This is a genomic window from Sphingomonas sp. Leaf339 (genome assembly GCF_001426195.1).
GTDB lineage: Bacteria > Pseudomonadota > Alphaproteobacteria > Sphingomonadales > Sphingomonadaceae > Sphingomonas.
On record NZ_LMRS01000034.1, the window covers coordinates 114,491 to 170,692 of the forward strand.

The following is a 56,202-nucleotide window of genomic DNA, read 5'->3' on the forward strand; positions in this document are numbered from 1 at the left end:
GTCCCGTCGATCGTCAGCGCGCCGGTCGCCGGCACCAGATAGGCGTGACGCCCCGGCCCGACTTCGTGCGTCACGCTCTCGCCGGCGCTCAGCGTCGTCGCCAGCACGCGTGCCTCGGCGCGGATTTTCAGTGCGTCGGTATCCTCGGCAAAGCCGCTCGCCAGTACGGTGAACTGCCCGGTCCGGCCGTCCTTGGGGAACGGCTTGGCACCCCAGTTCGGCTCGCCGCCCTTCGTTGTCGGTTCCACCCAGATCTGGAATATCGTGGTGGCTTCATCCTCCACGTTGAACTCCGAGTGACGCACGCCCGATCCGGCGCTCATCACCTGCACGTCGCCCGCCGCGGTCCGGCCCGTGTTGCCCAGCGAGTCTTGATGCGTGATCGCGCCGGTGCGGACATAGGTGATGATCTCCATGTCACTATGCGGGTGCGGCGGGAAACCGGCCTTGGCGGCGATGATGTCGTCGTTCCAGACACGGATCGCGCCCCAGCCCATCCGGGCCGGATCATAGTAGCTGGCGAACGAGAAATGATGCCGCGCGTCGAGCCAACCGTGATTGGCATGGCCCAGCGTGTCGAAACGGCGAATATCGATCTTGGTCTTGGCGTCGAGCATGGTTTAACTCCCTTGGTTGATGCCAAGATAGTGCCGCCGATTATAACGTAAACGGAAACAGTGGAAACCGATCGTTTCCATGGCTATCGCGAAACGACAGGAGAGCAGGGCGATGCGACTACCCGACCTCGAAGCGTGGGCGATCTTCGCCGCCGTCGTCGATGCCCGCTCGTTCAGCGGCGCCGCCGAGCAGATCGGCCTGTCCAAGGCGACCGTATCAAAGGCCGTATCACGGCTGGAGGCACAGCTCGGCCAGTCGCTGTTCCACCGCACGTCGCGCCGCCTCGCCCTGACCGAGGCTGGCCGCCCGCTCGCCGAACACGCCCGCCGCATCGTCGCCGAGGCCCGCGCCGCCGAGGAAGCCGCCCGCGACGCCGCCAGCACCCCCGCCGGCAGCGTCCGCCTCGCCGCGCCGATGAGCTTCGGCATCGCCAATGTCGCGCCGCTGATCGCCGACTTCCTGACGCTGCATCCCGGCATCCAGATCGATCTGCATCTGTCCGACGCCCGCATCGATATCGTCGCGGAGGGGTTCGACGTTGCGCTCCGTATCGGCGACCTTGCCGATTCCAGCCTGCGCGCGCGCCGCCTGTGCGGCATCGCCACTCATATCGTCGCAGCGCCTGCCTATCTGGCGGCCGCCGGCACGCCGCAGCATCCATCGGAACTGTCACGGCACCGCATCTTCGGCTATTCCAACGTCCCCGGCCCATGGCATTTCCGGAAAGACGGCGAACCAGAAGTGACATTGCGCCCCACCGGCCCGCTGATCGCCAATTCCGGCGACGCGCTGGTCCCCGCCCTTGTCGCCGGCCTCGGCATCGCCCGCCTGCCCGGCTTCATCGTCGGCCCGATGATGGCCGACGGCCGGCTCGTCGCGATCCTGCCCGACTGGACACCACCGCCGATCGGTCTCCACCTGCTCACCCCACCCAGCCCCCTGCGCCCCCAGCGGGTCGAGGCATTGATCGCCTTCCTCAGCCAGCACCTGCGCGACCCCTGCGCCGGCGCTGTCCTGCCCGCGAGCGATCTGCCAGTATCACTGGATGCATGAGCGCCAGCGCCGACTGATTCCTATAATCAACAACTCCCCGCCAAATGCCTGGGCGCAGTTGGGAAGGCCATCGTGATTCATCGGAGCCCCTCACCCAACCGGACACCCGCCTCCGCCGGGGAATTGGCGCCAGGCACCCGCCAATCATGAACCGCCTCGCCCCCGACAAGGCCGACGCCCGCTTCATCCGCCGCGTCGTCATCCTTATTGTCCTGATTGCCGTGACCGCCGCACTCTACCGCGCCGGCAACCTCCTGATCCTCGCTTTCGGATCGATGCTCGGCGCGATCGTCATCCACGCCGTCGCCGATCTCTATCGCGATCATCTCGGCGCGTCGAAGAAACTGGGGCTGACGCTCGGTTACATTACCGTCCTTAGCGTCATCGGCTTCCTGGTGTGGCTGTTCGGCGTCGAGTTCCGCCAGCAGGTAAACGTCCTCGTCACCCGTCTGCCTTTCCTGATCGATCAGTTCGCGGGCTGGGCCTCGCAATCGCCGGTCGGCGCCAAGATCGTCGATGCCGTACGCCAGGCCTATGCCGGCAGCCGCGCCGCCCAGGATATCGGCGGGCTGGTAGCAGGCGGCGGCGAATTCGTCCTCAACTGCCTCCTGCTCCTCATCGGCGCGCTATTCTTCGCCGGCGATCCGAAGGTTTATGAACGTGGCTTCCTCCTGCTGATGCCGCCGTCAAAGCGTGCGGCGATCGAGGATGCGCTGTTCGATGTCGGCTCCACGTTGCGCCTCTGGCTGCGATCGTCGCTGATCCTGATGACCAGCATGGGCGTACTGATAGGCATCGGCCTCTGGATATCGGGCGTGCCGTCGGCCGCCGCGCTCGGCCTGCTGGCGGGGCTCAGCGAGTTCATCCCCTATGTCGGTCCCACCGCCGCGATGGTCCCCGCCCTCGGCCTCGCCGCGACTCAGGGGACCGGCCCGGTGCTGGGGGCGCTGGCGACCTATGCCGTCGTCCGCCTCGTCCAGACCAACTTCATCACGCCGTATGTCCAGCAACGCGTGATCGCGATCCCGCCCGCGATCACCGTCTTTGCGATCATCGGCATCGGCGTCGTCTTTGGCCTCTTCGGGCTGTTCTTCTCCGCCGCACTGCTTGTGGTGATCTTCACCCTCGTCCGCAGCCTGTATCTGCGCGAGGTGCTGGGAGAGGATATCCCGCGCGTCGATCACGCGACATTATTGGCGCCTTCTGAAAAAACCGACACCCCGGCTTAATCGAGAATTAACCTTTTGCCTTCATTTGTTGTGTGGTTAATGTTTCGGGTCGGCTGCTTGATTGCTCAGCGGCCTCGCAACTGGGGAATTTCCTGATGCGCGTGTTGTTGATCGAGGACGAGCCGACCACGGCCAAGGCTATCGACCTGATGTTGAATACCGAGGGGTTCAACGTCTACACCACCGATCTGGGTGAAGAGGGTTTGGACCTTGGCAAGCTGTATGATTACGATATCATCCTGCTCGACCTGAACCTGCCCGACATGCACGGGTACGACGTGTTGAAAAAGCTGCGCGTTGCGCGTGTCACCACGCCCGTCCTGATCCTGTCCGGCGTCAGCGAGATGGACTCGAAGGTCCGCAGCTTCGGCTTCGGCGCCGACGATTACGTGACCAAACCCTTCCACCGCGAAGAACTGATCGCCCGCATCCACGCCGTCGTCCGTCGGTCGAAGGGTCACAGCCAGTCGGTCATCCGTACCGGCAAGCTCGCGGTGAACCTAGATGCCAAGACGGTCGAGGTCGATGGCGCCCGCGTCCATCTGACCGGCAAGGAATATGCGATGCTGGAGCTGCTCTCGCTCCGCAAGGGCACGACCCTGACCAAGGAAATGTTCCTGAACCATCTCTATGGCGGCATGGACGAACCCGAACTAAAGATCATCGACGTCTTCATCTGCAAGCTGCGCAAGAAGCTCAGTCTGGCCTGCGAGGGCGAAAACTACATCGAAACCGTCTGGGGCCGCGGTTATGTGCTGCGCGAATTGGACGACGTGGCCGCCACCGCCGTCGCCTGATCGGCGCCTGCGGGGCGGACGCTCACCGATCCGCTTCGAACACTGACCATCCGGTCCGCTGTACCAGCCGCTCCAGCGCCAGCGTACCCAGTTGCGAATTGCCGCGCTCGTTCAGGCCCGGCGACCATACCGCGATGCTCGCCCTTCCCGGTGCCACCGCCAATATGCCGCCGCCGACGCCCGATTTGCCGGGCAGGCCGACGCGGAAGGCGAATTCGCCCGACCCGTCGTAATGGCCGCACATCATCATCAGCGCGCCGATCCGCCGCGCCCGCAGCGCCGACACCACCTGCCGGCCCGTACCGGGGTTCAGCCCGTCCGCCATCAGGAACCGGCCCGCCAGCGCCAGTTGCCGGCAACTCATCGCCAGCGCGCATTGATGGAAATACACGCCCAGCGTGCGTTCCACGTCGTGCTCGATATTGCCGAACGAGCGCATGTAACTGGCCAGCGCCACATTGCGGTGGCCCGTCGCCACCTCCGCCTCCGCCACGCTACGGTCGATCACGATCGTATCGTCCCCCGCCAGCGCGCGGACGAAGCGCAATATCTCGCCGATCGCCTCGCGCGGTTCGTTGCGACCCAGCAACACGTCGGCGACGACGATCGCGCCGGCATTGATGAACGGATTGCGCGGAATGCCGTGCTCCGCCTCCAACTGGACGATCGAATTGAACGCGCTGCCGGACGGCTCAACCCCCACGCGCCGCCACAGCTGGTCGCCGACATGACCCAGCGCCAGCGTCAGTGCGAAGACCTTGGAGATCGACTGGATCGAGAACGCCTCCTCGGCATCCCCGGCCAGATGGCATGTCCCATCTGCCTCGATCACCGCGATCCCGAACTTGCCCGGATCGACCGCGGCCAGCGGCGGAATATACGTCGCCGGCGTACCGCGATCAGGCGCCGCCGCCATTTCGACGGCGATCTCGGCTACGATCGCGGAGAGGTCTATTTCCGCTCCCACACCTTCTCGCCCCCGACCCATGTTTCCTGCACCTTCGTCGCACGCAGTTCGGCCGCACTGGCGGCAATGGGGTCGCGATCGACGATCACGAAGTCCGCGCGCTGCCCCGCGCCCAACCGCCCGAACTTGTCCTCGGCGAATCCGGCATAGGCGCCACCTTGCGTGAACGCGGCCCATGCCTGTTCGCGCGTCACCGCCTCCTGCGGCTGCCATCCGCCGAACGGCTGGTCGTCCGCGCCCTGCCGAGTGAACGCCGCCGCCCAACCGGCAAAGGGATCGGGGCTCTCGACCGGATAGTCCGATCCAAACGCCAGCCGCGATCCGTTCGCCAGCATCGATTTCCATGCATAGGCGCCCGCCAGCCGCGCTGGCCCCAACCGCGCCTCCGCCATCGTCCGATCGCTGGTCTGATGGACCGGCTGCATCGACGCGATGATGCCGTGCTGCCCGAATCGTTTCAGGTCGGCCGGATCGACGATCTGTGCGTGTTCGATCCGCCAGCGGCGATCGCCCTTGTACGTCTCCGCCAGTTCCTCGACCGCGCCCAGTACCTGCGCATTGGCGGCATCGCCGATCGCATGAACAGCGACCTGATAATTATCCATCGCCGCCCGGCTCATCAGGTTGCGGATGACGGTATCGGTCATGAAACCCAGCCCCCGCTCGCGCGGCGCATCGACATAGGGCGCCTTCAACCACGCGCCGCGTGATCCCAGCGCGCCGTCGCCGTACAGCTTCACACCCACCAGCCGCAGCTTGTCAGCGTATAGCCACGGCGTCGGCCCCGTCCCACCGATCCGCACCGTATCGTTGATACCGCTGCCATAGCTCATGATCCGCACGCGCAGCGCCCCGCGATCACCCATGCGGCGGTATGTCAGCCATTCGTCCACCGTCGTGCCCATGTCGGCCGTCGCGGTGATGCCCATCGACAGCAACGCCGTCTGCGCCTTCACAAAGGCGACATCGCGCTCCTTCGGCTGGATCGCCGGCACCGCTTTGCGGATCAATTCCTGCGCGGCATCGACGAACACCCCCGCCGGCAGCAATCCCGCCTTCTCGATCCGCCCGCCCGGCGGCGACACGCTCTTGGCGTTCACGCCCGCTGCTTTGATCGCCGCGCTGTTCGCCCAGCCGGCATGGCCATCGACCCGCGACAGGAACACCGGACGGTCAGCCACCACCGCATCCAGATCAGCCGCGGTGGGGAAGCGACCCAAACCCCATGCCTCCTGGTTCCAACCGCCGCCCAGGATCCACTTCCGCTCCGGGTTCGCCGCCGCATAGGCGGCGATCCGCGCCTTCGCCTCGTCCAGCGACTTCGTGCCGGACAGGTCGAGTTCCAGCGCCCGGAACCCCAATTCCATCACATGCCCATGCGCATCGACGAAGCCCGGCAGCATCACCCGCCCCTTCATGTCCGCGCGCCAGTCCAGCTTCTCCGGCCGCTTGTCCTTCGCGCTCAACAGACGCACGACCTTGCCGTCCGTCGTCAGCACCAGCCCGGTGAAGCGTACCACCTTGCCATCCGCATCCAGCGTGATGCCGTCGACATTGTCGACCAGTGCATCGGCCAGCGCAGGCGCCGGCAGCACCGCCAGCATCACGGCCAGGACCGCCCTCACTTCGGCAACCTGCGCACCAGCGAGCTCGTGTCCTGGCGCGACCCACCCATCGCCTGCACCTCGGCATAGAATTGATCGACCAGCGCCGCGACCGGCAGCACCGCACCGTTCGCCCGCGCCTCGTCCAGCGCCAGCCCCAGATCCTTGCGCATCCAATCGACCGCGAACCCGAAATCGAACCGCTCGTCCGCCATCGAGTCCCAGCGATTGACCATCTGCCAGCTCTGCGCCGCGCCGCCGGAAATCGCCTCCAGCACCTTGCCCGTTTCCAGCCCGCTCTTCTGCGCGAACCGCAGCGCCTCGGCCACACCCTGCACCACGCCGGCGATCGCGATCTGGTTACACATCTTGGTCTGCTGTCCCGCACCCGCCTCGCCGACATGCACGATCCGCGCGGCATAGGCGCGCATCAACGGTTCCGCCGCTGCGAACGCCTCGGCAGAACCGCCGCACATGATCGACAGCTTGCCGTTCTCTGCGCCCGCCTGCCCGCCGGACACCGGTGCATCCAACACCAGCAGCCGCGTCTCCTCCGCCAGCCGGCGCGCGATCGTCGCGGACACGGTAGTGTGATCAACGAACAGCGCGCCGTCCGCCATCGCCGCGAACGCGCCGTCCGCACCCAGCGTCACCGCCGCCAGATCGTCGTCATTGCCGACGCAGGTGAACACCGCCGCCGCGCCCCTGGCCGCCTCGGCCGGCGTCGCCGCCACCGTGCCGCCGTATGTGGAGGCCCAAGCCTCTGCCTTTGCGCGCGTGCGGTTATAGACCGTCACGTCATGCCCCGCCGTGACGAGATGCCCCGCCATCGGCGCGCCCATCACGCCTGTTCCGATGAATGCCAGCTTTGCCATGGCGCCCGCATAAGCGGTGTTCCCCCACCGCGCCAGACGGTCTAACGGGAAGGCATGGCAACCCAGATCAAGCCGCAGCCCGAAACGCTTCCCGTCAGCATCGACGATGTGCGCACCGCCCATGCCCGCATTCGCGATTCGATCGTGCGGACGCCCACGCTCATCAGCCGCACCCTGTCGCAGATGACCGGCGCGACGGTGTATCTGAAGTTCGAGAACCTCCAGTTCACCGCCGCCTACAAGGAACGCGGCGCGCTCAACACACTGCTGCAATTGTCGGAGGAGGCAAAGGCCAAGGGCGTCATCGCCGCCTCCGCCGGCAACCATGCGCAGGGTCTCGCTTATCACGCCAACCGGCTCGGCGTCCCGGCGACGATCGTGATGCCACGTAACACGCCGACGGTGAAGATCGTCCAGACCGAGGGTCACGGCGCCAATGTCGTGCTGGAAGGCGACACGTTCGATGCCGCCTATGCCCATGCCCGCGTGCTGGAGGGCGAACGCGGCTTTACCTTCGTCCATCCTTTCGACGATCCCCGCATCATCGCCGGCCAGGGCACCGTCGCCATCGAGATGTTCGAGGATGTGCCCTCGATCGACACGCTCGTCACGCCGATCGGCGGCGGCGGCCTGATCTCCGGCATGGCGACCGTCGCGCGCGCGCAACCGAAGCCGGTCGAGGTCGTCGGCGTCGAGGCGGAACTGTTCCCCTCGATGTACAACCGCATCAACGGCACCGACATGCCTTGCGCGGGCGACACCCTGGCCGAGGGTATTGCGGTCAAGGAGCCGGGTGGCATCACCGCCCGCATGGTCGCGCAACTGGTCGACGACATCCTGCTGGTCAACGAGCGCAGCCTGGAAGAGGCCGTCAGCCTGCTGCTCCAGATCGAGAAGACGGTGGTCGAGGGTGCCGGCGCCGCCGGTCTCGCAGCGCTGCTCGCCCATCCGGGCCGGTTTGCCGGCAAGACGGTGGGCGTGGTGCTGTGCGGCGGCAATATCGACACGCGGTTGCTCGCCAATGTGCTGTTGCGCGATCTGGCACGCTCCGGGCGCCTGGCCCGCCTTCGCATCCGGTTGCAGGATCAACCCGGCGCCCTGTTCAATGTGGCGCGGATATTCGATCAGGAACGGATCAACATCATCGAGGTCTATCATCAGCGCGTTTTCACCACGCTGCCGGCCAAGGGACTGATCACCGATATCGAATGCGAAGCGCGGGATGCCGCCCACCTGCACCGTCTGATCGATGCGCTGCGTGCTGCGGGTTACGACACGACGCCGGTCGAACTGGCGTAGCGAGCGCTGCCGTTCGGGGCGTGGTCTTCACCGGATCGGTTCAATGGACATGAGGTCGTCATGAAACTGGCTATGCTCGGAATCGCCGCCCTGACCCTGGCGGGTTCCGTCGCGGCGCAGGAACGTCATCCGACGGTCGGCGTCGCCGGCGCGTCGCTGGTCTCACAAACACCGTCCAGCGCCATCACGCTGGCGGTCGATCCAGGCCTGACGGATGGACGCCTGTCGATCCGGATCGTCGCGGTGAACGGCAGCAAGGAGCCCCGGCCGTTCGGGCCTGCGGCGATCGCCATCGCGGTCGGGGGCAAGCCAGTGATGATCGCCACCGCAGATCAGATATTGAAACGCCCGCCCGCGCCGGCATCCCGGGACTCGGCGCTTGCCCGCGCATCTGCGGCCCCCGTCATCCAGGGTTTCGGGCAGCGGGACAACATGGGCGCCACCAATCCGTTGAATGCGGCCGCAGGCGTGCCGGACGAACGCTTTGTCCGCCCCGAAACCGCCCCGCCGAACGAAAACGCCAGCGCGCGCGCCGTGCGCGAATCGTTGTTGAAAACCGCGGTGGTTGCGCCACGGGCCAGTCTTGGTGGTGCGCTGCTGACCGACAAGCTCGGACGCAAACCCAAAGAGGTAAATATCACCGTGACATTTGCGGGTGACATCCATGGCTTCGTCATCAAAATGCCCTGACCTGCATGTGCAAGCCAGGGCATCAGCATGGAAAGGGCCATCAGCCCCTTCGATAAGGTGGACCCGCCCGCTTGCGCAGACGGGTCCTGCCTTGATTAGTTGCTGTCGGAATCGTCGTTGTTGTCGTTGACGATGGCGACAACGCCGATGGCGACAACGCCAGCAGCCAGCAGGGCAGCGGCGATCGCGCCACCGCCGGCCAGGCCGTTCTTCTTCGACGACGTCGCCGTGCCGACGCGAGCCTTGGCAACCGACAGCGACGAAGCGGCATTCACCGGTGCAGCAAAGGCCGGGGCAGCGATGACAGGCGAGACGGTCAGCGCGACGGCCGAGGCGATGGCAGTGAATGAACGCATAGGATTGGACTCCGATAGATAGACGACTGGGATTACCGCAACGCAGCAACCCGCAGGGCGTTCCATACTAACTTATGTGCAAAAATCCAGTGTTAGCGCCGTTTAATGGTAAACGAGCTTTTCACCAGCTTTCGCTGAATACATATAGCATCATCTGTTCTCGTTTCCGGGGGTCCATCGGCGGTGACTGCGCCATTTCGTTTTCCGCGCTTTTTCGTCACCAGCCCGTCGCCGTGTCCCTATCTGCCGGGCCGGCAGGAACGGAAGGTGTTCACGGAACTGACCGGACCGCACGCCGCCGAACTGAACGATGCGCTCGGCCGGATCGGTTTCCGCCGCAGCCAGGGTGTAGCTTATCGCCCCTCGTGCGCGGGTTGCACGGCGTGCGTCTCCGTCCGCGTCGTGAACGATGAATTCGTCCCCAGCGCCACCCAGCGCAAATTGATGAGGCGTCATGCCGATCTGGAGGTCACTGCCTGCCGCGCCTGGGCGACCGACGAGCAATATCAACTCCTGCGCCGCTACCTCGCCGCCCGCCACCCCGGCGGCGGCATGGCAGGGATGGACGAGGACGATTACGCCGACATGATCGAACATTCGCCGGTCAATTCCCTGATCGTCGAATATCGCGAGCCGGCGGTGAACGGGCGGCGCGGCCGGTTGGTCGCCGCCTGCCTCACCGATCGTCAGGCGGACGGGCTGTCGATGATCTACAGCTTCTTCGACACCGACGAAGGCAGCCGTCCTGGCCTGGGCAATTTCGTCATCATGGATCACATCATGCGGGCGCGCGATGCGGGCCTGCCCTATGTCTATCTCGGCTATTGGGTGAAGGGATCGCCGCGGATGGAATACAAGACCCGCTATCGCCCGATCGAGGTACTTGGCCCGGCCGGCTGGCGCCTGCTCCGAGACGAGGACATGGCCCGGCCAACGGTGGCTCCCGCGATCGCCTAAACGATCAAGCCTCGGCGACCGTCACGTCCACGTCCAGCCGCTCCTCACCCTCGCCCAGCCGCGATCCTGCGACAGGCGCGGCACCCGCCGCGTCCAGTGCAGAGGCGACCCGGACATAATCCTCTTGCGGCGATAGACCGCTGCAAGGATCGAAACCCACCCAACCCAGCTTTTCCAGATACGCCTCCGCCCAGCCATGCGGTGTCGGCCGGTGCTCACCCGCCAGCAACGAATAGCCTGAGACGTATCGCGCCGGCACGTTCAGGCTGCGCGCCGCCACCACGAACATGTGCGCCAAGTCGCGCGGCGTCGCGCTATCCGCGGTAAAAGCCTCGCCCGCCGTCAATCCGGTGGCGGGCCGCGACCGGTCCATCGCAAACCGCTCATGTAGGGCGGCGTTGATCCGGTGCAGCGCCCGCAACATCTCATACCCCCCGGCGGTCGCGGCGGCGAACGTCGCGATCGCGGGATCGGGCATCGTCACGTCGGTCGCTCGCAGGAACACCGCTGGCGGCAACGGCTCCGGCACGCCGTGCAGCACACCGTCGGAATGGCTGGTCAACACCTCGCCGCTGATCGCGATCTCCAGTTCGGTCAGCGGCCCCTCGGCATACAGCATCGTCACCGCGTTGCCCCAGCCGTCGCGCCCCTCACGCAGCTTGGCATCGCAGTCGATGTCGATCCGCCAACTCGCCACCGTCTGGTCGTGCGTATTCTGCGGCGTCATCCGCAACATCTGCACCAGCCGATCCTGCGGCTTTGAGAAACGATATGCCGTACGATGATGGATCGACAGCCGCATGTTCCCCCCTTTTCCCACCGGCGATGGCGCCGGCCCCCTGTTACCCGAACTTAAATTGTCGCCCGATCGCACTGTGCAACAGCGCGTTTTCCTGGATGAAGGATTGCAGGAACTGATGCAGGCCCGATGCGATCACTTCCCCCGATCGCGTCTTGCCCATCCGTGTCGCCCGCAACCGCGCCATCCGGTCCGCCTCGCCATGCTGCCCTGTCCTCTTGGCCAGCATCGACAGCACGTCCACCGTCTCCTCGACAGACGCCGCCAGACTGCGCGGCAACTCGGCGCGTGCAATCAGCAGGTCGATGACGCTCGCCGGCTTCAAGCCATCCGAATACAACCAGCGATACGCCGTCACCGCCGACACCGTCTGCAGGATCGTCGTCCACTGATCGCGATCGACGACGCCGCCGATCCGCTCGCCCGCCGGCAACAGGATATGGTATTTCACGTCGAGCAGCCGCGCCGTGTTGTCCGCCCGCTCCACTGCCTGTCCCAGCCGGATGAACCACGTCGTCTGGTTGCGCAGCATCCGGTGGACCGCGCCCTCGAACCCGCGCGTCTCGTTCTTTACCGCCTCGACCAGATTGAGGACCGCCGTCGGATCGTCCGCCGCCGGCTTCCCCTCGAAGATCAGCCACGCCCGGTTGATCGCCGTCCACGCCTCGCGCGTCAGCGCGGTCCGCACCGCCCGCGCATTGTTGCGCGCCATGTCGAGACAGCGGACGATCGACCCCGGATGCGCGCTGTCCACCGTCAAGAACCGCGCGACCTCGCTGCGCTTCAGTTCGGCGCCGACCTCGTCGAAATCCTCCTCGGTATCGGTCACCTTCAGCGCCGACACCCATGCCTCACGCCCCGCCGGCCGCGGCGACAGCACGTCGAGCCGCACCGTCGCCTCCACCAGCCGGGCGATGAAGTCCGCTCGTTCGAAATACCGGCCCAGCCAATAGAGCGATGACGCCGTGCGACTGAGCATCAGGCCGCCGGCCCCATCGGCGCGAAGCCCTGCGCCTGCGTCATGCCACCCATCGTCTGGTTCTGGCCCAGCCCCTGGCCCGACGACCCCTGACTTTGCGTCTGTTGCGGCCCGTTATCCATCAACACGAAACTATCCTTGGTGCCGCCGCCCTGGCTGGAATTCACCACCAGCGATCCCTCCTTCAACGCCACGCGGGTCAGCCCACCCGGCACCACCTGCACGCCGCGCGACCCCGTCAGCACGAACGGCCGGAAATCGACATGCCGCGGCGCCAGCCCGCTGTCCGCCAGCGTCGGCACCGTCGACAGCGCCAGCGTCGGCTGCGCGATATAGCGATGTGGCTCGGCGATCAGCGCGGCGCGGAACGTCTCGATCTCGGCCTTCGACGCGGTCGGCCCCACCAGCATCCCGTACCCGCCCGATCCGTCGACCAGCTTCACCACCACCTCGTCCAGATGATCGAGCGTGTATTTCAACGCGTCCGGCTCGCGGCAGCGCCACGTCTCGACATTGGGCAGCTTCGCCTCGCCCCCGGAATAGAAGCGCACGATCTCGGGCATGTAGCTATAGATCGCCTTGTCGTCGGCGATGCCGTTGCCCGGCGCGTTCATGATCGCGACGTTGCCCGCGGCATAGGCCGCCATCAGCCCCGGCACGCCAAGCGCCGAATCGGGCCGGAACACCAGCGGATCGAGAAAATCGTCATCGACTCGGCGATAGATCACATCGACCTTCACCCGCCCCGCGATCGTCCGCATCCATACCATGTCGTCATCGACGACCAGATCGGCGCCCTCGACCAGCTCGATCCCCATCGAATCGGCCAGGAAGCTGTGTTCGTAATAAGCGGAATTATAATGCCCCGGCGTCAGCACGACACAGGTCGGGGCGCTGACCCCGTGCGGCGCCACCGACTTCATCACCTCCAGCAACCGGTCGGGATAGCTGTCCACCGCCGCCACCCGGAATTCGCGGAATAGCTCCGGGCACAGCCGCAGCATCGCCTCGCGATTCTCCAGCATGTAACTGACACCCGACGGCGTGCGCGCATTGTCCTCCAGCACGAAGAACTCGTCCGGCCCGGTCCGCACCAGATCGATGCCGCAGATATGCGCCCACACCCCGTGCGGCGGTCGAATCCCGGCGATCTCCGGCCGGAACTGCGGATTGCCGAGCACCAGATCCTCGGGCAACACGCCCTCTTTCAGGATCCGGCGCTCGCCATAGATATCGTCGAGGAACGCATTGATCGCCTCGACCCGCTGGATCAAACCGTCCGACAGCCGCGCCCATTCGTCATGCAGGAACACGCGCGGCACGATGTCGAACGGAATGATCCGCTCGCTGGCCTCGCTCTCGCCATACACCGCAAAGGTGATGCCCAGCTGCCGGAACGTCGCCTCGGCCGCCTGTTGCCGCCGGCGCAGCTCGTCGCGCGGCGTCGTCTCTATCCAGTTGCACAACGCCGCCAGTTCTGCACGCGAAGGTGCACCACCGCCGGCCCCCAGAATTTCGTCGAACGCCTGATTACCCATTGGAACGGAAAGCTCTCCACAGCGCCCTAGTTCCATGCTGCGCGAGATCGCCGCACCGCACAAGAGGCCATGCCGGGCTTATCCCCCCAATTCTTCCAGCATCCCCGTCGTCAGCACCTGCGGCAGCACCCGCGCCTCCTTAGCTCCTGGTGCATAATAGAGGTACAGCGGCACCCCCGCCCGGTTATGCCGTTCGATGAATCGGCCGAGTACCGGGTCGCCATCGGTCCAGTCGCCGATCAACACCGCGACCTTGTTCTTCGCGAACGCTGCCTGCACGCCGGCGCGATCGATCGCCGCCTTCTCGTTCACCTTGCACGTCAGGCACCAGTCGGCGGTGAAGTACGCGAACACCGGCCGCCCCTCCGCGCGCAACGCCGCCAGCCGCACCTCCGAAAACGCCTCGCCCGCCGCCGCTGACGGCGTGGCCGCCACCGGCTGCACCAGCGCCGCCACACCCAGACTTGCGGCGACCGGCACCAGCGTCCAGCCGAGCGACAGCCCCGCCATCTGCCGCCGCCCGCCGGCCCACAGCGCCAGCGCCGCGACCAGCGCCGCACCGAGCCCCAGCGTCATGCCATCGACGCCCGCCTGCCGCCCCAGCACCCACACCAGCGCCAGCGCCGTCAGCCACATCGGCACCGACAATATGCGCCTCAGCCGCGCCATCCACGCCCCCGGCTTCGGCAACCGCTTCCGCAAGCGAGGCACGAAGCCCAGCAACAGGAACGGCAACGCCAGTCCCAGCCCCAGCCCCGCGAACACCGCCAGCGCCGCCGGCACCGGCAGCACCAGCGCCGCCCCCAGTGCCGCGCCCATGAACGGCCCCGAACACGGCGTCGCCACGAACGCCGCCAGCGCCCCGGTCGCGAACGATCCGCCGCTGCCGGCCTCACCGGCCCAGCGCGGCATCGGCATCTCGAACAACCCCGACAGGTTCAGCGCGATCGCCACCGACAGCAGCAACAGCACCACGACGACGCGCGGGTCCTGCAACTGGAATGCCCAGCCCACCGTCGCCCCGCCCGCGCGCAGGCCAAGGATCACCGCCCCCAGCCCCAGACATACCAGCACGACACCGGCGGTATAGGCCAGGGCCTCCCGCCGCGCCTCCCGCTCGGCGACGTTCGCCCGCGCCAGGCTCAGCGCCTTCAGGCTCAGGATCGGAAACACGCACGGCATCACGTTCAGGATCAGCCCGCCGATCACCGCGCCCGCAAACGCCAGCAACGCCGCCACGACCCATGGCTGCCCCGCGCCGCCAGCACCGCCCGCATCGGGCACCACCCCCGCCTGCGCCTTGATCGCCAGCCCGCGGCCGTCACCGATCCGAAGCACCGCCTCGAACGGCCCGGCCGGCGTACCCTTGGTCGTCACGACCAACTGGTCGCCGACCCGCACCACCGTCTGCGGCGCGGCCCCCTCGATCGATCCCGGAGCGGTCGGAAACAGGTAAGGCTCGGCCAATGCCGCATCGGCGGGATAGGGCACCGCCACCTTCAGCGCGCCGTCCTTCACCGCCCAGGTGGCCGGCGTATCCAGCGGCCGTGGGATCGCCTGCCGCCACGCATCGAACCGCGCCCGCGTCGCCGGCGCCACCGCGCCGTCGCCTACCGTCCCCCCACCTACCGTCAACGTCGTCGCCAGCGTCTGCTGCTCCGGCACGCATACCGTCCGGGTGCAGACCAGATAATCCAGCTTCAATCCGATCGGCAGTACCGTTCCCGCCGCCAGCCCAGCCGGCACGCGCAGCTTCACCAGCGGCGCATAGGGCCGTTCATAGACATAATTCATCAGCCCCGCGACGACCAACGTCTCCGGCACCGGCCATGCCGGCGTCTCCGCGGTTACGCCCTTGGGCAGCGTCCAGCCGAACGTCGCGGGAAAGCCCGCATCGCCGGGGTTTGACCAATATCCGTGCCATCCCGCGGCTGGCGTCGTCGCCAGCGCCAGCGTGACCGTGTCGCCCGCCTTCGGTCGTTCGCTCTCGGCGACCAGTTGCATCGCCAGATGCGGCCCTGCCCGCCCGCCATTCTGCGCTAGCGCCGGCGAAAGCCCCGCCAGCCACATCACCATAGTCATCATCACGACACGCAGAAGACGCATGGCAATCCTTGATACCGGGAAACGCCCGTTCCATAGCGGGCGGGCGCCCGCAATGCATCAAGGATGCCGATGAAATCCTCCCCAGCCCATGTGCTCGCCCCGCTCGCCCTGCTGCTCGCCGTCCCGGCGCTGGCGCAGACCGCTCCGGCCCCCGCCGCACCTGCACCCGCAACGCCCCAACCGGCGGTGCCCCGACCGGCGACGCCCACCGCGCGGCCGACGCTGATCGTCGCGATCTCGGTCGACCAGTTCTCCGCCGATCTCTTCGCGCAATATCGCAACCGCTACACCGGCGGCATGGCCCGGCTGCTGAACGGCGTCGTCTTCCCCAGCGGGTATCAGAGCCACGCCGCGACCGAGACGTGCCCCGGCCATTCCACGATCCTGACCGGCTATCGCCCCGCGCATACCGGCATCGTCGCCAACAACTGGGTCGATCAGCGCGCCGGCCGCGCCGACAAGATCGTCTATTGCTCGGAGGACGAGCACGCCCCCGATTCCAGCCACGACAGCTACATCGTCTCGGACAAGCATCTGAAGGTGCCGACGCTGGGTGAGCGGATGAAGAACGCGAACCCTGCCACCCGTGTCGTGTCGGTCGCCGGCAAGGATCGCGCCGCGGTGATGATGGGCGGTCACAAGGTCGACGAACTGTGGTGGTGGGATGGCAAGACCTATGTCACCTATGCCGGTCGCGCGATCCCGCCCGTCGTCCAGCGCACACGCGACGCGGTCGCCGCGATGCTCGCCCGCCCGCAGGCGGCGCTGCCGTTGCCGGGCTGGTGCAAGCCGCTCGATCGCCCGATCGCCGTTGGCACGCAAACGTTGGGTCAGGGCCGCTTCGCCCGCGATGCTGGCGATGCAAAGGCGTTCCGCGCCTCGCCAGCGTCCGACGCCGCCGTCCTCGCGATGGCTGCCGGTCTGGTGCAGGACATGAAGCTGGGTCGCAACTCCACGCCCGACATCATCTCGATCGGCCTGTCCGCCACCGATTATATCGGCCATTCGGTCGGCACGCAGGGCACCGAGATGTGCATCCAGATGAACGAACTGGACCAGTCGCTGGCCGGCTTCTTCGAGGTGCTGGACCAGACCGGCGTCGATTACGAGGTGATGCTGACCGCCGATCACGGCGCGCACGACATGACCGAACGCCAGATCGATCACGCCATGCCGATGGAAACCCATGCCGATCCGCAATTGCAGAGCAAGGCGATCGGCGCCGCGATCGGCCGCGAGCTGAACCTGAAGGGTCCTGTGTTGCTGAGCGCGGAAGGCGACATCTATATCGACCGCGACCTGCCCGCCGCCGCCAAGCCCCGCGTGCTGGCGGAGGCGAAGCGCCGCTATCTGGCGATGCCCCAGGTTGCCGCCGCCCTGACCCGCGCCGAGATCATGGCCACGCCGTGGCCCACCACCCCGCCGGAGACATGGACCCTCGCCGAGCGCGCACGCTCGTCCTTCGACCCCGATCGCTCCGGCGACCTCTTGATCCTGCTGAAACCACGCGTGACAACGATCGAGAAGCCCAGTGTCGGCTATGTCGAAACCCACGGCTCACCATGGGATTATGACCGCCGCGTGCCGATCCTGTTCTGGCGCAAGGGGATGCCGTCGTTCGAACAACCGCTGTCGGTCGAAACGGTGGACATCATGCCCACCCTGGCGGCCACCATTGGAATGCCCGTGTCCGGTCAGGACGGCCGTTGCCTAGATCTCGACCCCGGCCCCGCCACCACCTGCCCCCGCTAAAGGTCCCCGACCCTACCGCAACGTCATTGCGAGCGCAGCGAAGTAGTCCAGTACCGCACACACGGCCCGGATTGCTTCGCTCAGCTCGCAGCGCCGAACATCACCATCAATGAAACCGAGCTCGCCGGCCCTCGCTGTCCTACAGACCCCGGTCGCGTTATAACCCACTGCAATCGCTCTTTCCCATCGCCGGATCATCACTGACGCCCGCCGGAAAGGGTCCGGTTTAGGCCTAACCTTAGCCTAACTTTCCAACCCGCATCATTGCCTCGTCACAAAAATTCGGCCACCGCCCCACGCGGGGAAACCGGCCACAGCCGGACGAAACGGGGGAAGAGAAGACCATGCACGCCATGTCGCCGACAGAGATATTCCTGCTCGCGATGCTGCTGATCTTCTCGGTCCCTTATGCCGTCTGGCGGCTGGGCCGGACCGACTATTGGGCGCCCCTTGTCGTCGTCCAGATCGTTGGCGGCATCCTGCTCGGACCTGGCGTGCTGGGCGCGCTCTATCCCGATTATTACGCCTTCGTCTTCACCCCCCAGACGATCGGCTCGCTCAACGGCATCGCCTGGTGGGCAGTCATGATGTTCGTCTGGGTCGCCGGCATCGAGCTCGACGTCGAGGAGGCATGGCGCCGCCGCGGCGAAACCGGTGTCACCGCCGGCCTCGCGCTCGCCGTGCCGCTGGTGACAGGCAGCATCGCGGCCCTTCTGATGCTGCGCTACGACGGCTGGCGCGGGCCGGAGGGTGCGACGTGGCAGGTCGTACTGGGCATCGGCATGGCCTGTGCCGTTACCGCGTTGCCCATCCTCGTCCTGTTCATGGAAAAGCTCGAGATTCTTCGCCAACCGCTCGGCCAGCGCGTCCTGCGCTATGCCAGCCTCGATGACATCGCCATCTGGGGCGTCCTGGCGCTGATCCTGCTCGATTGGGAGCGCGTCGGCCGACAGGGCGGCTTCCTCATCGGCTTTGCGCTCGCCACCATCCTGATCCGCCGCCTGCTCGCCCGCGTGCCAGAGAGCGACCGCTGGTATATCAGCCTGATCTGGCTCGCCGGTTGCGGCTTCGCCGCCGACTGGGCCGGGCTGCATTTCATGGTCGGCGCGTTCCTGTCGGGCGCGGTCCTCGATGCCAAATGGTTCGACCGCGAACGGATTGACCAGTTTCGCGCGACCATCCTCCTGACGGTCATGCCGGTGTTCTTCCTGTCGACCGGCCTAAAGACGCAATGGGGCGTCGGGGGGATCACCGTCTTCGCCGCGGCAGCCTTGCTGCTGATCGCGTCGGTCGGCGGCAAACTGGCCGGCATCGGCCTCGCCGGTCGGATCCTCGGCTGGAAGAAGGGCGAGGCGTCGATCATCGGCTGGCTGCTTCAGACCAAGGCGCTCATCATGATCATCTTCGTCAACATCCTGCTCGACAAGAAGATCATCACCAATGAAACCTTCACCGCCCTGCTACTGATGGCGATCGCCAGCACGATGCTGACCATCCCAGCCGTCGCCCCCCGCCTGAAGAGACTGCCCGAGCTGTTACGCCGGACGCATTGATCGCGACCGCGACCGGGGATGTCCTACAGGCCCCCTGTCGAGTATCCAGACACCAGAAACTGCTCTTTCTCACCGTCGATGCCGATTGCCAGCCAACCCCTCGCACCCGCGCCCGTGATTGCGCGCGTATGGAGGGTGTGACTTTAGCGACTTTCCACCCCCGACAGGCGGCCCGTGATCAGTCGAGATTGGGTCGCAGCCAGCGCGTTGCCGTGCCGATATCGACCCCGCGTCGCTCGGCATAATCGACCACCTGATCCTGCCCGATCCGCGCCACGCCGAAATAATCGGCCTGCGCATGCCCGAAATAGAAGCCGCTGACCGCCGCCGTCGGCAACATCGCAAAACTGTCCATCAGCTCGATCCCGACTCGCTCCTCCGCGCCCAAAAGGTCGAACAGTTGGCGCTTCAACGAATGCTCGGGGCACGCCGGATATCCCGGTGCTGGGCGGATGCCGCGATACTGTTCGCGGATCAGCGCCTCGTTCGTCAGTTGCTCACCCGGCGCATAGCCCCAAAGGTCGGCACGGACATGCAGGTGCAGCCGCTCCGCGAACGCCTCCGCCAGCCGGTCCGCCAGCGCCTTCAGCAGGATGTCGTTGTAATCGTCATGCCCCGCCTTGAACCGGGCGATGTGCGGATCGATGCCATGAATACCGACCGCGAAGCCGCCCATCCAGTCGCCCGCCGGATCGATGAAATCAGCCAGGCACATGTTGGCCCGCCCCTCGCGCTTGGCGATCTGCTGGCGCAGGAACGGCAGGCGGACGCTATGTTCGTTGCTCCGGTTCAGATCGGGGATCTTGAACCCCTCCGGCACGGATCCGCCATCGGGGCTGCGATGATCGTCCGAATGCGCGATCTGGATGAACACGTCGTCGCCGCTGCGATGGCACGGCCACAGCGCCGCGATCCCCTTGGCCGTCAGCCACTTCTCGGCGATGATCGTATCCAGCATCGCCTGTGCGTCGGCGAACAGGCCCGTGGCACTCTCGCCGACGACCTCGTCCTGCAGGATCGCCGGATAATTGCCCGCCAGTTCCCAAGCCCGAAAGAACGGCGTCCAGTCGATGTACGGCCGCAGATCCGCCAGATCCCAGTCGTCGAATACGTGCAGACCCGGCGATACCGGCGCCGGTGCCTTGAGCGCCATATCCGCCACGAAGCCCCGCGCCCGCGCATCGGCCAGTGGCAACAGATCGTTCTGCCCCTTGCCCGCCCGCGCATCGCGGACCTTCTGATACTCGGCGGCGACACTCTCGACATAGGCATCGCGGCCAGTGTCGCTGACCAGCGTCGTCGCCACGCCGACCGCACGGCTGGCGTCCAGCACATGCACGATCGGCCCGTCATAGGCGGGTGAGATACGCAGCGCGGTATGCACCTTCGACGTGGTCGCACCACCGATCAGCAGCGGCATCGTCATGCCCGCCCGCTTCATCTCCTCAGCCACTGTCACCATCTCGTCCAGCGACGGGGTGATCAGGCCGGACAGGCCGATCATGTCGGCATCGTTCTCGTTGGCCGCCGCGATGATCTTCGACCACGGTACCATGACGCCCAGATCGACCACGTCGAACCCGTTGCACTGTAGCACGACGCCGACGATGTTCTTGCCGATATCGTGGACGTCGCCCTTCACGGTCGCCATCACGATCTTGCCCTTACCCTTTGCGCCCGGCTCCTTCGCCGCCTCGATGAAGGGCAGCAGATGCGCCACCGCCTTTTTCATGACGCGGGCGGATTTCACCACCTGCGGCAGGAACATCTTGCCCGATCCGAAGAGGTCGCCGACGACGTTCATGCCGTCCATCAACGGTCCCTCGATCACCTCGATCGGCCGCGCGAATTGCTGGCGGCACTCCTCGGTATCGTCGACGACGTGCGCGTCGATGCCCTTTACCAGCGCATATTCCAGCCGCTTCGTCACCGGCAGGCTGCGCCATTCCGCCGCTGCCTTCTCGGCCACCGCGTCGGTGCCGCGATATCGCTCCGCCAGCGCGACCAGCCGGTCGCCTGCCTCCGGGTCGGTATTAAGGACGACATCCTCGACCGCCTTGCGCAGTTCCGGATCGATCGTGTCGTACACGTCGAGCTGCCCGGCGTTGACGATCGCCATGTCCATGCCCGCGGGGATCGCATGGTACAGGAAAACACTGTGCATCGCGCGCCGCACCGGCTCGTTACCCCGGAACGAGAAGCTGAAATTCGAAAGCCCACCAGAGATATGGACGTGCGGGCAGCGCGCCTTGATCTCGCGGCACGCTTCGATGAAATCCATGCCGTAGTTGTTATGCTCCTCGATCCCCGTCGCCACCGCGAAGACGTTGGGATCAAAGATGATATCCTCCGGCGGAAAGCCGATGCCGACCAGCAGCTTGTACGCTCGCTCGCAGATTTCGACCTTACGCGCCTTAGTGTCCGCCTGACCGACCTCGTCGAACGCCATCACGACGACCGCTGCGCCGTACGCCATGCATTTGCGCGCATGGTCGAGGAACTGCGCCTCGCCCTCCTTCATGCTGATCGAATTGACGATCGGCTTGCCGGACACGCATTTCAGCCCCGCCTCGATCACGCTCCATTTGGAACTGTCGACCATGAACGGAATGCGCGCGATATCGGGTTCCGCCGCGATCAGCTTCAGGAACGTCGTCATCGCGTATTCGGCGTCGAGCAGCCCTTCGTCCATGTTGACGTCGAGCACTTGCGCCCCCGCCTCGACCTGCTGCAAGGCCACCTCAACCGCGGCCGGGTAGTCTCCCGCCATGATGAGCTTCTTGAAGCGCGCGGACCCGGTGACGTTGGTTCGCTCGCCGATGTTGACGAAATTGGTGGCCGAAATGGTCATTGGTGGTCCGAAAAACTTTCAAAAAGGTCGATCAACGCCGACTCGTCAGCGATTTCACCCGTCGAACGATATCGCTCGATCTCCAGACGCCCGTCCTCGAACACTTCGATTTCCCACCGCTCGCCGGGGATTGCCGCGTCGATCAGCAACGCACCCTCACGGACGCTGGTAATCGTGTGGAAAATCTTGGCCGCGTTCAGTTTCGCGATGATCTCAAACGGTGTCATGCCGCCATCGTAAACGGTTCAAGCCCGGCCAGCTTCGTTCGTACCGTCGGCGCCACCGGCACCCGCGGGGGCAGACCGCGCACCTTGTCCGCCATCGCCTTGATATGCGCCGGTGTCGATCCGCAGCATCCGCCCAGCACATTCACCTGACCAGCCACCGCCCATTCGCCCACCAGACCCGCCGTCGTCACCGGCGCCTCGTCATAGGCGCCCAGTTCGTTTGGCAGACCCGCATTGGGATAAATCATGACCAGCGTGTCGCAGATCTCGGACAGCGTCTTCACATGCGGCCGCAACTGCTCCGCCCCGAACGAGCAGTTCAGCCCGATCGTCACCGGCTTCGCATGGCGCACCGCATGCCAGAACGCCTCGACCGTGTGACCGGACAGATTCCGGCCGGAAAGGTCGGTCAACGTCATCGACAGCATGATCGGCGCGTCACGGCCCAGATCGTTGCCGGCCTCGATCGCCGCCATGATCCCAGCCTTCGCATTCAGCGTGTCGAACACCGTTTCGATCAGGATGAAGTCGACCCCGCCTTCCAGCAAGGCGTCCGCCTGTTCACGGTACACGCCCTTCAGATAATCGAAGTCGATCTCACGGTAACCGGGGTCGTTGACGTCGGGCGACAACGACAGCGTCTTGTTCGTCGGCCCGATCGCGCCCGCCACGAAGCGGGGTCGGCCATCACGTGCAGCATATTCATCCGCCAGCCGCCGTGCGATCTCCGCCGACCGCAGGTTGATGTCGCGCACCAGATGCTCGGCACCATAATCCGCCTGCGAAATCAGGTTCGCTGAAAACGTGTTGGTCGACACGATGTCCGACCCGGCATCCAGATATTCGCGGGTGATCGTCTCGGGTACTTCCGGCTTGGTGATCGCCAGAATGTCGTTATTGCCCTTCTGGTCGTGGCTGAGGCCCAGATCGCCTGCGTAATCGGCCTCGGACAGCTTCCAGTTCTGGATTTCGGTGCCGAATGCGCCGTCCGTAATCAGGATGCGCTTGGCGGCTTCCGCGTTCAGCCTTTCCCGCGCGCTCATGCCGCCGCCGCCTCAGACGAGGCCTTGGCGCGGACGCCCAGCAGATGACAAATCGCAAACGCCAGTTCGGCGCGATTGAGCGTATAGAAATGCAGCTGGTCGACGCCACCGGCATACAGCCGACGCGACAGCTCCGCCGCCACGGTAGCTGCCACGAGCTGCCGCGACGCCGGATGCTCGTCCAGACCCTCGAACAAGCGCCCCATCCAGGGTGGCACCGCCGTGCCGCACATCGCCGACATGCGCTTCACGCTGGCAAAATTCGACACCGGCATGATGCCCGGCACGATCTCCGCATCGATCCCCGCCTTTGCCACCTGATCGCGGTAGCGGAAGAAGGTTTCCGGTTCGAAGAAGAACTGCGTGATCGCCCGCGTGGCGCCGGCATCCAGCTTGCGCTTTAGGTTGTCGAGATCGGCCGCCGCATCGGGCGAATCGGGGTGCGATTCCGGATACGCCGCCACCGAAATCTCGAACGGATGCAGGCGCTTCAGCCCCGCGACCAGATCGGCGGCATTCTCGTATCCACCGGGATGGCTGGCGAAGCACGCACCCTGCTGCGGCGGATCGCCGCGCAATGCCACGATGTGGCGCACGCCCGCCGCCCAATATTCCTCGGCGACCTGATCGATCTCTTCCCGCGTTGCTTCGACACAGGTCAGATGCGCGGCGGCTGCCAACGACGTCTCTCGCTGGATGCGCGCCACCGTGGCATGCGTCCGCTCACGCGTCGTACCGCCCGCGCCGTAGGTGACCGACACGAAGCGCGGGCCGAGCGGTTCCAGCGTACGCACCGATTCCCACAACTGAATGTCCATCTTCTCGTTCTTCGGCGGGAAGAATTCGAAACTGACCGCCAGATCGCCGCCGACATCGGCATAGAGCGGCGATTCGAGCGCCCGCCGCGCCTCTGCCAGCTGATTCACCGAGATCGTCATGCCGCCTTCACCTCATGCAGGGCCGCCGCGCCTTTGCGCGCCAGCCATAATTTCACCGTCAATTCGCCGCCGCCCAGTGTTTCGACCCGCACCATCCGCAGGCCCGCCGCGTCCGCCCATCCCGCCACCTGTTCGTCCGCGAAGCCCAACCGGACATGCGCGTCCTTGGTGCGCAGGTCCTCGCGATCATGCGAGGCGAAGTCTGCGATCAGCAGGCGCCCGCCCGGCCCCAGCACCCGCGCCGCCTCGACGATCGCAGCGCCCGGTTGTTGCGCAAAATGTAGCACGTGGTGAATGATCGCCACATCCGCGGCACCGTCCGCCATCGGCAGCGCGTACAGGTCAGCCTGTCGCAGATCGGTGTTGGTGACGCCCGCCAGTTTCGCCCGGGCAAGACGCAACATCTCCGACGACCGATCGATCCCGAGCGCGGTCTGCGCTTGGCGGCCGAACAGTTCCAGCATCCGCCCCGTACCGGTGCCGATGTCGATCAGCGTACCGAGCGGCGCGGTGCCCAGCACCTGCTGCATGGCCGCCTCCACTTCGCTGTCCGCCACGTGGAGCGACCGGATGGCATCCCATTCGCCGGCATGTAATTCGAACCAAGCCGCCGCCGACGACGCCCGATCGGCCCGCACCGCCGCCAATCGCGCCGCATCGGCGACCGCCCAATGATCGGCTTGGCCATCGGCCCAAGCGTCGAGCAGTACCGCGATCGGTTCGACCACCGCCGGCCGGCCCAAGGCGACGAACACCCAGCTACCCTCCTTGCGCCGTTCCGCCACCCCGGCATCGCACAGGATTTTCACATGGCGCGAAACGCGGGGCTGGCTCTGACCCAGCACTTGAGCCAGTTCGCCGATCGACAGCTCCATTCGGCGCAACAGCGCGAGAATACGAAGACGGGTGGCGTCCCCCAGCGCGCCAAAGATGTCGAGTGGGTCGATCATGTTCATCAACATATAAAGATATCTTTATATGGGGTCAATCGAGTGATGCGGTGGACCCGAATGCTTTCGCTTGCGTTCCGATTGCCGGAGATCCCCAAACAGGATCATCGAAACAGGAGAATTTCATGAAGAAGCTGATCGTTCCCGTACTCGCCGCCGCCGCCCTGCTCGCCGCCTGCAGCCAGAAGGCGCAGAACGAAACGTCGGAAGCCGCCAACGCCGTGGCCGCCGATACCGCCGCGACCACCGAGAACGCGGTCGGCGACGTCGATGCCGCAACCGATCGCGCATTGGGCTCGGCAGAAGCCTCGCTCGAAAACGCCGGTTCGTCGATCGAGCACCACACCGACAAGGCTGGCGATGCGATCGGTAACGCAGCCGACCGCGCTGCAGATGCCACCGGCCGCGCGCTGGAGAACACCGGCCGCGCTATCCGCGACTGATCGGAAAGACGTAAGATCGACCTGAAATGACTGGGCGGCGGTTGGTCCACTTATGAACCGGCCGCCGCCATGATGACGGACCCCCCATGACCCAACGCCGCCTCGGCTCCACCGATCTTCGCCTGTCGCCATTGGTATTGGGCGGCAATGTATTTGGCTGGACCGCCGATCGAAAAGCCAGTTTTGCCGTCCTCGACGCCTTCGTCGCGGGTGGTGGCACGATGATCGACACGGCGGACATCTATTCGGCGTGGGTCGAAGGTCATCAGGGCGGTGAATCGGAAACGATAATCGGCGATTGGCTGAAGGCGAGCGGCCGACGCGACGACGTGCTGATCGCGACCAAAGTAGGCATGCTGCCTGGTGAAGGCGGTGAGAAACTGGCACCCGCCCGAATCGTCGCGGCGTGTGACGCATCGCTGAAACGGCTCGGGACCGATCGGATCGACCTTTACTACGCACATCAGGATGACGGGTCCGTGTCGCAGGAAGATGTGCTGGGTGCGTTCGGCCAGTTGGTCGATGCTGGGAAGATCCGGGTGCTCGGCGTCTCCAACTTCTCCGCTCGACGTTTGAAAACGGCGGTGGATATTGCGCGGGACGATGATTTACCGCGTGTTCACGTGCTGCAGCCGGAATATAATCTGGTCAGCCGCCACAAGTTTGAAGGTGAGTTGCAGGATTATTGCGTGCAAGAAAATATCGCCGTGCTACCGTATTACGGGCTGGCCGCGGGGTTTCTGACGGGCAAATATCGCAGCGAGGCCGACCTGGGCAAAAGCATCCGTGGCGGCACGATGAGGGAGCTGCTGGCCGATCGCGGCGCGGCGGTTTTGGCGACGATGGACGACATCGCAGGCGAAACCGGGGCGACCTTACCGCAGATCGCGCTGGCATGGTTGATCGCGCAGCCCGGTGTCACGGCACCGATCGCGAGCGCGACGAGCGTCGAGCAGTTGGCCGATCTGTTGCCGGCGATGACCTTGTCCCTCGATGATGATCAACTCGGACGGTTGACCAACGCGGGTGCCTGATCGAGACAGCGACGCAAAGTCCTGTTAAACCAGGGTATGTCGCCGTTCGTGCCTCGTGTCCTATGGACACTGTTTACCGCCTTGGCTTGTTTGCTCACGGCGCTTCCTGTTTCAGCGGCAATTACGATGACCTTCTGGAGCCACGAACTCGGCAACAGCTTTCCCCATGCGTTCTTTACGCTGCGGGGTATGCCCGATGCCGGTGGGGCACCGGTCGATGTGAATTACGGGTTCACAGCCAGCACGCTCAGTCCGAAAATCTTGTTCAGCACGGTGCGCGGGCGCCTGGATATAGCCAAGCCGGGTTACATCGCGACGAGCGATGCGCAATTTTCGATTGTGCTGACCGGCGCCCAATATGCCGAGATTCTGAAGCTGGTCGCGGCGTGGGGCGAACGGGGTGATAGCCGTTACAGCCTTGGCCGGCGCAACTGCGTTCATTTCGTCCAGGAGGCAGCGCGTATCAGCGGGTTGGTCGGTCTAAAACAGCCCAATCTGATGAAAAAGCCGCGATCCTTTCTAAAAGCGGTGGCGGTCGCCAACCGGGATCGCGTCACGGTGCTGGGCGTTCATGGCAGGGCCTATCTGGCGACATTGCCAGCGCTGCCGGTGGCAATCACCGCCGCCCCCTAAGCAGCCGGTTCGATCTCGATCAGGTCGAGCTGTGACTGAAAGGCGGGGTGCGGCAAAACAAGACGCCAGCGACGTTCGCCGATCCGCTCGAGGATGCCCGCCATGTCGCGACCGGGATCGCGACCATAAGCCATTGCCCGCGTCTCTCCCGTCAGCATCATCGAACCCAGAAATATCGTTCGCGCGTCGGTGTCGGCATACAGCATCCCGATGGGTCGCTGCCCCACTCCTAACCCGGTGAAAAGGACCGCGGTAGAGGCGGTCTCGATCCGACATGCCGTCCATGGCAAAGTCACAAAGAAGGAACCCGATACGCCCTGCCGGCCAAGCTTTGTCGTACGGCAACGATAGTTGCCCGGCGCTGGCAATGAGCCCGTCAGGCTTCGATCCGGATCGAACAAGGCGGCGTCGCCCGTGATGGCAGCCATGGCCGCCTTGTCCCCACGCGCATCCCGCAGTGCACTCGACCAAGCTGACCGCCATTCGCGCAGCTTCTGACGGTCGGCCGCCGTGGCAACGCGGCGCCAGTCGACCGTGACCTCACGCTCGGCAGCGCCCGCACCGGTGGCGAGCAGGATACCCGCCACCGCCCAATGCCTCATGCGGCGGTCCAGCCGCCGTCCATCGACAGGTTCGCGCCCGTGATCGACGCCGCCTCGTCCCGGCAAAGGAACAGGCCGAAGGCGGCGACTTGTTCTGGGGTCACGAATTCCTTGGTTGGCTGCGCGGCGAGCAGGACATCGTTCATCACCTCTTCGCGGGTCAGGCCGCGCGCTTTCATCGTGTCGGGTATCTGGTTCTCGACAAGCGGCGTCCAGACATATCCCGGCGAAATGCAGTTGACGGTAATGCCGTCGCGGGCGACCTCTAGAGCCGCTGCCTTGGTCAGTCCCGCCACGCCATGTTTGGCAGCGACGTAAGCGGACTTGTTCGGACTGGCGATCAGCGAGTGAGCGGAGGCGGTGGTGATGATCCGCCCCCATCCCTTTGCCTTCATCACCGGGATCGCCGAATGCATCAGGTGGAAGGCCGACGACAGGTTGATCGCGATGATGGCGTCCCATTTCTCGGTCGGGAAATCGACGATCGGCGACACGTGCTGGACGCCGGCGTTGGCGACGACGATATCGCACCCGCCCGTCTCCGCTACCGCCCGATCGACCAGCGCGGCGATCTCGTGGGGTTTCGACATGTCGGCCGGATCGTGAAGAGCAGTGGCGCCGCTGATCTGAGCCAGTTCGGCACGGATTTGCTCGATCGCATCGACGTCGCCGAACCCGTTGATGACGACGGCGGCGCCCTCGGCGGCGAAGGCGCGCGCAAAGGCAAGGCCAATACCCGATGTCGATCCCGTGATCAGTGCCGTCTTGCCCTTCAGCAGCATATCGTTCTCCCTGTTTGGTCCGTGATGACCGCCCACCCGAGCATGGCGGCAACCCGTAGCGCGATCAACGCTTGCAACCGACGAGTGGCCTCAAGCATTTCACCCGCGCAACGATCAGGCGATATTCCATGCGGCTCGACGATTACGATCCTAACATCAACGTCGGCGACCAGCGGGGCGAAGGCGGTGGCTTTGGCAGTGGCGGCGGTGGTGGTCTGCTGTTCGGTCTACTGCCGCTGATCGGTAGTCGCTTTGGTTGCGGTGGCATCGTCGTCGTGCTCATCATCTTGGCGGTGCTCGGCATGAACCCCCTGTCGCTGCTGGGCGGCGGACAAGGCTCTGCCCCTGTCACGCGTACGGCGCCGGCGAGCAGTGGCGGTAACGAGGCGGCGACCGCATGTCGCGTCGATGCGGAAAGCAGGGCGGCCTGCAACGCGTTCAGTTCGGCACAGCAGACCTGGGCGGCGATTTTCGCCAAATCGAACCAGCCGTTCGAGGCGCCGTCGCTGCAATTCTATGGCGGATCGGGTCGATCGGGCTGCGGTGCGGCGCAGGCAGCCATGGGGCCATTCTATTGCCCGACGGATCGGGGCGTCTATCTCGACACCAGCTTCTTCAACGAGTTGGCGACGAAATTCGGCGCCAAGGGCGACTTCGCGCAATATTATGTGATCGCGCATGAGTTCGGGCATCACATCCAAAACCTGCTCGGCACATCGACGCAGGTGCAGCAGGCGCAGGCCCGGTCGAGCGAGGCTGAGGGCAACGCCATGTCGGTGCGTCTGGAATTGCAGGCGGATTGCTATGCAGGCGTATGGGCGGCGGCCAATCGCGACCGGCTCGATCCCGGCGATATAGAAGAGGGTATGACCGCCGCGCGGGCGATCGGCGACGATACGCTGCAGCGTGAAGGTCAGGGCCGGGTCGTTCCCGACAGCTTTACGCACGGCACGTCAGCACAGCGGATGAAGTGGCTGCGTGTCGGGATGGAAACGGGCGACCCGGCCAAGTGCGACACGTTCTCGGGCGCCTAACAGAAGACGGATCTCAATGGATCGGCCCCGGTTGTCGCCGGGGCCGATAGACGAAACGCTTCTATATATTAAAGCTTGACCAGCATCTTGCCGGTATTGCCGCCGGTGAATAGCCCTAGAAAGGCATCGGGCATTGCTTCCAAGCCGTCATGGACTGTTTCCTCCCGCTTCAGCGTGCCGAGCATGGTTGCCATGTCCTGATAGAATTCGGCGGCACGGGGCATGAAGTCGGTGACGATGAAGCCGCGCATCTGCACGCGGTTGCCGATCAGGCGGGCGAGATATTTCAGCTCGGTCGGCTTGGCGTCATTGTACACGTCGATCATGCCGCAGATCGCGAAACGCGCACGGGGTCGGGCATGGGCCAGCGCGGCATCGAGATGGTCGCCGCCGACATTGTCGAAATAGACGTTGATTCCCTTTGGTGCCGCCTTGCCCAATGCCTCGACGACGCTGCCCGCCTTGTAATCGATCACCGCATCTGCGCCGAGCGAGCGGACCCATTCGCCCTTCGCCGCGCCACCGGCCGATCCGATCACGGTCATGCCCTTTGCCTTGGCCACCTGTACCACCGTCGATCCGACAGCGCCGGCCGCCGCCGATACGAAGACGGTATCGCCCGCCTTGGCCTCTGCCACCGCCAGCAAGCCCCAGTAGCCGGTCATGCCGGGCATGCCGAGCTGACCCAGAAATGCCTGGGGCGGCAAGTCGATGGCGGGCAGCTTCATAAACGCGGCAGCCGGCCCGACCGCCTCGTCGCGCCAGCCGAGCATGTGTTGGACAAGATCACCGGCCGCCAGTGACGGATCACGGCTTTCGACGACCTCACCGACCGCACCGCCATCCATCGGCGCCCCGATGGCAAACGGCGGCACATAGCTTTTCACGTCGTTCATCCGGCCACGCATATAGGGGTCGACCGACAGCCAGCGATTGGCCACCCGAACCTCGCCATCCGCCAGTTCGGGCCGATCGACGGATATTAGCGCGAAATCATTCGGGGTCGGCGTGCCCTTCGGGCGCGACGCCAGAGTCCAGGCGCGGGGCATCGGCAGAATCCTCTCGTTGTTATCGGTTCGATGTGACGCGCGTGGCGACGCTACGCAAATGAAAAGGCCCGGTCGCGGAAGCGACCGGGCCTGCCCATCGGGGACGCTTACGCGTCGACCACTGTCAATAGGTGCCGGAAAAGCTCCGGTTGAGGTTGCCGCCAGCGCCTGTGTCGGCAGATGCCGAGCTACTGGACGACGATGCGTTGGTCCGGTTTTCGCTGCGATCCCGGGCATTGTCGCCGTACCCGAACATGGCTTGGTTACGATCCTCGTCGCGCCATGCCTGCTTGGCTTCGTCCGCCGTCTTGCTCAGCGTTACCTTGTCGTCGACCGATTTGATCCAGTTCGATGGGATCGAATGATGCTGACCACCGGCATCGACATCGTTCTTGGTCAACAAGATGCGGTCGCCTCGCACCTTGTCTACCGTCCCGACATGGCCACCGTCCGAACCGACGACTTCCTGATGCTCCGTGACTTTGTTGAGAGAGTCGCGCTGTGTCTGGCGGTTATTGCGCCATGACGAGAACTCGCTTTCAAACCGCGAGCGGTTTTCGTTGCGATACTCATCATAATCGCGGTCCAGTGCGGCAATTTGGCTGGACCGCCAACTGCCGTAATGCTCGTCATGCTGGCCGCCGCCACGATACCCTCGGTCGTCGTAGCGCGAGTCCATTTCGCGCCGGCGTTCCGCGTCGTCATCTCCGAACCACGAACGCACCTCGTCACCCGCGCGTGCAAAAAAACCGCGATCTTCGTATTCGTAACCCTGGGGCTGGCGTCCGTAGCCGCGATTACGCTGGCGGTTATCATCGTCGGCGTGGCGATTACGCCCTACGTCCTCAAAACGACGCCCATCCGATGCGTAAGAGCCATGATACTCCTCACGCCCACCATAGCTGCCGCCGTCTCGACCGCTGTTGAACCGGTCGCGCTCGGGATAGCGCTGGCCGCCGAAATCCTGGCGGTCCTGACGTCCTCTCGATCGGTCGTCGTCACGACCATAGCCGGCGGCGGCATAGTCGCGTGCGCTGGAATAGGTATACTCACGGCCATAGCCGTTGTCGCGGCTGTCGGTGCTGTTGTAATAGTCGCCTTGCGGGTTGGTGCCGCGTGAGTAGCGTTCATTGCCCATGTTGGTCTCCATTCTCCTGCATACCGGCCACGTCTTCGTCGCAAATCCGATACTTAGCCAAAACGGGCTTTGAGGATCGATGTTCCAAGCCATCGACGTCCGCAATACGCCCCGTCGCATACTTGGGACAGCTCGCCGCAGGCAATTTCAGCGGTGACCTGCCCCCCTTGTTGCATTGGGAAAACGAGATCGCTAAACGCGAACACATCCGGTTGAGACCGGGTTTTTGAAGGGTGCGGGGCCGTAGCTCAGATGGGAGAGCGCTGCAATCGCACTGCAGAGGTCAGCGGTTCGATCCCGCTCGGCTCCACCACCCGCCCTTCCCTCGCCAGCTATTGTTGATCTCGGTGGAATGATCCGCTTGACGGTGCGTTATGTCGGACGATGATGTTGCCTGACCCCATCCCTGCCGCCACCCTGATCATCATGCGTGAGAACGTTTCCGCAGGCTCGCCGCCGGAATTATTGATGGTGAAGCGGGCGGACACGATGGCGTTTGCGGGTGGCGCATGGGTGTTTCCGGGTGGACGGGTCGACGCCGGCGATCGTGCACTGGCCGTTCAACTGGGAGCGGCGGACGTGGACGAGGTCGCAGCGCGGATTGCCGCTATCCGGGAGACGCTGGAGGAAGTGGGACTGGCGATCGACATTGATCCACTGCCCGATGCGGCGACTATCGCCGCAATACGAACGGCGCTGCATAACGGCGAAACGATCGGCGCTACGCTGGCCGTCCATGGCCTAACCATCAGTCCCGATCTGCTGGCGCCGTATGGGCGCTGGAGGCCATCGCATAAGACGACGCGGGTGTTCGATGCGCGTTTCTATGTGACGTGTCTGCCGTTGGAGGCTCCTGCCGCGATTATCGACGGCACCGAGAACGTGGCGCTCGCGTGGCGGACGGCGGCAGCGATGCTCACCGCAGCCCCCATCATCTTCCCGACCCGGCGGACGTTGGAGCGGCTGGCGCAGTCTGCGAGCGTGGCGTCGATCATGGCGGATGCGGCGGCCTATCCAGTGCAGACGATCGTGCCGTGGACGGAGCATCGCGGCGGGATCGAGCATATCTGCATCCCCGCCGATCTCGGCTATCCGGTGATCGCCGAGCCGCTGTCGTCGGCCATGCGCGGCTGATGCGGACGGTGCGGCGGATCGCCGGGCTTCTGGTTATCGGCGGTATCGTGCTGGCGCTGGTGTTCGTCGCATGGGCGACGATGCGAGGGAGAACGCAGGATCTGCCGTGGACGCCGCTCGATCTGGGGCAACCCGTGGGCATGTTTACCGGTCGCAAGCTGGCCGGGTTGACCAACGACTTTCCCGCCTGCCGGGCCGTACTCGACAAGGCCGGCGTGCGCTACACGGCGCTGCCGCCGCGCGAGGGCGAGGGGCAATGCGGCTATGCCAACGGCGTTCGCTTCGCCGGGGGAGGGTCGCGGACGATCAGCTTTGCGCCGGCCGGGCTCGGCGTCGCCTGTCCGGTCGCGGCGGCGCTCGCCGCGTGGGAGTGGAACGTCGTCCAACCGGCGGCCGAGCGCTTCTTCAAATCGCGGGTCGCACAAATCGATCACTTCGGCAGCTATAGCTGCCGGCGCCTCTACGGTCGCGATAGCGGCAACTGGAGCGAGCATTCGACCGCCAACGCAGTCGACATCGCCGGCTTTCGTCTGACGGACGGTCGGCGCATCACGGTGATCCGGGACTGGAAGGGTGACGGCGCATCGGCGCAATTTCTGAAAACGGTACGCGATGGCGCCTGCGGGCTTTTCTCGACCACGCTGTCGCCGGATCATAACGCCGCCCACCGCGATCACCTGCATCTGGATCAGGCGTCGCGCGGCAGCATGGGGTGGCGGGCATGCCAATAGGACGGCACCGCCCGCGCCGTCGATCAGTTGGCCAGCGACTGACCCGTGTCGACCTTCTCGACCCAATAAGGGAAGAACGCCGGCTGGCGATTGGACCAGCCGGACGCCGTCGCAGCCGCTTCGCTGATGGATTGCAGCAGCTTGCGGCGCAGTTCCGGATGCAGGTGTGGCAACGCGGCCGCGGCACAGAAGGCGGCCGGCAGCCACGGCCGAACCGACGCGCCGATCAGGCGCTCATAAAGGAAACGCGCGGCGGAAAAGCTGGGTAGCCGCCCCTGACCCAGATCGAAGGCGACGACGGTGACGAGCGGGGCCAGAAACGGCTCGATTGAATCGAGGCCGCTGTCGTCCGGCACGATCTCTCGCAAGGATGGCAACGACCGATACAGCCGCGCCTGTGCGCGAATGCTCGCCGCTTCCACGATATCGCGCGACCATCGGGTCATCGCGTCTTCGCGGTCCAGTCCGATATCCAACGAACGACGGATGTACCGCTGCGTGGATGCGGGAAAACCCGCAAACTCCTTCATTTCGGCCAGCGTCATCGCCCCTTGGGCCGGCTTGTTTCTGGATCCCATAATATCACCCCGCCCCGATCAGCCAAACCAACCGGGCGATGGTATCGGAACGATGGTTAACGCCACCTTTCCGTCATCGGCCCGGCGAGACGCAAGGAACGATGAAAACCGCTGCGCCGCAACATGATATGCGACGAGCCGAAATAATACGAAAACGCGGGCGCATCGTGATGCACCCGCGCAAAATGTAGAATGGCAAGCCAAGCCTTATGGGTCAGGCGTCGCGTTGACGTTCCTCCTCGGCCGCTTCGTCATATCCGGAGGATGGGGCGGGTTCGCCGCCGCCATTGGGTTCGGAAATCGATACGGGATCGCTACCATCCATCGTCTCGTCTAGGCCATTGTCAAGCCGGGCGTCGACGCTATCCGGGTTCTTCTGCAATCGCTTGGCGATCGATTTGTCTTGGCCGGCATCCTGACGCGGATCACGACCGCCGGATGTATCATCCGGCGCGACCGACAGGCTGTCGAGCGCGCGATCGTCGATAGTATTCATGACCTAGATCCTCTCGAGATATCGTTCCTGAGGTAAAACGATCGGACGGCGTCCGCGTTCCGGTGAGGTCAGACGCGTCACCGACACGCGTTGCCGCTGGTAGAAGGCGGAACCGAAGACGGTCATGAAAGCGATATCGGTGGCATCACGTCCGACACCGACGCGGGCGATCTCGTCCGCGGTAGCCATGCCCGTGGGATCGACCAGTCGCCACGCGCCGTCCAGCCACAGTTCGACGACGGCATGGAAATCGGGCGGCGCCACGTGGGGGGCGTAAGCGGCGACGCAGCGGGCGGGAATCTCCGCTGCCCGCGCCAACGCGACGAGCAGATGGGCATAATCGCGGCACACGCCCATGCGGCTGCCGAATGTATCGAGTGCGGTGGTGCTGCCCTCGCTGACGCCCGCGCGGTAGACGAGCGCGTCATTGGTCCAGTCGAGCAGCGCCTGCGCCATTGCGCCGCCGGACAGGCCGCTGAACGTGCGGCGGACGAAGCCCTCCAACCGGTCGGACTGGCAGTAACGGCTGGGCAGCATGTACGGCACAACCGGACCGGGGATAGCGCGCGGCGGTGTCGATCCCAAAATCGACAGATCGACCGGCGGGCGATCGATCGTCACCGTGGCGCGGTATTCGGCGACGAACCGCCCCTCGCCCCGCGCCCAGCTGCGTTGGCCGATCCCCTCTTCGCCGACGACCGCCGCGATCGGATGATCCGACCAGATCGTGAGCGAATGGTTGTCTAGGCGCTGATCGGCCATTGCCGCGACTTCTACCTGCAACAGGATGTCGGCGGGTTCGGGTAACGCATAATCAAGATCCGCCTCGATCATCAGGCGCACGGACATTCGGTCATCCCCCAAAGAGAAGGGGCCCGGCAGTTACCTGCCGAGCCCCTGAAACATCGATCAATCTGCCGTTTAGTCGCGGCTGGAGCCGAACAGACGCAGGATGAACATGAACATGTTGATGAAGTCGAGATACAGGCTAAGCGCCGACATGATGACGACCTTGCCCTGCATGTCCGTGCCGGCGACCTGATAATACAGGTTTTTGGTACGCTGCGTGTCATAGGCCGTCAGCCCGGCGAACAGCAGCACGCCGACCGCGCTGATAACCAGACCCATCGGGCCGGACTGCACGAACATGTTGATGACGCTGGCGACCAGCAGGCCGACGACGCCGATGATGAGGAAGGTGCCGAACGCCGACAGGTCCTTCTTCGTCGTGTACCCGTACAGGCTAAGCGCCGCGAAGCCGGCAGCAGTCGCAAAGAAGGCCTGCGCGATCGACGTCCCCGAATAGACGAGGAAGATAGTCGACATCGACAGACCCATCAGGACCGCGAAGCCCCAGAACAGCATCTGCATCGTTGCCGTGCTCATCCGCGCCTGACCGAAGCTCATCGCGAAGACGATCGCCAGTGGCGAGAACATGATGACATACTTCAGGATGCCACCCTGCGTGAACACTTGCGCAGCGGGCGAATCGGCGCCGCCGACTGCGAATATCATCGCGACGATACCTGTCAACAGCACCGCCGAAGCCATGTAGTTGTAGACCGACAGCATGTACGAGCGCAGCCCTGCGTCGTGGGCCGCGTCACCCGCCCGCGCGCGCGTCGTACCGAACGGCGCGGCGGTGGGTCGAGGATCAGACCAATTCGCCATCTGAAAAATTCTCCTGGTGGCCGGCGAGAAGGCCGGTTGCTGACAATATCGTCTTCCCCTCAACCCTTTTCAAGCGAAAGCAGTTGCATGTCCCGTCGGTCCATTGGTTAACCATGCGTGATGATCCGGTTGTTCGTTGCCCTGCGTCCACCACCCGCCATCCGCGACCGGTTGTCCGCGTTGATGGACGGGGTGCCGGGCGCGCGCTGGCAGGATGACGAACAGGTGCACCTGACCCTGCGGTTCGTGGGCGAAGTCGACCGGCATCAGGCGGAGGATCTGGCGGCGGCGCTGGGACACATCCACGCGCCGGCGCCGATCGCGACCCTGGCGGGCGTGGGCAGTTTCGAACAACGTGGCCGGGCGGACAGCCTGTGGGCCGGCGTTGCGCCGGCCGGGCCGCTGGCGCATCTGCATGCCAAGGTCGAACAGGCCTGCGCACTGGCCGGGTTGCCGCCCGAACGGCGCGCCTATCGGCCCCACATCACCGTGGCGCGCCTGCCCCGGTCGCTGGGTGGCGCGATCGAGATCGAGCGATGGCTGGCAGCGCACGCTTCACTGGCGAGCGAGCCGTTCGTCCTGCCGCATCTGATCCTGTATCGCAGCGAACTCGCACGCAGCGGCGCGGTGTACGAGCCCGTGGCGCGGTGGCCATTGGTGGCAACGGCGGGAACCGGCGAGGCGGCTGGCGGTTCGCTCCTCAGGAACTTGGAACGGGGAGACGAATGATGACGATGATGAAGATGGCAGCGATCGGGATCGCGGCATTGACGATGACCGCATGCCAAAGCGACGGTGACAAGGCCGATCTCGGCGAAAGCACGCCCGGCGGTCGCAGCGCCACCGCAATGCTGCGGACGGCGGCCGGCGTGGATGTCGGGCGGGCAACCGCGACGGAAGTGGGTGGTGGCCTGCGCTTCACGATCGATGCGCGCGGTATGCCGGCGGGCATGCACGGCGCGCATGTCCATATGGTCGGTCGCTGCGACGCGCCCGATTTCGCCAGCGCGGGCGGCCACTGGAACCCGACGAGCATGCAGCACGGCACGATGAATCCGCAGGGTCCGCATACCGGCGATATGCCGAACCTGATCGTCGGCACCGATGGCCGTGGAACGCTGGGCGTCACGGTCCCCGGCGCGACGATGGCGGGCTTGCTGGATGCCGACGGATCGGCGCTGGTGATCCATGCCAATCCCGACGATCTGAAGACCGATCCGTCCGGCAATAGTGGCGGGCGCATTGCCTGCGGTGTATTGACGGCGAACTAAGCGATCAGATGTCCTCCCCGGCCGCCCTGGCCCGCGCCTCGCGCGTGGCCTCGGCGGTGGGGACCAGACGATAGGCGGCAATCGCCGCGACGAGGGCGATCGGTACGCTGGCCAGCAGTGACAACATGCCGGTCGACAGGCTACCGCTTAGAGTCGAAACCCGACCAGCGATGTATGGGCCGAGAGCCAAGCCGAGCAGTGTGGTGCCGATGAAAAGCGTGGCGGTGGCCGTGCCGCGCATCCGCGGCAACACCATGTCCTGCGTCGTCGCCGCCGCCGACCCCAGCGCGCAACTGGCCGTCACCTGCGCCAGAAACAGCATTGGATAGAGCAGCGTCGTGGTCGTCGCAGTGAAGGCGAGTGCGAGGAAAGGTGCCGGCACGATCGCGCCGAAGATAACGACCATAAGGCGTCCTGCCGGATTGCTGACCCGCAACCGATCCGCCACTACCCCGCCCAGCGTCACGCCGAGAAATCCCGCCAGCGCACCTGACCCGCCGATATAAAAGCCAGCGGTGGACGGCGAAGCGCCAAGTACCCGCAACGCATAGGGCGCCGCCCAGAAACTGGCGGCATAGGCCATAAAGGCGTTGAGGCCATAGGCGACGACAGTACACAGAAACGCCGGCGTGCCGACGATCAGGGCAAAGGCGGGCGGATCGCGACGACGCAGCGCGCAGGCCCATGAAAACACCGCATAGGCCCCGATGCCGATCGCGGTCCATTGTGGCCATGGTTCGCCGATGGACACCAGACCCGTGACCGCTGCGACGGTTATCCCCAGCGCTAGCAGGTTCACCATCAATGCCCGCGCGCCACCCGCCGCCGCCCCGATCAGCGTCAGCGGCGGAATGATCGTGATTAGCTCCTGCCCGAAGGCGCGGAACGGCGCCGGATGCCGGTCGGGCGGGGGCAGCCCCTCCACCGCGCCCCGGATCGGTTCGCGCAGCGTGCTGATCCACAGGGCGACGAAAAGGCCGGGCAGGCCGACCGCCATGAACGCAGCCTGCCAGCCGACCAGCCCGCCGGGGCCGCCATTCGGCCATGCCCGGTTCCAGTTCTGGACGATCAGGCCGCCGATGAAGAGCGACACGCCGCCGCCGACATAGAGGCCGGCCGAGTAAATCGAGAGCGCGGTGGCGCGCAGGCGTTTGGGGAACCAGTCCGAGATCAGCGAATAGGCGGAAGGGCTGGCCGTCGCTTCACCGATGCCGACGCCGATCCGTGCGGCGGCGAGGTGACCGCCCGATCGCGACAGCCCGGACAGCGCGGTCATCGCCGACCACAGTGTCAGACCAATCACCATCAGCCGGCCACGATGCCAGTTATCCGCTAACCGCCCCAGCGGAATGCCGAACAGCGAATAGAAGACACCGAACGCCGTGCCGTACAGGAACCCGAGATCCTCGTCCCGCAGGTTCAGGTCGCGTTTGATATCCTCGGCCAGAATCGAGATGATCTGACGATCGACGAAATTCAGGACATAGACGAGGAAGAGGATGCCCAGCACATACCAGGCATACGGAGACGCATGTGACGCCGCGCCATCGGTAGCCGCATCGCGGCCGGGGGCGGTATCCGCCATGATCTCTCCCGATTTCTACTCTTTGGACATCGAGTATCCACCGGCGCTATCCCGGCGACAAGCCCTTTTCGGATAACGGGTATGGTCTATCGGCTGGGACGCAAACCGGTTTGACGGATCGATTCGAAGGACATGGTGGGAATGGCGTAGGGATCAAACTTGGCCAGAGGCTGGTCCAGATCGATCGGCAATTCCTGTTCGCGCGGGGGCGGCGTGCCGATTTCCGCCATTGTCAGCGGCCAGCGTGGCGGCGCATCTGGATGGGCGTCGGCCCGGCGGACAACGGGTGCATTGCCCAATGGTCGGTCGAGCGGGCCGCCCTTCCCCCAGATCAGATAAAGTGCGGCCCAGACGACCATACCAGACGCACAACCGGCCGCGAGCAGCAGGACGGTCGGATCGGGCAGCCGGTCCGTCCCCGCGAGCCGGCTCAGGTCGGCCAGCCGTTCCGCCGGCATCTGCGCGACGAGTCCGGCCCCCGCCGACCCAGCGAGAAGGCCTCCGATGACCGGCAGCATTCTCGACAAACGACGGCGGTGGGAGGGTCGGGTCATGATGACGGCCTGTCACGCGGCCTCCACCAGCCGCTGGTAACCATCATCATAGCCCAAAACATTTGACAGCCAACCGGCCAGTGCCGGTTTTTAACGGATCAGGCCGGCTCGTCCGCTAGTTCCTTCACCAGCGCGTCGATGATCGCGCGATTGAACGCGGGGATATCGTCAGGATTGCGGCTGGTGATGAGGTTGCCATCGACGACAACTTCCTGATCGACCACATCGGCGCCGGCGTTTTCGAGATCGGTGCGGATCGAGGGATAACTGGTGAGCTGGCGGCCATCGATCACATCCGCCTCGGCCAGCAGCCATGGACCGTGACAGATCGCAGCAACGATCTTGTCGTCTTCCATGAATTCCGCGACGATCTCGACCGCGCGTTCCTCCAGTCGCAGCTTGTCGGGATTGCACGTGCCGCCGGGCAGGATCAGCGCGTCGTAATCGTCGGTATCGACGTCATCCAGCGTCAGGTCCGGCGTGGCGGTTTCCGCCTTGTTGATGTCCTGTTCCATGCCCTGGATCGGGTCCAGCCGGATCGAGGCCAGCGTCACCGTCGCGCCGGCGGCCTCCAGCGCCTTTTTCGGTTCGAACAGCTCCACCGTTTCGAAACCGTCGGCCGCGAGCATCAGCACGCGCGCATTCGATAGGTCGGCCATGACGTAACTCCTGTGGATCGGGGAACCGCATCAACCCCCGCCCTGCCCCGCCGTTCCGGAACGATGCGACGACCTTGCGCATTGGCCATGATGAAACGTCCGTGACGGATCGAAGGAGAGTCGATGGCTGGCAGGATCGTGTACTCAGACGACTCGAAACCCGGCATCACGCGGGCCAAGGTCCGCAATGGATGGGCTTATTATGGGGTCGATGGCGAGCGCATCACCGACCGCGATGAGATCGACCGCCTGGACGCCGTTGGTCTGCCGCCAGCCTATCGCGACGCCTGGTTCAATCCGAAGGCGAACGGCCATATCCAGGCGGTCGGCTGGGACGAAAAGGGCCGCAAGCAGTATCGCTATCACACCGGCTTTCGCGAGGCGCAGGAGGCAGCGAAGTATGAGTTGTGCGCCGATTTCGGTCATTGTCTGCCCAGCATCCGCAAGCGGATCGAAAGTGATCTGCGCAAACGCAGGCTGTGCAAGGATCGCGCCGTCGCGGCCATCGTGCGCCTGCTCGACGTCGGCCATCTGCGCGTCGGCAACGAGGCGTATGCCCAGGCAAACAAGAGCTTCGGCGCAACGACGCTGCGCAAGCGGCACGGCGAGGTGAAGGGCGCGACACTGAGATTAAGATACAAGGGTAAATCGGGTAAGGAACGTGATACGAAGATCACCGACCGCGCCCTCGCGCGGACCGTCAGGTCGATGCAGGATCTGGACGAGCAGCATCTGTTCGCTTGGGTCGATGCCGAGGGTGTAGCCCATCCCGTCACGTCATCCGACGTCAACACCTATATCAAGGAAGCGTCAGGCCGCGACTTCACTGCCAAGCACTTCCGCACATGGTGCGCCAGCGTGACCGCGTTCGAGGCGCTCGCCTCGGCGGAGCGCGACCTGAGTTTGAAGACAATGCTGGAACCGGTGGTCGCCCGGCTGGGCAATACCGCGGCGATCGCGCGCAAAAGCTATGTTCACCCGGCGCTCATCGCATTGGTCAAAAAGGGTCAATCGACCTTCCGCGCGGCGGTCCGTTTGCCGCGCGCCAAGCGGTATCTGAGCCGCGAGGAACGCGGCCTCATCGCCTTTCTGGAAACCGGCAGTCCCGCGACGGGCGCCTGATGAGTAGATCCATGGCCACTTCCTCCGTTACCAACACCGCTGCACCACTGATCGATACCGACGGGTTGCAGGAGCATACCCGCGGGCTGGCATCCGCCAGCACGGTTTGGCTGCAAACGCATTGGCTGCAGATCCTGATCGCCTTCGGGATCGGTGCGGCGATCGTTCTTGCGTTGCATGCCGCCCGGCGGGTGGCGGGCAAGCTGGCCGCGCGCGATCCGCAGGGGCGTGCGGGCTGGATATCGATCATCGGTCGCGCGCTGGTCAGGACCGGCAATTTCTTCATGCTGATGCTCGCGGCCAAGCTGGTCGTGGGTTACGCAGGGGCGCCGAGCCAAGTCGATACGACGGTCAATTTTCTGTGGACGCTGGCCTCCGTCTTCCAGTTCGCGATCTGGGCACGGGAGGTCATCCTCGGCGCGATTGAGCATCGCACCCAGTCGGCGCATTATTCGGGCGAAGCGCTGCTCTCCGCGATGGGGCTGATCCGCCTGCTCGTGACGTTTGCGTTATTCGCGATCGCCTTTGTCGTGGTGCTCGACAATCTGGGCGTCAACGTGACCGGTCTAGTTGCGGGCCTGGGTGTGGGTGGCATCGCGATCGGCCTAGCGGCACAGGGCATCTTTGCGGACCTTTTTGCGGCGCTAGCGATCATCTTCGACCGGCCGTTCCGGCGCGGCGACAAGGTGTCGTACGACACGACGACGGGCGTAATCGAGTCGATCGGCCTAAAATCGACGCGCATCCGATCGTTCGGGGGCGAGATGCGGGTGATCTCGAATCGGCAATTGCTCGACAAGGAGATACAGAACATTTCCAACCGCGATCACGTCCGCGTGCCGTTCACGATCGGCATCGCCTATGAAACGCCGCCCGATACGCTGGCGCGCGTACCGCAAATCCTGACCGAAATTGTCGAGGGCGAGGGCGGCAAGGTGGCGCGGGCCGGGTTCGAGAGTTTCGGCGCCAGCTCGCTCGACTTCGCGTTGCAGTTCGACGTGCCGGGCGACGACTGGCCCACCGCGCATTCGACCCGTGATCGCATTCTGGTGGCGCTGATGCGACGGTTTGCGGTGGAAGGAATCGTCATCCCCTATCCCACGCAAACCACATTTACCGCCGCGCCCGATGGATCACTCATCATGCCCTATGCCCAAGTGCAGCCGGTGTCGGTCAAGAATCAGCCCGGCGCTTGAGCCGGGATAGATCGATCCTTAAATTCTACTGGTGCGATGATCGGTGGCGGCGGGAGGCAGCGTCGCCTCCATGCGGCAGATGTGCCGCGCACGGGCGATCGCCATCAGGGTCGCCGTCGCCTTGTCGATCCCGATCGCGGTTAGTCGCCAGCGAACCGGGTGCGCGGCGGCATCGACCGCTTCGACCAGCGCATCATTCTCCATTGCGCTCATCCAGCGTCGGGTAATCGGCATGTCGCCGGTGGTTGCCGCCGATATTTCAGGCGCGGTCATTGCGGTGTCCTGCGCGGCGGCGATGTAGAGGCTGTAGAGAATCAGGATGGCGTAATCATGGACGTAACCGCGTGGCATCGCCGCGGCGAGAACCCGTTTGGCGGCAATCAGTTGGCGCGCGCCTAATACGAGTTCATCGGTGATGGTTGATCGCCTGTCGTGATCGTTCGCCACCGGATTATCACTCCCATAACATCCTTGGTGTGCCTTTCATGCCCGCTCAAACCGGCAAGCGCCAGAAGGTTGCAAACGGTGGCACTGGCGCAGCGGAGGAAGTTGGGCGATGATCCGGCAGGCCCCGCGCGACGACCGGGCATTACGAGGGAGCAGCATGCCATGACGACCACGATCATGAGGGCCGCCGCGCTGGCGCTTACCTTCGGTACGGCCGGACAGGCGCAGACCCCGACGACGCGACCGGTCACGATCACGGTCAATGCGAGCCGATCGACCGGCACATTGCCACCAATCTGACGCTTCTTTGGCGCCGACGAACCCAATTATGCGACGATGAAGGACGGGCGGAAACTGATCGCCGATCTGGGCGCGCTCAGGCCCGGTGCGATCTATTTCCGGGCGCACAATCTGCTGAACACCGGCGACGGCACGCCCGCGTTCAAATGGGGCAGCACCAACATCTACACCGAGGACCGGAACGGCAAGCCGATCTACGACTTCACCGTCGTCGACCGCATCATCGATACCTATCTGGCCCGCGGCGTGCGCCCATATCTGCAGGTCGGCTTCATGCCGCAAGCATTGTCCAGCGCGCCGGCGGGGACGCCGTATCAGCATGGCTGGCGGCCCGGTTTCGCCTATGAACTGATCGGCGGAGCATGGAACGCGCCACCGCGCGATTACGGCAAGTGGGCCGAACTGGTCTATCGCTGGACGCGCCACAACGTCGATTGATACGGTGCCGATGAAGTGCGCCACTGGTATTTTGAGGTGTGGAACGAGCCGAACGGCCCGTCCTACTGGACCGGCACGCCCGAAGAGTTCCAGCGCCTGCACGACACCGCGATCAACGCGGTCCGACGCGCGCTGCCCGATGCGCGGGTCGGTGGCCCCGATGTGGCGGGGTCGGGCGGCGCATTCATGGACGCGTTTCTGGCGCATGTGGCGCGCGGCAAGAACTTCGCGACGGGGAAGGTCGGGACGCCGACTGACTTCCTCGCCTTCCATGCCAAGGGCAGCCCGAGCTTCGTCGATGGCCACGTCCGAATGGGCATCGCCAACCATCTACGCGGCGTCGACACGGGTTTCGCCAAGATCGCGGCGGTGCCGGAGTTGAAGGATAAGCCGATCGTGATCGGAGAGAGCGATCCGGAAGGATGCGCCGCCTGCCCCGGCGCGCAGAACGCGTATCGCAACGGCACAATGTATTCGAGCTACACCGCCGCCAGTTTCGCCCGCATCTGGGATCTGGCGGCGAAGCACCGCGTCAATCTGGAGGGCGCGTTGACCTGGGCGTTCACGTTCGAGGACCAGCCATGGTTCGCCGGCTATCGCCAGTTGGCGACCAACGGCATCGACCTGCCCGTGTTGAACGTGTTCCGGCTGTTCGCCAGGCTAGGGCCGGAGCGGCTGGCGACGACAAGCAGTGGCGAGGTGCCGCTGGCCACGATGATCGCCGATGGCGTTCGCGGCACTCCCGATGTCGCCGCGATCGCGACGCGCGATGCCGCCGGACGGGTCGCCATTCTGGCATCGCATTATCACGACGACGACATCGCCGGACCCGCTGCTCAGGTAAAGATCGCGGTGACGGGATTGGGCGGCACACCGCGAGCGATGCGGATGTGGCGGGTAGATGCGACGCACGCCAATGCCTTCACCGCGTGGAAGGCGATGGGATCACCAATCGCACCCGACGCCGATCGCTATGCACAACTGGCGCGTGCCGCCACCCTGACCGCCGAGGCGCCGCAACGGATCGAGACGCGCGGCGGTCGCGCATCCATCGGCCTGACCGTGCCGCGGCAGGGCGTGGTGCTGATCGAGTTGGAGCCGGGCATACGCTAATCCTTCACGCCGCCTTCGGCAGTGGCAGCGGTGCGCGGTCCGGCATGGGGACCGCCACCGGCGCGGCGATGCTGACCCGGCCGCTTCGTTCCAGCTTTCCCCAGCCGACGCGCGGGCCGGTCAACGCGGCGAACACGGCGCGCAGGACGACCGCATAGAGCAATTGGCGATAGCCGAAGCGCTGGAGGAGCAGGCGCATCGCGGGAAACGACGTCTCGCGCGGGTCAAGCCCGAACGCGACCCAGCCGCACGCCAGATCGATCGCGGTGAAGGCGGCCCAGAACGCCGCGACGGTCATCGCATCGCCCCCCGCCAGCGCCCAGCCGCGATCGGCCACGCGCCAGACGGTGCCGACGATGCTGCCGATTAGCGCCACATCGATCAACGGCGCGGCGAGCGTGAACAGCAACTGGAACAGGATCGCCTGTGGGAGGCCGATCATCGCCAATCCGCGCGGACGGCCGCGACCGATCAGCGCACGGTGCTTCCACAGGCATTGCAACGTGCCATAGGCCCAACGGAAACGCTGGCGGAATAGCGCGCGCGCGGTTTCCGGTGCCTCGGTCCAGGCGATGGCGTCGATGTCGCAGGCGACGCGCCAGCCCGTGCGCTGGATCGCGATTGTCAGGTCCTGATCCTCCGCCAGCGTATCGACTGGATAGCCACCCACCTCGTCCAGCGCCGTCCGCCGCCACGCCCCGACCGCGCCGGGAACGACGGTGATCGCGCCGAGTGCGGCGAGCGCGCGGCGTTCGAGGTTCTGCGCGGTGACATATTCCACCGCCTGCCAGCGGGTGATGAGGTTCACGGCATTGCCGATCTTGGCATTGCCAGCGACAGCACCGATTGCGGGATCGGCGAACCAGCGGGTGAGCCGGGCCACCGTGTCGGCCTCGAACTGCGTATCCGCGTCGAGCGCGATCACCACGTCGCCGCGTGCCACCGACAGCGCGGTGTTCAGCGCCCGCGCCTTGCCGCCGTTTTCCAGCGTGAGCAACCGGACGCGGGGATCGATGCCGAACGCGGCCGTGACGACGTCGGATGTGCCATCGCTCGACCCGTCGTCGATGACGATCACCTCGATCCGGATGCCGGTGCTCGCCAGAATGCGGCGCACCGATGTTTCGATCACGCGCGCTTCGTTGAAGGCGGGGATCAGGACGGAGACGAAGCCCGGCACCAGATGCGGGGCTGCCGCCGGTGGGCCGCCACGGTGCCGTGCCGCCCATGCCAGCGCGGTCAGCGCCAGTGCCCGGACGATGCCGATCGCGATGATCGCGACGAACATGGCCGACAGGACGTCGCGCACGCCCGCCATGCCATCAAACAGGCCACGCGTGCCCGACGCGCCGGCGCGCGCGCTGCCGGCCAGCACTGGCATCGCCTGATCCCGCGACAGCCCCGCCAACTGCGAGACGCCGACCAGATCATAGCCCCGCGCCCGCAGGCCCCGGATGACGCCGGGCAATGCCGCCAACGTCTGGGCGCGGTCGCCGCCGGCGTCGTGCAGCAGCACGATCTGGGCGGGTCGTTCGGTCGTCCCCGCCTCAACCTGCGCGATCGTCCGCGCCACGATCGCCGCGGCGCCGGGTGCCTGCCAGTCGAGCGGATCGACGTTCAGGCCGACGGTCAGATAGCCCATACCGGCGGCGACGCGGGTGGCGTGCAGTTCGTCGCGGCGATCGGGGTCGGCGTCACCCAGAAAAGGCGGCCGGAACAGACGCATCGCGCGGCCGGTATAGCCTTCGACCAGACGCTCGGTAGCGTTCAGTTCCAGCCGTATCGTGGCCTCCGAGCGTCGGCTGAGATCGGGATGGGTGGTCGAATGGTTACCCAGTTCGCTGCCCTCCGCCACGATCCGGCGCAGCAGGTCGCCCTGCCCCAGCGCATTCGCGCCGGTGACGAAGAATGTGGCGGGCGCCCCCTCGCGCTTCAGCACGTCGAGCAGGCGGGGTGTCCACGTCTGGTCCGGGCCGTCGTCGAACGTCAGCGCCACCAGCCTCCGGTGCGCCCCGACGCGCTGGACGACGTCGGTCGTCGGCAGGTGGGTGAGCGCCGCGTCGCGGATCAGGCCGGCGTCGTCGTAGCGGACGGTACGGCGGCCATCGGCGGCGGCGGCGTCGAGACGCATCACCTCGCCCGTGCCGCGAACCTCGACACCGGGAGCGGCGGGGATGACGCGCAAGTCGGGCCGTGTGGCGTCCGCCATCGCGGTCCAGACATGCGGGTCCTCGGTCCCCAGACGCCACAAGGCTACTGCGGCGGCACCGGTGCGGGCGATCACCTGCATCTGGTTGGCGGCGGTAACGGCGTCGAGAAGCCAGACGCGGTGTAGCTCGCCACCCCGTCGATAGGCGAAATGGCTGTTGCCGCTCGCCGCATCGAATTGCGGCCCGGTGCCGGCCTGCCGCGCCAGGCTCCAGGCAGCGGCGATCGACAGCGGTTCGGGATGGCCCGGCGACCAGTCATAAGCGTAATTGGCGATAGCGACGATCGCCCTGTCGCGGCCGGTGTCGGCGACCGCTTTCGCGACGACAGCGGCGAACCAGGGTTGCGAGGCGATCGGCCCCGCCTCGCCGCCCATCCAGTGTTCGTCATACGCCATCAGTACCACCCGATCGGCCACGCGGGCATAGGCGGCGAGGTCCCAATCGGGGTCGGCGACGGGGGCGGCAATCGCGACCTGCCAGCCACGTGGTGCGAAGCGGGCGTGCAGCTCGCTCAGGAATTGCCGGTAATGCGGATGCGCGGTCGCGGGCAGGCTTTCGAGATCGAGCATCACCCCGCCGCCGCGTTCCGCCACGACCATAGCGGTCAGGCGATCGATGAAGGCGGCGCGGGCGGCGGGGTCGGCAAGCAGGCGGGCGGTGGCCTCGCCGTCCCATTCGCCGTCTTCACGGGCGTTCTGCACCATCGGCAGCAGGCGCGGAGATCGCTCGGCGGTGGCGAGGATCTTGCGGAGCGCCGGGTCACTTTCATATACGAAGCGGTGATCGGCGCCGGTGACCGTGGCGAGGCCGGGAACCAGCCAGTCGATCTGACTGACATGGTCGGCGAGCGACCGGCGCGACGGTTCGTCCCATGGCATGTAGAACGCCATGACCGGCGGTCGCCCGGCCGATACGCCCGGTGTCGCCGCCGGCAACCATGCGCCCTTGGCCGTCGATGCCGCCACCGGATCGACGACGCCTTGTGGCGCGGCGTCATCCACGGCGAAGCGCAGCGGACTGCGCGGATCGATCGTCATCACCGTCGTCAACAGCCATGCCGCGATGGCCACGACCGCGATGGCGGCGAGGGCCAGCGTACCGCGCACCCACAGCGCGCGTCGCCCGGTGGCGTCGTAGAAAATCGGTTGGTTCAAGGGAGCGATCCGAAAAGGGAAGGCCGGCCTAGCCGGAGGTAGTAAAGATGCCGTTGACGATGGCAGATCGGGTGGCCTTCGCGCCGGTCGACGGATGCGGAAAGTCCCGAAAGTCACACCCACGTACGCGTGCGCACGCGCGAGGGCGGATATCAGGGTCGGACAGACGGGGAGAAAGAGCGGTCGTCGGTCGGGAATAATCGTTCGCGTCGATGTAGGACAGCCCGGCGTTACGACCGGGATCAGCCTCCTCTCTTAACGCCGGTCCAGATCGCGTTGCTTCACGATCGTGCGGCGCATCGGCGCGAGTTTCGCCAGCAGCCGGTTCTGCGCCGCGAAGGACACATGCTCGCGGCGCATCGCGGCCTGCAGATTTTCGACCAGCGCCGCCATGTCGGCATCCTGGATGCCCATATCGGCATGGGCGGCGGCCATCGTCCGGCCGCTATAGTCGCAGCCGCCGTTCAGCAGATAGCAGAACTGCTCCTTCAGCGTACGGCGGAGGCGGATCATGTCCTGCCCCTTGAAGATGTCGGAGATGCGCGGATCGGCGATGTTGGTCGCGACGAGATCGTCCACGATCCGGCCGACGCCGGCGCTTTCGTGGAACGCCTGCCACATCCGATCATCCGCAAACGGCGTGGCGCCGGCATTGGCGTTGTGATGCGGATACGGCGCGACGGGCTGCTCACCCGGCGGCGTTGCGGCCTGCGACATCATCAGCAGGATGATCGGGACGAACGACATGGTCGGATATCCTAGAGACTGCCTTGCAGGGAAAGGAACAGGCCGCGCTGACGCTTCACGGTGGCGATGTCGCCCAGATCGACATAGGCGGCGGTCAGCGATGCGTGGCGATGGAACGCCCAGGCGACGAACAGGTCGTAGCTGTCGTCTTCCTGCGCGAAGCCGAGATTGTCGGGCTTGGTCCGGTATTCCACACCGGCGAGCAAATTGGCGGCCAGCAGCTTGCCCGCCGATCCCTCAAACTGCGCGCTGCGGCCGCGGTGGCGGTCGCCGCCGAAGCCGAGGAGGCCAAACTGATTGGCTTTCGTGAAGCGGACGGTGCCGTTCACGACCATGCCCTGCGCGAGCAATATCTTGGTCGCCGCGATGTAGAAATCGGCGCTCTTGCTTTCGCGCGCACCAACCGCGCGCAGCACGGGGGCTTTTTCGGCAATGTGGTACTGCACGCCCACGGCCACCTGCGGCATCAGCCGGTCCTGATCCCACACTGCATCGCCCGCCAGCCGCAACTTGCCGCCGATGACATGCTGGCCGAAGGTGAAGCCGCGTCCGAGGCCCAGCGCCGCCCCCGCCTTGCGCGTGTCGAAGCGCTGATAGGCATAGGAAATCTCGACCCGGTTGGAGAGACCCGCCGCCACGCCGGCCGAGGACAGGTCGAAATCGGGCAGCGCGACATAGGTCACATGGGCGGAGCCGCCCCGGCCATCTTCGGTTTCGTCCCCCGCGATCAGCGCCCAGGTCGCCAGACCGCCGCCGGCCGCGCCATCGACGCTAGAGACGCCGCCGGTCAGCAAGAGCTTGCCGCCGTCGCGGCGTTCGTGCGCCATGGCGGGAAAGGCCGCGAAGATGGCGACCGGCAGAAGTAACGCTGACTTGAACATCGATGGCTCCGGTGAGCGTTCCTTGTCACCGATCGTCGTTTATTTTCGGTAAATAGTGGCTTCACGGATTGGCAAGCGATCCGTCGTAAAGCGTTGATCCATGTACCGCTTCATCGCTTTCCTGACCCTGTCGATGCTACCCGCCCCGGCGCTGGCCGCCCCCGTTACGATCGACGTGCGCGGCGCGGACGGTCAGCCACTGGCGGATGCGGTGGTGATGGTCGAGGTTGCGGGTGGCCCGCGCGCCGTGCCGCATGGCAGCTATGTGATGGAGCAGAAGGCGATCGCGTTTCAGCCGCATGTGCTGATCGTGCCGGTCGGGGCGGCGGTGTCGTTTCCCAATCGTGATCCGGTGCGCCACCATGTCTATTCATTCTCGAAGGCGAAGAAGTTCGACCTGAAGCTGTACGGGCGCGAGGATCAGCGCAGCATCGTGTTCGATCAGCCCGGCGTCGTGGCGCTGGGATGCAATATCCATGATTCGATGAACGCGTTCATTATCGTCACCACAACGCCGTTCGCGGCGAAGACGAACGGCGCGGGCCGTATCGCCCTGACCGACGTTCCCGCCGGCGCGGCGACGATCCGCGTCTGGTCGCCCGGCATCCGTGCGCCGGGCAACGTCCTGGTCCAGTCCGCGACGATCGCCACCACCGGCCTGTCGACCACGCTGACGATCCGCCGCTGATGCGGATCAGCGTGCCACGGTTCTATCGGCTTCGAACGAAGCTCGCTGTTCTCTACACGGCCCTGTTCGCGGTCGCGCTGGCGTTGCTGGCGATCACTGCGCAGGTCATGATTCGCGCGAACGCGCAATCATCGGTCCAGGCCGAGCTGATCGCCAGCGGCAGCGTATATGATCGCTTATGGCAGCTAAGGGCCAAGACGCTGATCGATTCGGCCGATGTGCTGGCGCGTGATTTCGGTTTTCGTGCCGCTGTTGCGAGCGGGGACCGACCGACGATCGAATCAGCACTCGCGTCGCTCCGCACGCGGGCCGGTGTGCCATATGCGATGGTGGTCGATCTGAATGGCGGCGTGATCGGGGCGGCGGCAGGGTTGGCACCGATCGTCGCGACGCTGCCAACGGCGTTGCAGGACAATCGGCGGGATGCGGTAATTGCTTCACGCAGTAACCTGTTCCGTATCGTCGTCTCGCCGATCCTGGCGCCGACCGAGATCGGCTGGGTCGTGTTCGCCGTGCCGCTGGACACTGCTGAGATGAGCGGGCTGGAGAAGCTGTCGGCGATCCCGCTGAAGGCGACGATGCTGCGGCGGGATGTCGGCGATCACTGGGTCGCGATCGATGGCACGATCGCCGCCGATCCGGCCATCGACGCGCTGGTCATGGCGTCGCGAGAGACACGACAACTGGCCACCCTGTCGCTGGCGGACGGTTCGGCCTTCGCACTTGCCAAGCCGCTGCGAGGACCGGGTGGGCGCGACGAAGCGGCGTTGCTGATCCGATATCCGCTGAGCGCGGCGCTGGCCCCATTCCTGCCGCTTCGCATCGGATTGGCGCTCGCCGGGCTGATCGGCATCGTACTGGTGGTGATCGCCAGTCGCCGGCTGGCGGGGGACATCGCCGGGCCGATCATGGCGCTCGATATTGCCGCGCGCACGCTGGAGGAAGGCGAGCGTACCGAAGTGGCCATCAGCGGCCATGACGAGATCGGCCGACTCGCCGAGAGCTTCAATCGGATGTCCGCCGGAATCATCGAACGCGAACATCGCATTTCACATATCGCTTTTCATGATTCGCTGACCGGGCTGCCCAACCGGAGTTACTTCCGCCAGTCGCTGGAGCAATCGATCGTCCGGGCCGTGCGCGCCGGCGAATCGGTGGCCATCCTTTGCCTGGACCTCGACGGGTTCAAGGCGATCAACGACACGCTGGGCCATCCGGTCGGCGATGCGTTGCTACGCAAGGTGGGCGAGGTACTCGACGCCCTGGCGCCCGACGGGATGGTTGCGCGACTGAGCGGGGACGAGTTCGCGATCATCCTGAGCGGCGCGTTCGATGCCGATCGTCCGCGCGCGCTGGCGCAGTCGATTCTGAACGCCACACAGACGCCGATCGTTGTCGATGGTCACCAGATCGCCAGTTCGATCAGCATCGGCATCGCAATCGGGCCAAGCGACGGCGCCGATCCCGACCAGTTGCTCAAGAGCGCCGATCTGGCGCTATACCGGGCCAAGCACGACGGACGCGGCGCTTTCCGGTTCTTCGAGGCATCGCTGGACGAAGCGGCGCGCAAGCGTCGTCAGATGGAGGTGGATCTGCGCGATGCGTTGCAGAACGGCCAGTTCCGCCTGAATTTCCAGCCAATCTTCGACCTGAAAGCGGACCGGATCGGCGGGTTCGAGGCGTTGCTGCGTTGGGCGCACCCGGTGCGCGGTGAGGTCGGCCCAGCGGAGTTCATTCCGGTGGCCGAGGAGATCGGCCTGATCACCGTCATCGGCGAATGGGTGATGCACGAGGCGTGTCGTCAGGCCACGGCGTGGCCGGATCATGTGCGGATCGCGGTGAACGTCTCTCCCCTACAATTCCGGCATCCCGGCTTTCAGGCGGTGATCCTGCAGGCGCTGTCGCGCAGCGGCCTTGCCCCCAATCGGCTTGAGGTGGAGATTACCGAATCGGTCTTTCTGGCGGGCGAGACGCCGGTGCTGACGCTGTTGCACCGGCTGCGCGAAATGGGTGTTCGCGTGGCGCTGGACGATTTCGGGACGGGATATTCCTCGCTCAGCTATCTGCGCAGTTTTCCGTTCGACAAGATAAAGATCGACCGGTCGTTCATCACCGATCTGGCGGCCAACGACAGCAGCTCGGCGATCGTGCGCGCCATCGTCGATCTAGCGCGCGCGCTGGACATGGAGACCACCGCCGAGGGGGTGGAGGATCGCGATCAACTGGCGCAACTGCGCGATCAGGGATGCGGCAACATCCAGGGATATTTCTTCAGCCGTCCTGTTGAGGGCAGCGGCGTCGACGCGCTGCTAAAGACGGTGTTCGCGCAGGCAGCGTGAGCGGTCGCGTCAGGTGTCCGCGCGCAGGCGATAGCCGACTCCCAGTTCGTTCGAGATGACGCTGCCGACGGGGTCCGGCGCCTCCAGTTTCTGGCGCAGGTTGCGGATGACGATGCGCAGATATTCGATGCGGGGATCGTCATCGCCACCCCAGGCGGCATCGATGATCCGGTTGTGGGTGACGACCCGGCCGATATGCCGGGCCAACACTGCCAGCACGTCATACTCCTTACGTGTCAGGTGCAGTTCGTCCGCGCCGCGATGGACCAATCGCCGGTCGAGATCGATCGTCAGCTCGCCGCGGCGGACGATCTTGGGCACCGGGTCCGCCGCCCCGCGATGACGCAGCGCGACGCGCAGGCGTGCCAGCAGTTCGTCGGTGTCGAACGGCTTGGTGACGTAATCGTCCGCACCCAGATCGAGCGCGGCGACCTTTTCGTCGGTGGCGTCGCGCGCCGATACGACGAGAATGGTCGTGTCGCCGCCGCCGCGCAGCAGGGGGATCAGGCCAAGACCATCGCGATCGGGCAAGCCGAGATCGAGCAGGATGGCGCCAGGATGCTCCGCCGCCGCAACGTGGATCGCGGTTTTGCCGTCCGCCGCCTCGACCACGTCGTAACCGGCGCGTTCCAGCGTGTTGCGCAACAGGCGGCGGATGGACACCTCGTCATCCACGACAAGTATCTTGGCAGGCATCAGACGGCGCTTTCCGGTGCGGCATCGCGCACGATGAGGGTGGACGGGAAGACGAGGGTAAAGGCGGCGCCGGTATCGGATCCATCGTCGCGGTTGCCGGCCTCGACAGTCATGCCCATCGCCTCGGCGAAAGCCTTGACGATGGCGAGGCCGAGCCCCGTGCCACCGACCGCGCGGTCGGAGCCTTCGAGGCGGCGGAACGTCTCGAACACCTCACCCTCGCGACCGGCGGGCAGGCCGGGTCCGCGGTCGAGCACGGTCAGGCGGATCTCGCCGAAGCGGTGGCGGCCGCGGATGACGATCTCGGTGCCGGGGTCGCCGTAACGCCCGGCATTGTCGAGGAGGTTGAGGAGGCAGTGATGGAATAGCTGCGGATCGACGCGCACCAAGGGCAGATCGGGCGGCACGTCGAGATGGATGGCGTGACCCTCCAAGGCGCGGCGGGCATCGTGCGCCGCGCCGGTCACCGCGTCGCTGAGGTCGACGGCATCGATATTCAGGCGCAGCGCTCCCGCCTCGACCCGCGCCATGTCCAGTAGGTTGGCGATGAAGCGGTTCAGCCGGGCGGACTCCGCCTTGATCGTGGCGATCAGGTCGGGCGTGGCGCCGTGTTCGAGCGCGTCGGCGGCGGCGATGACGGCGGTGAGCGGGGTCCGCAGGTCGTGGCTGACCGACGACAATAACGCGGCGCGGAGTCGGTCACGGGTGCGGACCGCCTCGACGTCGCGCATGTCCGCCGCCAGTCGCAGGCGTTCGAGGACGAGCGCGGACTGGTCGATCAGGCTGGTGAGCAGCGGCAGTTGATCGGCGCGGATCGGGTCACCGCCATTGTCGTTAGCGATGCCGAGCACCGCGATGATCCGGTCGCCGGCCTTCAACGGGTGGAACAGCCATTCGGATGCGGTCAGCGTCCCCGATCCCCGGCCCGCGACCGACCCTGTGTCGAACGCCCAGGCGGCCGCCGCCTGATCCATCGTGTCCAGCCGATAACCGGCATCGGTCGCGGCGTGAATAGCCAGCCCGGTGCCCGGCGACGACGACAGCAGCAGCACCTGCACGCCCAGCAGCCGCGCGACGTCGTCGCAAATCATCTGGGCCGCGACGGCGGTATCGTCGACGCTGATGATCTGGCGCAGGAAACCCGCCAGCGTGGCGTTGGTCCGGGCGCTTGCCGCCGCTAGATCGGCCTGCGCACGCACCCGTGAAGTGAGCTGGCTGGTGACGATGGCGACGCCGAGCAGCACGAAGATCGAAACCACGTTTTCGGGATTGTTGATGCTGAGCGTGCCGACCGGCGGCAGGAAAAAGAAGTTGTAGGCGATACTCGACGCCAGACCGGCGTAGAGGCTGGTGCGCAGGCCATACAGGCTGGCGGCGGCCATCACCGGCAGGAGAAACAGCAGCGCGACGTTGCCGAGATCGAGGATGTGGAACAGCGCACTCGCCATAGCGGTGACGCCGGCCACCATTACGGTCGCCGCGACATATCCGATCGGGCTGCCCCAGCCGGGGCCACGCCGGCGTGGCCGCTCCGCCGGAGGCGCATTCTCACCGATCGGCAGGACGTGGACGGTGACGTCGGGCGAGGCACGGACCAGCCGGTCGACGACCGAACCGTGGCGCAGTTCGAACCAGCGCGACCGCCGCGACTTCCCGATCACCAGCTGTGTCGCCCGCGCATCGGCGAGGAACATCTGAATACCCTCGACCACATGCGCGGCAGGGACGGTGGCGATGGCGGCGCCAAGCTGGGTCGCCAGCGTCATCGTCGCGGCGACGCGGGCGTGCATCGCGTCGGAGAAATGCTGCGTCCGCGGCGTCTCGATGAACAGCGCGGTCCAGGGTGCGCGCAGGCTGTCCGCGACGCGCTTGGCGGCACGGACCAGCGTGTCGGCACCGGGCAGTTCGTTGATCGCGACGACGATCCGGTCGCTGCCCGCCCAGGTGCCACCGACACCCAGGCTGCGGACATGATCGAGCATCTGCGCGTCCACCGCCTGCGCGGCGCGGCGGAGCGCCAGTTCGCGCAGGGCGGAGAGATTGGACTTGGAGAAGAAATGGCCGAGCGCGCGTGTCGCTTCGTGCGGGAGATAGACCTTGCCCGCCTTCAGCCGCTCGATCAGTTCGTCGGGGGGAATATCGACGACCTCGATCTCGGCCATTTCGAGGATGCGGTCGGGCACGGTTTCGCGCACGCGGACGCGGGTGAAGCTGGCGACGACGTCGTTCAGGCTTTCGACGTGCTGGATGTTGACGGTTGAATACACGTCGATGCCAGCGGCGAGCAGTTCCTCGA

52 protein-coding genes, 1 tRNA gene and 1 pseudogene (2 of these 54 only partly in view) are annotated in these 56,202 nt (G+C 65.4%); 23 read left to right on the forward strand and 31 right to left on the reverse strand.

From position 1 onward, the window contains the following. A protein-coding gene (locus tag ASG67_RS13030; RefSeq protein WP_056530948.1) for a pirin family protein crosses the window boundary here: on the reverse strand, positions 1–617 show its 5' portion. Its footprint begins 97 nt before the window's first position; the window shows 617 of its 714 coding nt (coding positions 1–617); the start codon lies at positions 615–617; the stop codon falls past the left edge of the window. 112 nt (positions 618–729) lie between these two features. Here ASG67_RS13030 and ASG67_RS13035 point away from each other — a divergent pair, with 112 nt between their 5' ends. The 3 genes from ASG67_RS13035 to ctrA all read left to right on the forward strand — a co-directional run bounded on the left by ASG67_RS13035 (position 730) and on the right by ctrA (position 3,697). Next, positions 730–1,671 carry a LysR family transcriptional regulator gene (locus ASG67_RS13035; RefSeq protein ID WP_056530951.1) on the forward strand — a complete coding sequence of 314 codons (942 nt, stop codon included), beginning with the start codon at positions 730–732 and terminating at the stop codon, positions 1,669–1,671. Positions 1,672–1,817: 146 nt separating this feature from the next. Next, complete coding sequence (locus tag ASG67_RS13040) at positions 1,818–2,900, forward strand: AI-2E family transporter (RefSeq protein WP_056530954.1); 1,083 nt, start codon at positions 1,818–1,820, stop codon at positions 2,898–2,900. Between the two features lie 95 nt (positions 2,901–2,995). Then, positions 2,996–3,697: a response regulator transcription factor CtrA gene (gene ctrA / locus ASG67_RS13045; RefSeq protein ID WP_056530957.1), complete on the forward strand. Its 702-nt coding sequence runs from the start codon at positions 2,996–2,998 to the stop codon at positions 3,695–3,697. A gap of 22 nt (positions 3,698–3,719) precedes the next feature. Here ctrA and ASG67_RS13050 read toward each other — a convergent pair whose 3' ends face one another. Genes ASG67_RS13050 through ASG67_RS13060 form a run of 3 tightly spaced genes read right to left on the reverse strand, consistent with a single transcriptional unit; the run spans position 3,720 to position 7,143 of the window. Beyond that, positions 3,720–4,652 (reverse strand): glutaminase, encoded by a 933-nt coding sequence (locus tag ASG67_RS13050; protein WP_268796296.1) that lies wholly within the window; start codon positions 4,650–4,652, stop codon positions 3,720–3,722. Next, entirely contained in the window at positions 4,649–6,268 is a 1,620-nt protein-coding gene (locus ASG67_RS13055; protein WP_056530962.1) for an amidohydrolase, read from the reverse strand. Before ASG67_RS13055 ends, ASG67_RS13050 begins: the two co-directional genes overlap by 4 nt. A 17-nt stretch (positions 6,269–6,285) precedes the next feature. Next, a complete protein-coding gene (locus tag ASG67_RS13060; RefSeq protein WP_056530965.1) occupies positions 6,286–7,143 on the reverse strand; it encodes an NAD(P)-dependent oxidoreductase in 858 nt (285 codons plus the stop codon). 54 nt (positions 7,144–7,197) lie between these two features. Between ASG67_RS13060 and ASG67_RS13065 the strand changes: the two genes are divergently transcribed. Both ASG67_RS13065 and ASG67_RS13070 read left to right on the forward strand, forming a co-directional pair. After that, positions 7,198–8,442, forward strand: coding sequence for a threonine ammonia-lyase (locus ASG67_RS13065; RefSeq protein WP_056530968.1), 1,245 nt, complete (start codon positions 7,198–7,200; stop codon positions 8,440–8,442). Between the two features lie 72 nt (positions 8,443–8,514). After that, positions 8,515–9,132, forward strand: coding sequence for a hypothetical protein (locus ASG67_RS13070; RefSeq protein ID WP_156460815.1), 618 nt, complete (start codon positions 8,515–8,517; stop codon positions 9,130–9,132). Positions 9,133–9,227: 95 nt separating this feature from the next. Here ASG67_RS13070 and ASG67_RS13075 read toward each other — a convergent pair whose 3' ends face one another. After that, on the reverse strand, positions 9,228–9,488 hold the full coding sequence (locus ASG67_RS13075) for a hypothetical protein (RefSeq protein WP_056530974.1): 261 nt from the start codon (positions 9,486–9,488) through the stop codon (positions 9,228–9,230). 183 nt (positions 9,489–9,671) lie between these two features. Here ASG67_RS13075 and ASG67_RS13080 point away from each other — a divergent pair, with 183 nt between their 5' ends. Then, entirely contained in the window at positions 9,672–10,445 is a 774-nt protein-coding gene (locus ASG67_RS13080) for an arginyltransferase (protein WP_056530977.1), read from the forward strand. Positions 10,446–10,449: 4 nt separating this feature from the next. On the opposite strand, the gene ASG67_RS13085 is transcribed toward ASG67_RS13080, so the two are convergent. The 4 genes from ASG67_RS13085 to ASG67_RS13100 all read right to left on the reverse strand — a co-directional run bounded on the left by ASG67_RS13085 (position 10,450) and on the right by ASG67_RS13100 (position 15,867). Beyond that, a complete protein-coding gene (locus ASG67_RS13085) occupies positions 10,450–11,247 on the reverse strand; it encodes a transglutaminase family protein (protein WP_056530980.1) in 798 nt (265 codons plus the stop codon). A gap of 40 nt (positions 11,248–11,287) precedes the next feature. Further along, positions 11,288–12,223: an alpha-E domain-containing protein gene (locus ASG67_RS13090; protein ID WP_056530983.1), complete on the reverse strand. Its 936-nt coding sequence runs from the start codon at positions 12,221–12,223 to the stop codon at positions 11,288–11,290. Further along, positions 12,223–13,761 (reverse strand): circularly permuted type 2 ATP-grasp protein, encoded by a 1,539-nt coding sequence (locus ASG67_RS13095; protein ID WP_056530986.1) that lies wholly within the window; start codon positions 13,759–13,761, stop codon positions 12,223–12,225. The genes ASG67_RS13090 and ASG67_RS13095 overlap by 1 nt, the downstream gene beginning before the upstream one ends. Positions 13,762–13,839: 78 nt before the next feature. Next, entirely contained in the window at positions 13,840–15,867 is a 2,028-nt protein-coding gene (locus ASG67_RS13100; RefSeq protein WP_056530989.1) for a protein-disulfide reductase DsbD family protein, read from the reverse strand. A 69-nt stretch (positions 15,868–15,936) separates the two neighbouring features. Between ASG67_RS13100 and ASG67_RS13105 the strand changes: the two genes are divergently transcribed. Together ASG67_RS13105 and ASG67_RS13110 are read left to right on the forward strand one after the other, a co-directional pair. Next, positions 15,937–17,619: an alkaline phosphatase family protein gene (locus ASG67_RS13105; protein ID WP_056530992.1), complete on the forward strand. Its 1,683-nt coding sequence runs from the start codon at positions 15,937–15,939 to the stop codon at positions 17,617–17,619. Positions 17,620–17,963: 344 nt separating this feature from the next. After that, on the forward strand, positions 17,964–19,172 hold the full coding sequence (locus ASG67_RS13110; protein WP_056530996.1) for a cation:proton antiporter: 1,209 nt from the start codon (positions 17,964–17,966) through the stop codon (positions 19,170–19,172). A gap of 178 nt (positions 19,173–19,350) precedes the next feature. Here the strand turns inward: ASG67_RS13110 and metH are convergent, their stop codons facing one another. Genes metH through ASG67_RS13135 form a run of 5 tightly spaced genes read right to left on the reverse strand, consistent with a single transcriptional unit; the run spans position 19,351 to position 25,181 of the window. Then, positions 19,351–22,023: a methionine synthase gene (gene metH, locus ASG67_RS13115; RefSeq protein ID WP_056531000.1), complete on the reverse strand. Its 2,673-nt coding sequence runs from the start codon at positions 22,021–22,023 to the stop codon at positions 19,351–19,353. Then, positions 22,020–22,250 (reverse strand): hypothetical protein, encoded by a 231-nt coding sequence (locus tag ASG67_RS13120; RefSeq protein ID WP_056531002.1) that lies wholly within the window; start codon positions 22,248–22,250, stop codon positions 22,020–22,022. The genes metH and ASG67_RS13120 overlap by 4 nt, the downstream gene beginning before the upstream one ends. Next, positions 22,247–23,293: a homocysteine S-methyltransferase family protein gene (locus tag ASG67_RS13125; RefSeq protein ID WP_056531007.1), complete on the reverse strand. Its 1,047-nt coding sequence runs from the start codon at positions 23,291–23,293 to the stop codon at positions 22,247–22,249. The genes ASG67_RS13120 and ASG67_RS13125 overlap by 4 nt, the downstream gene beginning before the upstream one ends. Then, positions 23,290–24,231 carry a methylenetetrahydrofolate reductase [NAD(P)H] gene (gene metF, locus ASG67_RS13130; protein WP_056531010.1) on the reverse strand — a complete coding sequence of 314 codons (942 nt, stop codon included), beginning with the start codon at positions 24,229–24,231 and terminating at the stop codon, positions 23,290–23,292. Before metF ends, ASG67_RS13125 begins: the two co-directional genes overlap by 4 nt. Beyond that, the gene (locus ASG67_RS13135) at positions 24,228–25,181 is read right to left on the reverse strand and encodes an ArsR/SmtB family transcription factor (RefSeq protein WP_056531420.1); all 954 of its coding nucleotides are present in this window, start codon (positions 25,179–25,181) and stop codon (positions 24,228–24,230) included. The genes metF and ASG67_RS13135 overlap by 4 nt, the downstream gene beginning before the upstream one ends. Before the next feature lie 125 nt (positions 25,182–25,306). On the opposite strand from ASG67_RS13135, the gene ASG67_RS13140 reads away from it, so the two are divergent. The 3 genes from ASG67_RS13140 (at position 25,307) to ASG67_RS13150 (ending at position 27,291) form a co-directional block, all read left to right on the forward strand. Beyond that, on the forward strand, positions 25,307–25,624 hold the full coding sequence (locus ASG67_RS13140) for a hypothetical protein (protein ID WP_056531013.1): 318 nt from the start codon (positions 25,307–25,309) through the stop codon (positions 25,622–25,624). A gap of 86 nt (positions 25,625–25,710) precedes the next feature. Further along, positions 25,711–26,658, forward strand: a complete 948-nt coding sequence (locus tag ASG67_RS13145; RefSeq protein ID WP_056531015.1) for an aldo/keto reductase — start codon at positions 25,711–25,713, stop codon at positions 26,656–26,658. Positions 26,659–26,694: 36 nt separating this feature from the next. Then, on the forward strand, positions 26,695–27,291 hold the full coding sequence (locus tag ASG67_RS13150) for a hypothetical protein (protein ID WP_082543516.1): 597 nt from the start codon (positions 26,695–26,697) through the stop codon (positions 27,289–27,291). On the opposite strand, the gene ASG67_RS13155 is transcribed toward ASG67_RS13150, so the two are convergent. Both ASG67_RS13155 and ASG67_RS13160 read right to left on the reverse strand, forming a co-directional pair. After that, positions 27,288–27,893, reverse strand: a complete 606-nt coding sequence (locus tag ASG67_RS13155; RefSeq protein ID WP_056531018.1) for a DUF4893 domain-containing protein — start codon at positions 27,891–27,893, stop codon at positions 27,288–27,290. The genes ASG67_RS13150 and ASG67_RS13155 overlap by 4 nt on opposite strands. Beyond that, positions 27,890–28,675 carry a 3-hydroxybutyrate dehydrogenase gene (locus ASG67_RS13160; protein WP_056531021.1) on the reverse strand — a complete coding sequence of 262 codons (786 nt, stop codon included), beginning with the start codon at positions 28,673–28,675 and terminating at the stop codon, positions 27,890–27,892. The genes ASG67_RS13155 and ASG67_RS13160 overlap by 4 nt, the downstream gene beginning before the upstream one ends. Before the next feature lie 128 nt (positions 28,676–28,803). On the opposite strand from ASG67_RS13160, the gene ASG67_RS13165 reads away from it, so the two are divergent. Continuing rightward, complete coding sequence (locus tag ASG67_RS13165; protein ID WP_056531025.1) at positions 28,804–29,709, forward strand: neutral zinc metallopeptidase; 906 nt, start codon at positions 28,804–28,806, stop codon at positions 29,707–29,709. 68 nt (positions 29,710–29,777) lie between these two features. On the opposite strand, the gene ASG67_RS13170 is transcribed toward ASG67_RS13165, so the two are convergent. Both ASG67_RS13170 and ASG67_RS13175 read right to left on the reverse strand, forming a co-directional pair. Further along, positions 29,778–30,758, reverse strand: a complete 981-nt coding sequence (locus ASG67_RS13170; protein ID WP_056531028.1) for an NADP-dependent oxidoreductase — start codon at positions 30,756–30,758, stop codon at positions 29,778–29,780. Between the two features lie 124 nt (positions 30,759–30,882). Continuing rightward, on the reverse strand, positions 30,883–31,989 hold the full coding sequence (locus ASG67_RS13175; protein WP_414887627.1) for a DUF2171 domain-containing protein: 1,107 nt from the start codon (positions 31,987–31,989) through the stop codon (positions 30,883–30,885). Between the two features lie 144 nt (positions 31,990–32,133). On the opposite strand from ASG67_RS13175, the gene ASG67_RS13180 reads away from it, so the two are divergent. The 3 genes from ASG67_RS13180 (at position 32,134) to ASG67_RS13190 (ending at position 33,761) form a co-directional block, all read left to right on the forward strand. Beyond that, positions 32,134–32,209 (forward strand) — tRNA-Ala (locus ASG67_RS13180). 74 nt (positions 32,210–32,283) lie between these two features. After that, a complete protein-coding gene (locus ASG67_RS13185; RefSeq protein WP_156460816.1) occupies positions 32,284–33,030 on the forward strand; it encodes an NUDIX hydrolase in 747 nt (248 codons plus the stop codon). Beyond that, on the forward strand, positions 33,030–33,761 hold the full coding sequence (locus tag ASG67_RS13190) for an extensin family protein (RefSeq protein WP_056531034.1): 732 nt from the start codon (positions 33,030–33,032) through the stop codon (positions 33,759–33,761). The genes ASG67_RS13185 and ASG67_RS13190 overlap by 1 nt, the downstream gene beginning before the upstream one ends. 23 nt (positions 33,762–33,784) lie before the next feature. On the opposite strand, the gene ASG67_RS13195 is transcribed toward ASG67_RS13190, so the two are convergent. The 4 genes from ASG67_RS13195 to ASG67_RS13210 form a co-directional block, all read right to left on the reverse strand. Then, positions 33,785–34,339 carry a hypothetical protein gene (locus ASG67_RS13195; protein ID WP_056531037.1) on the reverse strand — a complete coding sequence of 185 codons (555 nt, stop codon included), beginning with the start codon at positions 34,337–34,339 and terminating at the stop codon, positions 33,785–33,787. Between the two features lie 214 nt (positions 34,340–34,553). Then, entirely contained in the window at positions 34,554–34,835 is a 282-nt protein-coding gene (locus ASG67_RS13200; protein WP_056531040.1) for a hypothetical protein, read from the reverse strand. 3 nt (positions 34,836–34,838) lie between these two features. Then, entirely contained in the window at positions 34,839–35,678 is an 840-nt protein-coding gene (locus ASG67_RS13205; protein WP_056531424.1) for a transglutaminase-like domain-containing protein, read from the reverse strand. A gap of 78 nt (positions 35,679–35,756) precedes the next feature. Then, on the reverse strand, positions 35,757–36,506 hold the full coding sequence (locus tag ASG67_RS13210) for a Bax inhibitor-1 family protein (protein WP_056531043.1): 750 nt from the start codon (positions 36,504–36,506) through the stop codon (positions 35,757–35,759). Positions 36,507–36,626: 120 nt separating this feature from the next. Here ASG67_RS13210 and thpR point away from each other — a divergent pair, with 120 nt between their 5' ends. Together thpR and ASG67_RS13220 are read left to right on the forward strand one after the other, a co-directional pair. Continuing rightward, positions 36,627–37,235, forward strand: a complete 609-nt coding sequence (gene thpR / locus ASG67_RS13215; protein ID WP_056531046.1) for an RNA 2',3'-cyclic phosphodiesterase — start codon at positions 36,627–36,629, stop codon at positions 37,233–37,235. Further along, complete coding sequence (locus ASG67_RS13220) at positions 37,235–37,777, forward strand: superoxide dismutase family protein (RefSeq protein ID WP_056531049.1); 543 nt, start codon at positions 37,235–37,237, stop codon at positions 37,775–37,777. The genes thpR and ASG67_RS13220 overlap by 1 nt, the downstream gene beginning before the upstream one ends. A 4-nt stretch (positions 37,778–37,781) precedes the next feature. Here the strand turns inward: ASG67_RS13220 and ASG67_RS13225 are convergent, their stop codons facing one another. The 3 genes from ASG67_RS13225 to ASG67_RS13235 all read right to left on the reverse strand — a co-directional run bounded on the left by ASG67_RS13225 (position 37,782) and on the right by ASG67_RS13235 (position 40,575). Then, positions 37,782–39,362 carry a spinster family MFS transporter gene (locus ASG67_RS13225; protein WP_056531051.1) on the reverse strand — a complete coding sequence of 527 codons (1,581 nt, stop codon included), beginning with the start codon at positions 39,360–39,362 and terminating at the stop codon, positions 37,782–37,784. Positions 39,363–39,448: 86 nt separating this feature from the next. Then, a complete protein-coding gene (locus ASG67_RS13230) occupies positions 39,449–39,916 on the reverse strand; it encodes a hypothetical protein (protein WP_156460817.1) in 468 nt (155 codons plus the stop codon). 98 nt (positions 39,917–40,014) lie between these two features. Next, positions 40,015–40,575, reverse strand: coding sequence for a type 1 glutamine amidotransferase domain-containing protein (locus ASG67_RS13235; RefSeq protein ID WP_056531059.1), 561 nt, complete (start codon positions 40,573–40,575; stop codon positions 40,015–40,017). Positions 40,576–40,698: 123 nt separating this feature from the next. Here ASG67_RS13235 and ASG67_RS13240 point away from each other — a divergent pair, with 123 nt between their 5' ends. Together ASG67_RS13240 and ASG67_RS13245 are read left to right on the forward strand one after the other, a co-directional pair. After that, positions 40,699–41,697 carry a DNA topoisomerase IB gene (locus ASG67_RS13240; RefSeq protein ID WP_056531062.1) on the forward strand — a complete coding sequence of 333 codons (999 nt, stop codon included), beginning with the start codon at positions 40,699–40,701 and terminating at the stop codon, positions 41,695–41,697. 11 nt (positions 41,698–41,708) lie between these two features. Then, entirely contained in the window at positions 41,709–42,893 is a 1,185-nt protein-coding gene (locus ASG67_RS13245; protein ID WP_056531064.1) for a mechanosensitive ion channel family protein, read from the forward strand. 18 nt (positions 42,894–42,911) lie between these two features. On the opposite strand, the gene ASG67_RS13250 is transcribed toward ASG67_RS13245, so the two are convergent. Beyond that, positions 42,912–43,340, reverse strand: a complete 429-nt coding sequence (locus ASG67_RS13250; protein WP_056531067.1) for a hypothetical protein — start codon at positions 43,338–43,340, stop codon at positions 42,912–42,914. A 162-nt stretch (positions 43,341–43,502) separates the two neighbouring features. On the opposite strand from ASG67_RS13250, the gene ASG67_RS19550 reads away from it, so the two are divergent. Next, positions 43,503–43,640 (forward strand): hypothetical protein, encoded by a 138-nt coding sequence (locus ASG67_RS19550; RefSeq protein WP_235535201.1) that lies wholly within the window; start codon positions 43,503–43,505, stop codon positions 43,638–43,640. Between the two features lie 36 nt (positions 43,641–43,676). Continuing rightward, a pseudogene (locus tag ASG67_RS13255) lies at positions 43,677–45,191 on the forward strand (GH39 family glycosyl hydrolase). Between the two features lie 4 nt (positions 45,192–45,195). Here ASG67_RS13255 and ASG67_RS13260 read toward each other — a convergent pair. The 3 genes from ASG67_RS13260 to ASG67_RS13270 all read right to left on the reverse strand — a co-directional run bounded on the left by ASG67_RS13260 (position 45,196) and on the right by ASG67_RS13270 (position 50,183). Next, the gene (locus ASG67_RS13260; RefSeq protein ID WP_056531070.1) at positions 45,196–48,555 is read right to left on the reverse strand and encodes a polysaccharide deacetylase family protein; all 3,360 of its coding nucleotides are present in this window, start codon (positions 48,553–48,555) and stop codon (positions 45,196–45,198) included. Between the two features lie 255 nt (positions 48,556–48,810). Further along, positions 48,811–49,302, reverse strand: a complete 492-nt coding sequence (locus tag ASG67_RS13265; RefSeq protein ID WP_056531074.1) for a group I truncated hemoglobin — start codon at positions 49,300–49,302, stop codon at positions 48,811–48,813. 11 nt (positions 49,303–49,313) lie between these two features. Next, positions 49,314–50,183, reverse strand: a complete 870-nt coding sequence (locus ASG67_RS13270) for a DUF3034 family protein (RefSeq protein WP_056531076.1) — start codon at positions 50,181–50,183, stop codon at positions 49,314–49,316. Between the two features lie 100 nt (positions 50,184–50,283). Between ASG67_RS13270 and ASG67_RS13275 the strand changes: the two genes are divergently transcribed. Beyond that, the gene (locus ASG67_RS13275; RefSeq protein WP_056531079.1) at positions 50,284–50,871 is read left to right on the forward strand and encodes a methylamine utilization protein; all 588 of its coding nucleotides are present in this window, start codon (positions 50,284–50,286) and stop codon (positions 50,869–50,871) included. Between the two features lie 11 nt (positions 50,872–50,882). After that, entirely contained in the window at positions 50,883–53,210 is a 2,328-nt protein-coding gene (locus ASG67_RS13280) for a putative bifunctional diguanylate cyclase/phosphodiesterase (RefSeq protein WP_235535202.1), read from the forward strand. 9 nt (positions 53,211–53,219) lie between these two features. Here ASG67_RS13280 and ASG67_RS13285 read toward each other — a convergent pair whose 3' ends face one another. Then, positions 53,220–53,906 carry a response regulator transcription factor gene (locus tag ASG67_RS13285; protein ID WP_056531085.1) on the reverse strand — a complete coding sequence of 229 codons (687 nt, stop codon included), beginning with the start codon at positions 53,904–53,906 and terminating at the stop codon, positions 53,220–53,222. Then, positions 53,906–56,202, reverse strand: partial view of a sensor histidine kinase gene (locus tag ASG67_RS13290; protein ID WP_056531088.1) — the 3' portion only. It continues 397 nt past the right edge of the window; the window shows 2,297 of its 2,694 coding nt (coding positions 398–2,694); the start codon falls outside the window, past its right edge — the gene reads right to left on this strand; it ends in the stop codon at positions 53,906–53,908. The genes ASG67_RS13285 and ASG67_RS13290 overlap by 1 nt, the downstream gene beginning before the upstream one ends.

What these genes read in the sequence shown, in the direction of transcription:
- ASG67_RS13035 (WP_056530951.1), top strand. Translation starts at nt 730, where the DNA reads ATGCGACTACCCGACCTCGAAGCGTGGGCGATCTTCGCCGCCGTCGTC.
- ASG67_RS13040 (WP_056530954.1), top strand. Translation starts at nt 1,818, where the DNA reads ATGAACCGCCTCGCCCCCGACAAGGCCGACGCCCGCTTCATCCGCCGC.
- ctrA (WP_056530957.1), top strand. Translation starts at nt 2,996, where the DNA reads ATGCGCGTGTTGTTGATCGAGGACGAGCCGACCACGGCCAAGGCTATC.
- ASG67_RS13055 (WP_056530962.1), bottom strand. Translation starts at nt 6,268, where the DNA reads ATGCTGGCGGTGCTGCCGGCGCCTGCGCTGGCCGATGCACTGGTCGAC.
- ASG67_RS13060 (WP_056530965.1), bottom strand. Translation starts at nt 7,143, where the DNA reads ATGGCAAAGCTGGCATTCATCGGAACAGGCGTGATGGGCGCGCCGATG.
- ASG67_RS13065 (WP_056530968.1), top strand. Translation starts at nt 7,198, where the DNA reads ATGGCAACCCAGATCAAGCCGCAGCCCGAAACGCTTCCCGTCAGCATC.
- ASG67_RS13070 (WP_156460815.1), top strand. Translation starts at nt 8,515, where the DNA reads ATGCTCGGAATCGCCGCCCTGACCCTGGCGGGTTCCGTCGCGGCGCAG.
- ASG67_RS13075 (WP_056530974.1), bottom strand. Translation starts at nt 9,488, where the DNA reads ATGCGTTCATTCACTGCCATCGCCTCGGCCGTCGCGCTGACCGTCTCG.
- ASG67_RS13085 (WP_056530980.1), bottom strand. Translation starts at nt 11,247, where the DNA reads ATGCGGCTGTCGATCCATCATCGTACGGCATATCGTTTCTCAAAGCCG.
- ASG67_RS13090 (WP_056530983.1), bottom strand. Translation starts at nt 12,223, where the DNA reads ATGCTCAGTCGCACGGCGTCATCGCTCTATTGGCTGGGCCGGTATTTC.
- ASG67_RS13095 (WP_056530986.1), bottom strand. Translation starts at nt 13,761, where the DNA reads ATGGGTAATCAGGCGTTCGACGAAATTCTGGGGGCCGGCGGTGGTGCA.
- ASG67_RS13100 (WP_056530989.1), bottom strand. Translation starts at nt 15,867, where the DNA reads ATGCGTCTTCTGCGTGTCGTGATGATGACTATGGTGATGTGGCTGGCG.
- ASG67_RS13105 (WP_056530992.1), top strand. Translation starts at nt 15,937, where the DNA reads ATGAAATCCTCCCCAGCCCATGTGCTCGCCCCGCTCGCCCTGCTGCTC.
- ASG67_RS13110 (WP_056530996.1), top strand. Translation starts at nt 17,964, where the DNA reads ATGCACGCCATGTCGCCGACAGAGATATTCCTGCTCGCGATGCTGCTG.
- metH (WP_056531000.1), bottom strand. Translation starts at nt 22,023, where the DNA reads ATGACCATTTCGGCCACCAATTTCGTCAACATCGGCGAGCGAACCAAC.
- ASG67_RS13120 (WP_056531002.1), bottom strand. Translation starts at nt 22,250, where the DNA reads ATGACACCGTTTGAGATCATCGCGAAACTGAACGCGGCCAAGATTTTC.
- ASG67_RS13125 (WP_056531007.1), bottom strand. Translation starts at nt 23,293, where the DNA reads ATGAGCGCGCGGGAAAGGCTGAACGCGGAAGCCGCCAAGCGCATCCTG.
- metF (WP_056531010.1), bottom strand. Translation starts at nt 24,231, where the DNA reads ATGACGATCTCGGTGAATCAGCTGGCAGAGGCGCGGCGGGCGCTCGAA.
- ASG67_RS13135 (WP_056531420.1), bottom strand. Translation starts at nt 25,181, where the DNA reads ATGATCGACCCACTCGACATCTTTGGCGCGCTGGGGGACGCCACCCGT.
- ASG67_RS13140 (WP_056531013.1), top strand. Translation starts at nt 25,307, where the DNA reads ATGAAGAAGCTGATCGTTCCCGTACTCGCCGCCGCCGCCCTGCTCGCC.
- ASG67_RS13145 (WP_056531015.1), top strand. Translation starts at nt 25,711, where the DNA reads ATGACCCAACGCCGCCTCGGCTCCACCGATCTTCGCCTGTCGCCATTG.
- ASG67_RS13150 (WP_082543516.1), top strand. Translation starts at nt 26,695, where the DNA reads ATGTCGCCGTTCGTGCCTCGTGTCCTATGGACACTGTTTACCGCCTTG.
- ASG67_RS13155 (WP_056531018.1), bottom strand. Translation starts at nt 27,893, where the DNA reads ATGAGGCATTGGGCGGTGGCGGGTATCCTGCTCGCCACCGGTGCGGGC.
- ASG67_RS13160 (WP_056531021.1), bottom strand. Translation starts at nt 28,675, where the DNA reads ATGCTGCTGAAGGGCAAGACGGCACTGATCACGGGATCGACATCGGGT.
- ASG67_RS13165 (WP_056531025.1), top strand. Translation starts at nt 28,804, where the DNA reads ATGCGGCTCGACGATTACGATCCTAACATCAACGTCGGCGACCAGCGG.
- ASG67_RS13170 (WP_056531028.1), bottom strand. Translation starts at nt 30,758, where the DNA reads ATGCCCCGCGCCTGGACTCTGGCGTCGCGCCCGAAGGGCACGCCGACC.
- ASG67_RS13175 (WP_414887627.1), bottom strand. Translation starts at nt 31,989, where the DNA reads ATGGCTTGGAACATCGATCCTCAAAGCCCGTTTTGGCTAAGTATCGGA.
- ASG67_RS13185 (WP_156460816.1), top strand. Translation starts at nt 32,284, where the DNA reads ATGTTGCCTGACCCCATCCCTGCCGCCACCCTGATCATCATGCGTGAG.
- ASG67_RS13190 (WP_056531034.1), top strand. Translation starts at nt 33,030, where the DNA reads ATGCGGACGGTGCGGCGGATCGCCGGGCTTCTGGTTATCGGCGGTATC.
- ASG67_RS13195 (WP_056531037.1), bottom strand. Translation starts at nt 34,339, where the DNA reads ATGGGATCCAGAAACAAGCCGGCCCAAGGGGCGATGACGCTGGCCGAA.
- ASG67_RS13200 (WP_056531040.1), bottom strand. Translation starts at nt 34,835, where the DNA reads ATGAATACTATCGACGATCGCGCGCTCGACAGCCTGTCGGTCGCGCCG.
- ASG67_RS13210 (WP_056531043.1), bottom strand. Translation starts at nt 36,506, where the DNA reads ATGGCGAATTGGTCTGATCCTCGACCCACCGCCGCGCCGTTCGGTACG.
- thpR (WP_056531046.1), top strand. Translation starts at nt 36,627, where the DNA reads ATGATCCGGTTGTTCGTTGCCCTGCGTCCACCACCCGCCATCCGCGAC.
- ASG67_RS13220 (WP_056531049.1), top strand. Translation starts at nt 37,235, where the DNA reads ATGACGATGATGAAGATGGCAGCGATCGGGATCGCGGCATTGACGATG.
- ASG67_RS13225 (WP_056531051.1), bottom strand. Translation starts at nt 39,362, where the DNA reads ATGGCGGATACCGCCCCCGGCCGCGATGCGGCTACCGATGGCGCGGCG.
- ASG67_RS13230 (WP_156460817.1), bottom strand. Translation starts at nt 39,916, where the DNA reads ATGACCCGACCCTCCCACCGCCGTCGTTTGTCGAGAATGCTGCCGGTC.
- ASG67_RS13235 (WP_056531059.1), bottom strand. Translation starts at nt 40,575, where the DNA reads ATGGCCGACCTATCGAATGCGCGCGTGCTGATGCTCGCGGCCGACGGT.
- ASG67_RS13240 (WP_056531062.1), top strand. Translation starts at nt 40,699, where the DNA reads ATGGCTGGCAGGATCGTGTACTCAGACGACTCGAAACCCGGCATCACG.
- ASG67_RS13245 (WP_056531064.1), top strand. Translation starts at nt 41,709, where the DNA reads ATGGCCACTTCCTCCGTTACCAACACCGCTGCACCACTGATCGATACC.
- ASG67_RS19550 (WP_235535201.1), top strand. Translation starts at nt 43,503, where the DNA reads ATGACGACCACGATCATGAGGGCCGCCGCGCTGGCGCTTACCTTCGGT.
- ASG67_RS13265 (WP_056531074.1), bottom strand. Translation starts at nt 49,302, where the DNA reads ATGTCGTTCGTCCCGATCATCCTGCTGATGATGTCGCAGGCCGCAACG.
- ASG67_RS13270 (WP_056531076.1), bottom strand. Translation starts at nt 50,183, where the DNA reads ATGTTCAAGTCAGCGTTACTTCTGCCGGTCGCCATCTTCGCGGCCTTT.
- ASG67_RS13275 (WP_056531079.1), top strand. Translation starts at nt 50,284, where the DNA reads ATGTACCGCTTCATCGCTTTCCTGACCCTGTCGATGCTACCCGCCCCG.
- ASG67_RS13285 (WP_056531085.1), bottom strand. Translation starts at nt 53,906, where the DNA reads ATGCCTGCCAAGATACTTGTCGTGGATGACGAGGTGTCCATCCGCCGC.